This window comes from Microcoleus sp. F10-B2 (assembly GCF_036704965.1).
GTDB lineage: Bacteria > Cyanobacteriota > Cyanobacteriia > Cyanobacteriales > Microcoleaceae > Microcoleus.
The window spans coordinates 57672-99785 of record NZ_JAUBTB010000016.1; the positions used below are offsets into that span (position 1 = coordinate 57672).

The following is a 42114-nucleotide window of genomic DNA, read 5'->3' on the forward strand; positions in this document are numbered from 1 at the left end:
TCGATTTAACGCATCATAACGGGTACTGCTGCTAAAGATTTCAGTTTCTAAAACGGGATTGCCCGACCAATTAGGAATTTTTGTGTAATCCTTCACCAATTGACGCTTGCTGCGTTCTAGATTTCCCTTAAAGTCGAATTCTACATTCGTGGCAACACCAGCACTATCAAAATGCTGATAAATCCTGCCGCGATGGTTTTTGACATCGCCTTGTGCTTCACCATAAACCGTCTTTTCTGTCAGGATTTCCGGCTCATTACCAGCCTTGACAAACAATTGAGTTGGACGCAATAACTCATCATAAATAGTACGCAGAATATGGTTGCGACTATCCCACATCCGAATGGGCTTGCCTGCCACATTGTTGAGCATCCAGCGATCGCCTGCTTCCATACTAGACTGGTAAATGCGATCGCCCAGCATATCATAGTCATATTTCATCACCAGGCGATCGAGAGCATCCGTTACCGCACGCTGATTCCCCTCGATGTCCAACTCAACATGAGTGCGATATTTCCGATCATTGCCATTAGCATCTTGTCCGTTATCCGCAATGGTTAAAAATGTGCGTCCTAGCGTGTCTAAATACGCAATAGAGGGAGTATCAGCGTGTTTTGATGCTTTTTGGGCTGCGCTTTTCTCATCAGTCTCTAGTGCCTCATTAATCCGCTGTTGATACCAAGTCGGCAAATAATCCTCATCGGGCAATTTCCTAAAAAATGCACTCACATCGCGATCGGTTTTGGGGTCAAATGTCACCGTATCGTTAACATCGTAAGTTTTTTGCTGCCACGGGTCAAAAACGACTTTTTCCCAGGTATGATTCGGATGCAGCGTCGCAACAACGCGCTCAACCGGGTCGTAAAACAGCGTGCTACTAACCCCATGTTTTTCTATACCGAATTTGTGCGTAGGACTGAAAAACGGCTCGTATTGCTTGACTGGTTTACCCTTATTGTTGTAGATTGTCGCTCCAGTTCCCACCCAACGCGGATTTAGGATGGGTGAATTCGGTACACTTAAATCGAGGGAACCCGGTTCTGCCTGAACTTTAGTTTGTGCTTCGCGTCCAAAACCATCGGAATAAACGAAACTCAGTTGAACTTTAGATTGTTGTCCTGTATTTAAGTCATTAATATGGGTTTCGCGAACAATAGATGCGGCACAAACAGGAGTATGATTCAAGTCATAAATAATCCGCGTCGTTGCCGTTCCCAGGTGTTGTACTGCCAATGAATGTGGGTCGTTAGTATCAAAGAAAGCCTTAATTTCATCGTCGGTGAGGTCAGCTTTAAAGTTCGCAAATGTATCTCCTTTGTTCTCACTTTCCTTACCCATAATGGCTGTAGCAACCACCATCCCCAAAGCATCAAATTTCGCTTGCGATCGATTACCGTTTGGATCGGTAATTTGTTCTGGTTGCAGGGTGCGGTAATTGTTCTGAATTGCGATCGTATTATTGAGCGGATCGATCGTTTGAATAACAGATAAGTGATATTTGTCGTAGGTACTGGTATAAACATTACCAAACGGGTCTTTGATTTTAACAGGTAAATAGAACTGATTCGGCTCAAACGCCTGCCGACCCGATGGAATCCACCAGCCACCATCTTGATCTACGTATTTCCCTTCATTACTTAGTAGCGCATTTAGCTCGCTAGAGGTTAGCTTACTGCTATAAACCCGAGCTAAAAGTCCCGATGTAAATGCCAATTTAAAGCTTTCACAAGGCAATGCCAGAGAGTCAATTCGCCCCAGTGGTAACGGGGTTGGATCGGTGGTGTTGGCTTCGCTGTCTTTGCGATAAAGTGTTCTCACGCGCTCAATCAACCGCTTTTGCACAGTGCCGGATGTAGTAATTGCTTCGTAAGCTATTTCGCTGGCTGTTAATAATTGGGTACGGATAAAGTCTAGTGAGAATGGAATTGTAGAATTTAAACCAGTAATTTCGTAGGTGCGCGTCTCAATTGGCACACCAATCCGATACCAATCTATTTCGTCAGGTTTATTAGTAACTTGATTTTCGGTGTAGGTAAAGAGTGTTTTTGCTTGTTCTGGATAGGCTGGTGTGCGGCGAGGATAGGCGATCGCTACTGACTTTAACCCATTGCCAAACTCATCTACCTCTAGCGTCATCGCATGGGTGACACGCGGATCGTTGGGATTACGTTCGTAGTGATAATCGATAGTTTCGCGATCGTGAGCGAAGAAAACAGCATGGTGGTTCGTTTGCAGTGCTTGTTCTAATCGAATCTCGTAATTTCGTTCGGAAACACTATAAGGATGGGATTGTTTCTCTGAACCATCTATGGCATAGATTTCTTGCCGGAGGATTCGGCCTTTGAGCGATCGACATGCTTCCCTTTCTTCTTGTGCTGTTAATCCAGCCGGTAAAATCGTGTCAGGCAGCAGCGAAGCCTCAAATTTCGCGTCAATTATCTTTCGTTGTGCCTCAGTTGCATCGGGGGGTATTTGATACTGGGGTTCTCGATAGTATTCCCGATCGGCAAAGAAACTGGAAATCTGTTCGCGATCGACATAAACTCCAGTGTGAAACCAAGTCTTAGTATGCACGGGCGGTACAAAAGAAGCTGCATCCAGATTTTTACTATCGGATGTAGTGTCTCCAGGCCCAATTGTGCCAATCTCTTCCGTGTCCCATTGTTCCACCATACCAAAACCGCGAAACTCTCGTTCTACACCGTCAAAATAGCCGTGATGGTAGGCATAGCGAGTCACGAAGCGATTGCCAGAGATGCGATCGTAAGTTTCCGCTCGTTCCACCACATGGACAGGAAAAGGTAACTTCGTAATCCAGGGTTTACCCGCACATTTATCTTGCAAATAAAACTTAGTAGAAGGCGCATACTGGACAACCGTTTCTGCACCCATATTATTGACTGTTTTGATTAACAAGTGCGGCTTTTGTCCGCCCATCAAGTCGATATAGCGCATCACACTAGGCGCACTTCCAGGCAATGGTGAAGACCACACCAAACAAGCCGTTCCATTTCCTAACAAGTCAATTGTCGTGACTGAAACTGCATTATCTATCGCCGGAAAACTGCTCAAAACACGCTTTATCGCCCAACTATTGCCCGACTGGTTGAAATAAACCTGAACGCCTTCCCCACTCAGATAGAGAATATCTGTAGTGCCAGAACCATCAATATCTGCTAACAGAATCCGGCGTTGATTAAAGATATTCTGTGCATCAAACCAAGGCGCATTATCCATCGTTACCTTAGTGCCAAATCGCCCGTATCCCAGATTTGCCCAGTAACAGACTTCACCATTGCGAATTCGCACAATATCTGTCAGTCCATCCCCCGACATATCCGCCAGATAAATTGACTGGGTGCTGTCTGCAAATACGACTCGCGGGCCTTTTTCCTCATCCCAGGGTTGATACACCCGTTCCGCCACATCAAACCCATCCTCTGCCAGTGATGAATGCCAAACAAAACAATTATCTTCTGTAATTAGTATGTCGCTATGTCCGTCGCCATTCAGGTCAATAAATTTCAAATTCGGGTTATCCCAATCCAGATTGGGTAAAGCTTTAAAATCAACAAATGATTCCCAATCTTCGTTGTGAGTCCGTTCGTAAAAACCGGGATTAGGGCTGCGTAAAGTTACCAAATCGAGTTGACCATCTCCTGCTAAGTCAAGAAACTGTGCGCCATTGTTTAAACCAGTTGCAGGTTTACTAACGACTAACTCAACAGGGGCAAAATGTGCTTCAATATGCTTATAGCCATTTGTTATGACGGTGTTAATTGGGCTGATATTGCGCTTATAAAACCATCCATTACCTTGCTCTGTTAAAATTCCCGATAATCCTTCTCCATCCAAATCTACCCACTGATATCGCGTACCATCTATCCCTTGGGGCAGATTTTCCAAACTGACACGATCGACTTCCCGTACCCTTTCATCAATATGGGCTTCGCTGTAAGTAAATTCCAAAGGAGGCAAGGATTTCTGAATATACCCACCTGACTGATTTCGTTTGTATCCTGTCTGTTTTACTGAAAGTAATAATGAGTAAATAGGATTGCGAACATCGGTGGGGTTTTCTTCGTAACAATAAGTAAAGTCAGTCGATCGCACTAAACAATCCTTCCCCACGCTTTCTTCTTTTGGGAAGTGATGGAACATCAGCACGCGCTGGCAAAGACGATACGTGCGAACTTCAAACCCTGCCCGATAGGATGAAAAGGGATCGTTACGAACAGTCCAAACTCCTGAATCATTCGGTTGGGGATAGGTGTGATCGTGTTCTCCATAGTCAAACACTACCTCAAACATCCAAGCCAGATTTTCATCTAATTTTCGAGGCGTTTGGTTTCCGTATTGGATGCGCTTTAGGTAGCGATTGGTCGAGCGACTCTCTGGAGTCCGATTCCGTTCATGTACATTTGCTAGGCTAATTCCCGCTGAATCTTCCGATTTATATTCATAGCGAATAGCATTACCTTTATCATCATAAGTTTCGCAAATTAACCAGCTAAAAATATGGGTTGAATCGCTGCCATCGACAATCCGACTTTTGGCAGTTTTGCCATACAGTGTGGTGATATTGTCCTTGGAGAGTGATCGCCAATGGACTTCTCCTGAATCTACACTTGTCCAGCGTTCAATCCGAGCAAACAACCCCTCAATGCGCGGGCGATAGCGCTGGATGCGATAATTTACACCATTGACTGTTTTTTGTGGCAGTGTCTCTCGCACCCATTGACCATTTGTATTCTTTACAAGAACTGGAACGAGATCTTCTGCACCAGAAAGAATGAAAACATCGGACTCTTCTTCATCCCAGTAGCGGGGTAAACCCTTGTCCGTCTTGCGTGTAATTGAGGGCAGCGATAGATTCCAACCCAAACCAAATATGCCATTACCAGCACCAGAATCGTAGGATAGAGACAACTGTGGCCCAAATCCCGATCGACTGGGACTGGTAGCAATCGGAACCGACATGGAGCCCGTACCCGTCAGCGGGTTAGCGGCAAATTTCTCACCCATCCCTTTAATCGCTCCTCCCCCTTTGGGCAATGACACAGCAGACGGTGGAGTGTAATAACTCTTGTCTGTGCCTTTATCACTTTGTCCAAAGGAAGACGACGGCTGATCGGCAGCGGAGGATTGTTCGTTCATAAAGGCCACTCGCTAGGGAGAAACGGTGTGCTGTTTCAGGCTACCCGAACTCGAACTATTTAGTTATGAAGAAAAGCTATGCGGAATCCTCAAATCGAGACTCTTCTTTAGTTTCTAATGCTTATTTCGGAGGATCTCTAAAAATGAAACAAATCGTTACTGGATCAAGTAAGGAGATTTGCAAAACTGGACAGGATATAAAGAAATGTAAAAATTTTCACTTACTTTCAGAAGTGCTTTGGCAATCAAGAAGTTCTGGAGATTGAGAATTAACAAGCTTAAGCTGCACCACATTTTCTTATGAGATTGGAGCAGGCTTAGCACAAATTTTGTGTTGAAATGACATCTTTAATAAAAATTAACGGTTTGGTTCTATAAGGAAAGAAGAAAATGGACACTTGAATGTTATGGAATGAATATTTTATGATGTTGGCGCGAATGACAGCGAGTCGATCGACGTGTCTAGCGCCGTCAGTAGGCGCGGTCATCGTCAAAAATAAGCAAGTGCTGGCGATGGGATACAACGGCGCGCCATCGGGTTCGAGACATTGCACAGATCAAGGTTTCTGTTACGAAAGTTTGAGTAGTTGCAGTGCCAGCAAAACTTTGCTATCAAGGGCGGTTCATGCGGAAGCTTCGGCGATAGGTCAGGCAGCTCAACATGGAATCTCCACGCTCGGCTCTAGTATTTACGTGACTCTGGAGCCGTACATTTCTTGTTTGAAATTAGTGATAGCTGCGGGCATCCGGCAAATTTATTACGAAACCTCCTTGATCACCGACGAAAATGCTGAGTTAAGAGACTCTTTTGTTGTCGAAGGTCTGATCAATCTTCAGCAAGTGGTTCTGCCACCGTTATCTGTTCAGAAACTTTCAGCGCTCTATCCCATTTTCCCTGATTCTTCGTTTGAACTATTGGTTAATCCACAGTAAAATTTTGTGGCTGTTGCGATCAATTGTTGTGATGGCACTACGCGCCCCGCAAGCTACGGCGGGTTCGGAAACTGTTGGGTAAATCAGGAGGTCTTGCGCGTAAGAATCGTGTGTGTACACATTGAAATCTGCGGCTTTGAAGCGTTTTTCCCACAGTTTTTGCATTACGAACAAATGAAAAAGGGGAGCCACTGGCAACTCCGCAGTTGGAAAGGAAAATAAAATCATGATAGCCAAATTTTAACACTGATTTTTGCTGGTTCTGGTTAACAAAAAGCAGTTTGTAGATGGATACGCTACAGTCGCTCGTTCCATCGGTTGATTGCTCATGGGTCGATTAAATTGATTGGTCAATCGTAACTTGCGGGGCGCGTAGCGCCATCGCACAGAAAAAGAAACAAAAACAGGAACAATTGACTGTTGCTGTTTCTGTCAGAAGCTAAACTCGGATAATGCGGATACGATTTGGTGACATTCGCTTCAAGTTGGCTCGAACTCCGCGACTTTTGCCGTCGTAGACCGCAAGCATATAATTAGCCTGTTTGCTCATTAAGATGTCCTGAGCCGGATACCGACCGACAAAGACAAGCGGGTATCCAAAACTGAGATTGCTGCCAGTTTCATAAACCGTGACGTTGGGATACTGCAAAATTGTCAAAAAGGTGAGGGCGAGTTTGTCAAACCCGCGATAGTTGCCGATTAGGATTTCGACCTCTAGTTTGGTGATGTTGTGAATCTTTGTCCACATTTCATTGTTCATCTTCTGCAAATATTCGGTTCCGGTAAGAAAGACTTTCATTTAAGATATAATTAGGTTTGTGTTTTCAGCTAACTAATTGACTGTTACAAGCGCGATGTAACAGTCACTTTTTCTGCCAATTTTCTAGATTCTTTTGAGAAGCATGGCAATTCGATCGTATCGATCGGAGTGGTAACCGCTGTCAAAAATCCCAAACCGCTTATCAGAGTAGTCAATGCCGAGTACAGAGATAACGCAGTAGTGGTTGTAATAAGGGAATAATACTGAGCCTAAATATGGCTCAATATATTCCGTTTCAAACAAAACTTTAGCTGTCAGTTTTTCATACTGTTGCTGGCTGTTTTGTCCCAAAAGTTCTAAAGTCTGAGTGTTCATTCGTCAACGGTTAGCTAAAAGGCTGCCACTCTACAGCGAAGCACCACGACTGTAATAATTCAGTCGCTTCACTTTTGTTAATTCTTTGATCGACCACATCTGAGCTAACCGTTGACCGATTTCGTCATAAGTTTCCGCCGACTTAGCATAATCAAACCCCTGGCTTTTTTCTGCAATAGAACAGGTGTTGCGGTAGTAGCGAAAAAGTCTTTCTAGCTCTGGTGCAATATTCTGTCTGTCCCAACGTAGTCGGTTAGCTAATCTAAGTGCTGGTCGATCGTATGGAATAGCTGAGGGATGTATGAAAGAATAAGAGGAAGGTTCTGAGCCTGAATTGTCGATTTTTGTGAGATAGCGTAGTGACATATTACTTATCCAAAAAGTCACTACCCTACAGCGAAGCACTACCCACATCCACGACTGTAATAATCCATTTTCCTTACTTCTGTCACTTCTTCGATCGGCCACATCTTCGCTAAAATTGTGCCAATCTTCTCGTATTTATCCGCAGAATTCTCCGAATAAACTCCGTAGCCTTCTCCGACATACTCTTCATGGCAATGAGGTGTTAGAAAGATATAACACCTATGGCGATAGTAGGGGGACAATCCACCCAATTCCGGCTCAATATTTTCTCTTTCCCAGCGAAGTTTAGCTGTTAAGTTGGTAAATGTTGAGACTGGATTAAAGTCAGATGTAGGATTAGAAGAAGGCTCGGGTTCAGGGAACTTTTCATTTTTATTGGGAATGCGAATCGGCATATTATTTGTCCAAAACTTACAACTTTACAGCGAAGCAAAACCAAACTAATTTTCTAGTAACCACTTATGAATGACACTTACCTCATAGTCTGACATTTGGTTTTTTAAGCAGATTTTATGCTTTTCATCTAAATGGCAGAGACTACGGTAAGCCCGCAAACTATCTGTGGTTTCGACGTAAATTAAGTGAATCGATGTCGCTACGCGACCCGCAAGCTACGAGAGTATTTGCGGTTGTAGTCGTTGTAAGAGTCACCGCTATTGAATCCGCAAACTTTGGTGAGGCGCAACTTAAAAGCCATTAGACTGCCGGGTGTGATTATGATATTGCCGTTCTTGTTTTCGTTGGCGTTCCTGATCGACATGGCAGGGAACGCAAACACATTCAACTTCTAAATGGTTGACGGCATCGTAGCCCTTGTAGTGGTCATATTCATGCTGTCGTAGCTTGCGGGGCGGTACGCCATCGGGTCCTAAATGACCGCAATCGACACAGGGTATATTACGTGCGCGGGCTAATTTATTACTTGCGACTGCGTAATTTACACGGTTGCGGGCTTGGTTCTTGTCGCCGTCCCTGCTAGGTTTAGCGGGAAAGCCTCGGGATTTACGCTGGTCGATGCGCTACGCGCCCGCAAGCTACGGAACTGGGTGATACCTTTGTCGATCGAACGATTGCCGACAACTTCTGCAACGGTTGTCTTTGCCGTCGCGCGAACTGGCATCCTGATTAAAGAGCCTGACCTGTACCCAAGTTTGACAAGAGAAACACCATTTCAAACCAGACTTAACGTTTTGCTGATATTGTTCAGCAGAAATTCCAAGTTTGGCAGCAGCAATTTTTACTCCACCAAGTTTAGTGAGTACCATATTTTTCTAGATTGTTGAGTAGATTGCACGACAGTTAGACAGCAATGAACCACTGCGGATAGGACACCGCAGCGGACAGCAGAGCATTAGGAATAGAGGGAAGGAGCTAGTGTAGGAAACTGACGAATTCTTAAATCTTGGGGAAATTCATCGATCGTTCCACCTTTCTTATCTTTGAGCTTCAGTTTTTGGTAAGTGGCGACAACTCCGTGGATATAGCAGGCAGTCTGAATGGGATTAGAGCCAAGTTGTTTGACAAAGATTGCCACATCAGACGCTCTTTGACATTGATTGACCATGAATCGAATCCAGTCAAGCTCACAGCCACGCGCACCGGGCCCGGATTCACCGCCAATAATTACTTGGTCGATCGAAGAAAGCCAAGTAGACTGCTCACCATCTGAGTTAGTGAAAGTTTGGTCCAGGCTGACGCATTCTAGTAAAGGCTCACAGCTCAGAAAGAGTTTTGTTGCTGGGGTTTGTAGCAGGTGAGGGATTCGATCGTTAGCAGTTTTTTGGTTTTCGACCGTAGTGCCTACCCAGATATTAGGCAAAAAGCTGGTACTGACCATTTTCTCCAAGCTATCCAAAAGAATCCCTAAGTTAGGGTATTTTTGAGTAGGGAATGTTTTAGAGTCACTGTCAATTAATTGATAGATTCTTTCCCAGGGATTGTTTTGAAAATACTCCCGCATTTGCTCCGGGCGTTTAGTGAGTATTTGAAATGTGTGATGTGATGCGATCGCCATTACTGCAAAAATCTTGTCCAACCATTCATCTTTGACATTTGCGTGAAAGATGTCCGACATCGAACAGACAAACACTTTTTTTGGTGATCGCCATGACAGCGGTTTAAGTAATTGGTTTTCGACAAATTCGATCGTACCGTCCCAGTCGCTGACTTTTTGATATTGAGGAAACTGCTGTAACCTTGCAGATTTAGCAGCTTCAGCAGCATAACATCGACTGCATCCAGCACTTATTTTTGAGCATCCCACTAAGGGGTTCCACGTTTCGTCAGTCCAAGAAATTAAAGTTGGCATACGATTTTCTCCCAAATTAATGCAACGAAGTTAGTAAACTCCGTTGCGTGGTTTTATTTTTTGAAATGGTGTCCCGATTTGTATTTGCGTGTGCGACCATAACTATCAAATTGGTTGAATTGTTCACCGCATCCGCAAGCACAATTAATCAATGGATTAGATAGGTAAAAATGATCGTATTGTGCTTGACAATATTTGGCTCCTTTGATTTTGGTGATTTTCTGCTGATTTATAAGACTGGGCATTATTTTATGGATAGCAGAAACTGGATATCCTAATGCCGATGATATTTCCTTGACAGTTACCAAACGATCACCGATAAAGTCGAGAATAGGCTCAAAATCAGTCTTTGAATTGTTATGACCGTTCATGTAAGTTCTTTGTCTTCCCCAAATATCAAATTTTGCCAATGTTTCACCACATCCACAAGCACATTTGATTAACTTGTTTTCTTGATTTGGAAGTTTTCTGCTTGAGTTTCTAATTCTGTGTGCAAGTCTGTGTTCTGCAATCGTCAAGACTTCTAAATTTTCGGGTCGGTTATCCGTTTTGTCACCGTTTATGTGGTGAACGTGTTCTAAGGATGTAATTAACCTTCCTATTTTCTCGGATGCGACTAAGCGATGCTCGTAAGCGTAGCCTCTTGAGTCTGACAATGGATGCGATCGCTCTACTCTAATCAAGACGTATCCGTTAGAGGCAATTGACCTGCCTCCCTTCCACATATTATTTTGTTCACCTTTACGTCCAGGTAAACGCTTCAAATCTGGTATACTTGTCATCACAGACCTACTCTATTAGGTTTGTCATGCCCCAGAGTGTTATCAGCACTGCTGGGGCAAACTATTAACATTTTAACAGTTTTAGGTCTATTTGTTAATAGTTTAAGCTGAAAAATCGAAACTTTGAAGCGAAGCATTATTGTTACTGCTTTGATTTTTTGCTATCTTGCACAGGCAGGACTAATTTTTCTGCACCAATGTCCGCCGTGTTTGCCGTCGGGTTTTACTAAATGGATGGGGTTGGCTGTGATGTCAGTCCACTGAATATTGCTCATATTTCTACCTTTGATAGCGTTCGCGGTGTCGAGTAGATCGAGTGTCGAGTAGTCAATCCGACCATCTCAAAATGGATGAGAGATGATCGAGTTGAGAATAATGAGCGAGGATTACTCCCCGCCCATTACCGATTATTTGCCTTTAAGTTGCTGTTGCTTTACGGGCTGTTGTACTTCAATGATTTCACCGCCATTGCCAGATGCAATAGCCGTGGGAGAAGATGAAGCAGAACCCAAACACATTGCCTGATTTTCAATGAGTCGAGGATCGACACAGTGAACAATGCCTTTTTGGTCATCTTCAAAAATCATACGGGCAGCTTTGACCGCAGCTTCTTCAAAAGGATTTGCGATCGGTCGAGTGGTGATGGCTAAGTAGTAGTAAGTGCCATAATTGCCCTCACTTTGCATCATCTGGAAACGGAAAATGTTCGAGAAATAAGCGTCAGATGCTTTGCTGAGGGCATATTCGTTGGGGTCGCCTTGCATTCCTTCAGCAACCCAAGAATTGAACGCTTCCCGACCAAAATGTTCGATTACGCCTTTCATCTTGTCCTGAGATTGACGGTGGATGAGAAAGGTGCTTAACTCAGAGCATTTTTCATGAAAATGAGTCTTCATTCCCCCGGCGACTGGGATTCCCCAGACTTCGGTAAATTGCTCATTTTCATAGTGAGGCTTGAAAGTCAGCGTTTTCTGTCCGATCGCGCAAATTGCCATCTCAACAAAATCGCCACGGGTCAAGCCAGCTTTCTCGGCTTTGCTGCTGTTCATTCCTTTGGTATCGCCAGTGACGAACATTCCGAATTCACGGGAACAATTGGCGCGATATCGACTAGGAATGGTAGGAATGCGAAAAGCGAATCCATCTATCAGAATTGGGTTTTCCATTTTCGTTTTGGTTGTGGTTGAGTTTTTGGTTTAGTTTCAGGTTTTGTTTCATTGAAGTTCCTTTGACCAAGAAAATCAAAGGAACTCAAAACTTAACAGCGAAGCATTACTATCACTCTAGATTTACATGAGTCCAAGTTTTATTTTGGTTAATAGCTGCGATCGTCGATTTCCCGACACCGTATAATTCACCAATTTTACTTGCACTCATTCCTTCATAAAGTAACTTTTTGATGTGCTTTACTTTCGTTTCATCAAGCTTTGCGTTAACTCGTCTTGTGTTTATTTTAGCTCCAATTCCTTCAACATGACTCCAGATTTTACCTGTGTTAATACCAGAAATTAGAGATGGATAAACCCCAAATTTTTCAGCAATTTGTCGAGTTGTAAGTTTACCTTCAGCTAACAAATCTCGAATTTCTTCAACTTGAGATTCCATAAGCTTAGAAATACCTACAGCCGACCCTTTTGCTTGACGGTTCTTCTGCTGTCGATCGGCTATATTATCAACCTGAGAAGCTAAGAAAAGATGGTCAGGATTGATGCAGAGTCCATTGTCGCAAGTATGACAAACGCACATCTTTTCAGGAATTACACCTTTGTAAGCTTCATAAGCTGCACGGGAAAGTTGATGATGCTTACCGTTGATGATAATCTTGGGTCTGCTGCCTGCACCTTTGTAGTCAGTTATCCAGCAGCCGTCCTTTGAAATGATGTGAAGCTCGATTCGTTGCTTGACTGTCAAACCGCGAGTAGTCATAGCATCACCGAAAATTCCTTACTGCAATTTGCTCTGTAACGGCTAGGAATGGTGGGAATCCTGAATGCGAATCCGTCAATAATAATTGGGTTATCCATGATTTTGTTTCTGGTTAAGTTTGTGGTTTGTTTCTGTTTCTGTTTTTGTTTATGGTTGAGTTTTTTTCACTAAAAAGTAAAAAAAACTCAATATCTTTCAGCGAAGCACTACCTTGGCTTTAGATTTATTTTAAGGCTTTAGGTAGTGAACATAAACTGCTAATCCTGGCACTTTATGTTCAGTTTTATTGAGTGCGATTGCCCGCTGTTTTTCTAACATTTCTAAGTACGGAGAACTGAGAAGCGCTTCATGTTTTGTTTCTGCTTCAGCAAGCATTTCTTTCAAATCATTAATGTAAGCTTGACTGTTTTCGATAGGGATTGCATTCGATCGACATAATTTATCGTATTCACGGCTGATATCCTCATCAAGCCGAACGACACTAACGTTTTGGTCATCGTAGCGAGTGCGGAGTTGGATAACGATTTTTGCATTGTCGTCGTTATAAACTACGTTTTTGCGAGATTTGTTAGACTCAATAATCTCGAAAGCTTCAAGAATAGCATCAGGTTCGATCGCTTCAGCTTCAACTTTTAATCTTTCAATTTGATTGCGAATTTCGGCAAGTCTTTTGAGATGTTCCATGATACAATTGTTGTGTGGAAATACCTGAAACTGAATCAAAAGCGGCTAGTCCTACGCTAACCGCTTTTTCTGTGTTGATTTGCTACCAACTAAGAGCGTTTACCGCTGCTTGTTCTGGAGTGCCAGTAAACTGGTCTTCAAGGCTAGAATTATCAAATAATCCAGCTTCATGAGCAACGCCGATTTCTTCGTACACAGATTCTGGATCGTACTCTCTAAAGTCTGTTGCTTCTTGCAAATCATCAAACGGCAGATGTCGATCGAAATGCTTGAAATCCTGGTTGAGGAACCATTCAGGTTGCATCTCGATCGACTCAAGATGATTCTCAATCCATTTGAGGAAGGCAAACTTAACTTGGTCAGGAGTGAATAAACTGCACTGCTGACAATCCAAGTCCTGAAGCCGATCGACGATTTCATTCAGATTGATAAGTTTGCCGATCGCTTCTAGAAGCATCCGATCTGCTATTTTCTCAGGAATTAGAGTCTCAACAGTTTCACAATCAAGATTAGAATTGATTGCTAATTGTTGAACAGTTTGTGATAGAGTAGTGGAAGATGGAATAGACATATTTGTTACCTTTGACAGAGTAATAGAGTAGGAATCAGTACCCCCCGGCGAAGCCTTCACGAGGGGTACTTTTTGTTTTCCTTTTTTCTAAGTTCACAGAGAAGGCAAATTAACTCGGAAAACCTTAGCTTCAGATTCAACGACATGGTAAATATCGTTGCTTATGTGTTCGACTTTGGTTTTAAACCAACGCACAAACGCTAATTTGACATCAGAATCGTCGTACATCTGACAGTCGCAGATGCAGCGAAATTTAAGCGTTTGTACGATCGATTCAACATCGACTATCTTTTCAAGTTTTGAAAGATAGTCGATATCTTCTTCTGACCAAGTTTGCTGTTGCATTCAGAAACAGAAACGGAACATCACTCCCTCACAGCGAAGCAATATTTGTTTCTGTTTCTGGTATTGTTTCTGATATTTCTGATTCTGGGGGATTGGCTAGAGCATAAGAATTGAGAAGATGAAGGAGACTGGCAGCAGCGACAGTAGTGTATTTGGTAGTTTGCGGTCGGTCAGTCTGGTCAATTCGCTTGATCAAATAGGAGCCGTCAGAGATGCGATCGCAACTGGTAATATCTCCACGTTCGATCGCACTCTTGGCAAGTTTGGCGATACGACCGTGAATATGAGCCATCACTACTTTTTTCTTCATGTTGAGTTTCTGGTTAAGTTTGTGGTTGGTAAGATGTCCCCCTTGATAAGGGGGAGATGCGCGATGAAAAACAACTAGAACAGGCTTAACTGTTGATGAGTAGGTTCAATGATGTGATACTCACCAGAGGGAACGTACTGATAAATGAGCAAATTCTTCTCTTTAGCCAGGTTGAAAGTAGTAGCAGTTCCGCCCCCGATACCATGAGGATCGCCGTTGAAGACAGCTAAGCAGATATCCGATCGCCTGACCATCCAAGCATTCCGAGCCTGCATGACACCTGGACTGTAATTCTTGTAAAGGCAGACTTGATCAGTTGCTTGACTGAGCAATTTCTTGTAATGAGTTTGCTGACGAGGTTTCCACAAAAGATGTTGGTCAGCGCAGGGCAGTACCGCTGTCCATTTCAATTTATGGTAAATGAAAATTTCAGCAGCTACTTGATCTACGCCAAGTGCCATGCCAGTAAAAAACTTTTTGACACCTTGGTTAACTGCCATCATGATAAGTTTGTCGATTTGTATCCTGTAACTTAGACCAATCGAGCGATGCCCGGTAATCATCGCTGTGTTGTATTCTTTTGGCTCAAAAGGTTCAGAGAAATTGTACTGAGTCTCGCGGTTGAGAGTTCGATCGACACGCTGAAGTAACGCTGGAATATTGCTTGCTGACATGAGTTGTTGACCTGAAAAAGAATCAACAACTCACAGCGAAGCATTACTAATTTTCTTGACTTTGACTATTGGCTAATAAACTTGTCGAATGGTCAAGTTTAATCTGCCGTTATTCTTCAGCAAATTTGAGGTTTTGGGGAGAATTCTTTGGACTCCGTGATAGGCTAAACGGCTGTCACCGTGGAGGATAAGGACATCGCCCGATCGTAAGAGAATGCCGTCGAGTGGATCTTTGCGACTGCGGTTGCTGCCGACAACAAAACTGCAATCGTCGCCTAGAGATATTGAAATGATGCAGGGTTTGAGGTTGCGCTCGGTATTATCTTGATGCAAACCTAACTTACTTTTGGCGGTGGCTGGATAAAAGTTGATTAAACAGGTTTCGGGCTGGTAATCACACTCACCAACTAATTTGGCTAAACTTTGAGCAATGTCTATCAACTCTGTCGGCATTGCTGCGAACGGCTGATTATTTACTGGATTGATGGATGAATAACGATAGCCTTTGCGATCGGATAGCCAGCCAACTATTCCGCAACTGGTTTGGCTACAGTTAAATTTTTGACCAGTGGGCATGACAGGAATTGTCATACCCCCATTGACTTTGGCTACATCTCGGATCAGCTCAACGAGATTGTGTTGTTCACAAACAGAAAAATAGTTTTTGAGGTGCAGCATAGGTTTATTCAGATTCAGATAGGAGAAATGACAAATCAAATCCTCAACGCGAAGCGCTGTTCGTGGTTGTTGGTGGAATAAAAAAAAATCTCCAGCGAGGGCTGGAGACTTTTCTACTTGCATTCAGATTTCCGCGAATCCATTTTCTGCTTGATGCGCTGCGGTAAACCGAGAATTGCGCCTTGATAGACTCGATGGCGCTACGCGCCCCGCAAGCTACGAACTCTTGCTCGAATTGAGCGCCGACCGTGGCACTTTCAATCACCAACAGCGTTTCATCGTTTGCACGGTTGGCGGCTTCACTCCAGTTGTGAGAACCGGTGATGACCTTTGTTCCATCTACAACACCGAACTTGTGGTGCAGTCGATCGCCAACAGGAAGTTTTGGCATCCCGACCGTCGCCAGTGGCTGACTCCAGGAATGGTTTTCGACTTCGAGCTGACAGCCTTCAAGCAAGCTAACTCCCATCATGTCCATCGCTTCGCTGTACGGTCGATAAACAAAACTGGAATCAACCAAAGCTCTGATACCGACTCCGGTTCGAGATTTTGTTTCCAGTGTGTCTGCCAACTGCTGGGCAGAAAACACGAACAGCGCCAGATTGACTGACTTGGATGCTGTAGCTAAAGTCCGATCGATTAATCCGTTCGGTGTCTGTTGCCAGGGAGTTTTCGCGGTCGCCGGCGAGAACTGAACCGCGACGGTCGCACCGCCGACTTGAACTCTGGCGATCCTCTCCGAGGGCTGCGCTAACGCACGGCTCGGTTTCTTCACACCAAACTTACTGTCTGGTTTCCCGCCAGGGCCGTCTCCCCACATGAGCACGAATTCCTCACTGAAAACTTTTGCCAGCTCCGGGCTTTGGAGCTTAAGCAGATTATTGGGATTTCCGCGACTCTCAGCGCTTTTGAAATCGCCGTGAATGTCGCTGGTCGTGAAATTTGCTGAAGTGACGATGAGAGTTTTCCCATCAATAATGATGAATTTGTGGTGCATCAATCCACTGCCTTTGCTACCGTCAGCAGTATCATCAATCATTGGGATGCCAGCTTCACGAACGATCGCCATAGCATCACCGCTGGAGATTTCGGCATCGGAGAGGGAACCGTCTTTATCGGTATCTGCAAGGTGAACGAGTTCAGCATAGCGATCGCGCTCTCGCTTGGGCAATGCTGCCACCTGTGAGGGAGAAAGAGCGACGGGACGATTGTAGAGATTCTCGATAATCAACCGAACTTTGATGCCTGAGCGATGACGATGCGCTAAAGCTTGCGCTATCCGAGGCAAGCGAAGTTCCTGAACAGCGACATCGACACTTTCACGGGCGCTGTTGATGGAGTAGACCATTAGCTGTTCCAAATCATGTCCCGATCGCGTGATCTGACGATATGGTTCGGTATAGCTAGAAACTTGAGACTGATTGAAATAAACCTGGAGTGATGGATCTTGAGGTAATGCTTTGATGACTGGAGCTGCGGGAATTTCTTCGGTTGATTTTGGTTTGACGAAGTGACAGGAAGCAAAACCAGCGAGAATTAAAACTGCTAAACCGATAATTTTCTTGTTCATGATTTTTTGGTTGATGAGTAATGTTTTTGTGGGTCTAAAAAAAAATCTCTAGCACCCGCTAGAGATTTTCTTCTGCTTTGGCTTTGCTATTTACAATCCTTATCTTGCTTGATTACAACTTCACCTTGATTGCCATAAGCTCCGCCTCTCACCAAACAAAACTTCTTTCTAGTCCAGGGATGGCTAAAGATGATTGTTCCATGCTGGCCGTAGCTACCACCAATTCCGCTGTTGGTTTCACTACTCCAACTAATCAAGGTTGCTACATTGCTTCCAGCTTTTCCAGCTACTTTCGCATCAATACCTCGAAAAGTAGATTTGATATTAACTCCACTGGGTAATGGTACTTTAGCTCCACAAACTCCGCTCAAACACTCTGCAATTGCTGGTTTATCACCTGTATAAATAGCTACGCTTCTAACTTCGCCATAATTAACAATTGCGTCGTATCTACTTTGCTTCGCTGTTTGAATTAGCTGGACATGAGCTGCTGTTACTTTTGCGTAACCTATCAATCCAGTTCCAGCTAACAAACCAATTGCTGCTAATTCACCAGCGATTACGATCGATACCAAAGATTCAACTAAATTAGCCATGAGAGATACCTAGATAAGGGGATAGTGAGTTGCAAATTTACAACTCACTTTCTTATCGCGAAGCGCCCTCACAAAAAAACTTCGCTTTCTCTTTCTCTTGATTTTAAAGCCCCAATAATATCCATTACAGATACTGAGGCTTTTCTTTGCTATCGCTCGTCACTGACTATTAAAATTCATCAGTTCTATTGCCATTGTTATATTCTTTCTTGTTGGCGTAATACTCCGATCGGATTTGCATCAATTCCTCTGCGCTATATCCCAACTTACCGATAAATACACGGATTTCTGGTAGAAGCATTGAATGAATCTCGTAGGCATCCCAATCACGTTTGAAAACTTCGTACAAATCTAAGCCTTTGAGATCCGTATCATTTTCGGACTTGAACTGTGACCAAGCCATGATCCGAATAGCATCACGCAAAGTAGACGCTTCTTTTTCAGCTTTGGTCAAGATATGAATAGCCATGATAAACCTCTAAGTAAAGTACAGAAAATCTAACTCAATCCCTAATAGCGAAGCCATACAAAACGCTAGATTTCACCATTGCTTCTTTCTTTCACAAACTAAGAAATAAGAGTTAAATACTTTGGATGTAATCCAAAATATTTAACTCTTATTCTACCATTCGTAGCTTGCGGGCGCGTAGCGTATCGGCTCTACCATTTGCGATCTATAACCTTTGGCTTCATTTAATTGCCACAAAACCAAACTAAATCTTTCCTCACTCATAATGCGAGGAACAGAATGGAGTTGCTTACAATTAAACTTCACAATTTCACCATCATTTAACACACAGCTTTTGCCATCAACGACAAATTCTGCAATGCCAATATTCACGGAAACTGCGATCGGTCTGCCATACCCATGATCCCGATGTGGTGCAATCAATCCACAACTGCCACCTCTTGCTGGACCATGATAAGTCAACAAACCTATATTACTGCCGGGGTAGATCCGTTGACAAAAGTCATATAACCTCTGGTCAAAATATCCGGCAGTAACTTGCCCATTGCCAAGATGAACTTTATTAAATAACCAAAGTTCTAACCTTTTATTGGTTAAGCTACTATGGCTATATTCCATCTCGCCAACTAAAGCTCTCAAATACTGCTTAAATTCAGGCAGATTTGGGATTACTTTCTTGATCTTTTCCATGATACTAAACTCCTAACGATAATATTTCCTCACCTCCTTATCGCGAAGCGACCCTAAGCAAAAACTTCATGTACTTCTTCTCTTTATTTCGATCGATTGATGATGGAAAGATAACTCTCCATCATCAACCTTGGCTAATTGACACTAAAACAAATCTCCGACATCATATTCTTCGTCAGGAACACTAGCATCTTCTGGAATATTGCCGTTAGATGTAGGCTTGTTTTGGACAGGAACAGGAGTCTTAGCTGTAGGAGTAGGAGTAGCACCATTAGTTTTCTTGGCGTAGTATTTTGAGCGAATGCTCAACAACTCTGCCTCAGAAAACTCTAGACTCTTAGCGAAAGCTAGAAGATCCTCATAACCTTTGTTATGAATGTCTTCGGCTTGCCATTCCTTGTCAAAGACAGCATAACCGCCATATTCGAGATTCTTGAGTGCTTCTTTGTTGGTAGACTTGTATTCTTCCCATGCAAGGATTCTTAATGCGTCAATCAACAAACTACGCTTTTTAGAAGTTTTGGAAACAAAAGTAATAGCCATGATGAGATTCCTTTGGTGTAATGTACAGTGAATTGGGAAATAGGCAGAAAACCTATCTCAACTCCCTATCGCAAAGCGCCCTCACAGATAACTTTCTGGATAAGCTTGTTATGAAATTGAGATATTAGGCTGAAAAAGAAGGCTGGATACGAAAGATAACTCTCGTATCCAGCTTTTATCTACTATTTGATTGGCTACCAGTCGATCGGCTCTATCATTTGTGATTGGTAGCCTTTAGCTTTGTTTAGTTGCCAGAATACTAAGCTAAAGCGTTCAGGGCTCATAATTCTAGGTATGGAATGGCTAAGTTTGCAGTTAAATTCGCAAATATCGCCATCGCTCAGCTTATGAAGTTTGCCATCGATCGCAAATTCCGCTTCGCCAAGATTTATGCTGATTGCGCGAGGCATTGCGTAGCCATGATCTTTATGTGGTCGGATTAAGCCGCTGCTGCCTCCTCTCAAAGATCCATGATAGGTTAGTAAGCCTATGTTGCTGCCCGGGTAGATTCGTTGGCTGAAGTTATAGAGCCGATCGTCAAAGTAAGCTGGTTTTACTTTGCCGTTGCCTAGATGTACTTCGTTAAAAAGCCAAAGTTCTAGCCGCCGAGTAGTCAAAGTTGAATGGCTAGGCTTCATTAGTGGGATTAAGCTCCGGCAGTAATCGCGAAAAAGCTCAAGGTTAGGAATCTGTTTCTTTAGTCGTTTCATGCCAATTACCAGTAAGGATCATTTCCTTACCGCGAAGCGCACCTCATAGATAACTTTCTGTAGGTTCTTTTCTTTCGATCGATGAAAATGAAACGATGTGATGATGGAAAGATAAACTCGCCATCATCAATATCAACGGTTAATCGTCAAGTAATGGTGGATAAGGTTGTGCGATCGAGTAGTAGCATTCTCGGATACTCAACAGTTGTTCGACTGAGAAACCTCTTTCTGTTGCTAATTGAGTTAGTTCAGTTAGATCCATCGATCGGATCTTACTCTGTCTCCAGCGACTGTAGAATCTGGTGTAACGCTGGTTTAAGTCTTCACGAATCTGAGGATTTGTTTCAAACACCTCCCATGCGAGCACACGGAACGCATCACGTAGGCGTAGGGTTGTCTGTTCCGTTTGTGAATCTAATTGCATCATGTTAGTTATTGCTGGAGTTAAAAGAGTGAAAAGAACCTGTGGAAAAGCTAGGTTAGGTTTCCGATTGAGTGTTTAGCAATTCTTGGATAGAAAAGCCTTTCTCGATTAGATACCAAACAGTTTGAAAATAATCCATCGAATGAATTATGTGTGTTTGCCAACGATTGTTAAACTCGGATTCATCCATTTGCTGTTGATGATATTGCCAAGCCAAGGATTTAAAAGCTGATTTGAGCCTTTGAGTAATTTGGTCTTTTTCACGCTCGCCTTCAAAAACTTGCCGTTCGCGTTCGTTTGGGTAAGGTTCTGAATTACCCGTTATTTTCTGTTCTCCTGTTGTGTGGGAAAATATCTTCTAAGAGCTGAATGAGAGTTTCTTTGCTGTCGATCGCAACCCTTAATGCGTAAGGAAATAGTGCATCTGGCTCTGTCACAAATTGGACTTTCCCGCTTAAACGAGAAGAGGGAAATGATACTTGAAGAAAACTGAGTCGAGGAGTTAGTACCAGTTGGTATCTTTTATCCCCTTTGTTTTTGTAAGCCACGTATTGCAGCTTATTGAATCGCACTAATTGGGTATTCTTTGCTATCCAAGAGTCTGCGATCGAAAACAAACTTGTTCCGCCTTCGATGCTATTGATTTGGCTGTGAAGTAAATGAGGTACACCATCAATAACTTCAAACCGCTGGATTAAGTCGTAAACTATTTTGTCAGTCATTTGAATTCTGTGAATTGGATAGTGTAAGTTTCTCTTCACTATTGAAGAGAAACTTACGTTTAGTTAGCTACTTTTTCTTGCAACGAATTACTTCAGCAACAAACTCAGGACTCAACCCGCGTACTTTGATTTCAAATGGGAAATCTGTAATCCGCTTGGCTTTTCTGGGTTCAGCTTCTTTCTTGATTGTGTACCCGCCAACTGTAGCTACCAAGTTTAGATATGTAGTAGCCTCAGTTTTCGATCGTATACCTATGTACGTGATGAAAGATTCAAATCCTGAAGCAGCATCCGGCATTTCTTGCCAATTGAATTGATTATTGGTTGTCCCAACAATCGTGATTCGAGCGCTCAATCTTACTACAACGTAACTGCCGTGCGGTGATGTTTCGATAACTTCACCTTCAACACCTGCAAAATTGATTTTGTCCATGATTAAGTTTCCAAGTAAATAACTCAACACTTTATAGCGAAGCAAAATATTAACAACCTTAGCTATGACTCTGTAGCTAAGTAGACTGAGGAGGAGGAAAATGCTGTAGAGTTTGCACGAGATATTCAGGAGAAAGCCCGATCGCTCTCACCTCATAGGGATAGCCACGGACGAACCTAAAAATAAAGACATCTGCGTTGGGAGTTCCGCCAGCTTTGGTGATTGTGTCTTTGATAAGTTCGGCTTCCTGGTACGTGTAGATACCCACATATAAGACAAACCGTTCTGATAGAAAACCTGGTAAATTATCTGTTGTTTCATCCCAAGTAAATCGGTTTGTGTAAATGCCACGGACAGCGATTCGATCGGACAACCGGAAAATAAAATAGCTTTGGTGCGGGGACAACGCCAACACCTCAGCTTGAATTCCACCGAAATTGATTCTTTCCATTTCATTAATCCTGTAATTTCACCAATTCAATACTTTACAGCGAAGCATAGACCTCTTCTCTTTCTACTGAAGTGACAGCCACAGAAGATGGAACAAACGACTTGAAACGAGCTTGATGTTGAATCCTGTGCTGATTACCAATCGATCGGAAAACCTCTTTGAGATTCTTGAGGCGAAGATGCTGAAGATTTAATGAACCTTGCGAATACTGTTGCCACACTCCTTGCTGTTGAAGGTGCAGACACAGATAGAAACCGTAATCTGGCAAAACTAAAGCTGGACATTTAATGCCTGTGAGATAAGGCTGAAATTCTTTAACTGGTTCCCCTAATTTATGCTTGCTACCTTTATTAATCAGCCAGAAATCTGCTTCGGGGAAATTGTTTTTCACAATCCAGTCAAACAGGGATAAGTTTTCCATTTCGTTTGGGGAATAACATCAAATCCCCCAAACGAAGTATTTTCATTTCTCTTTCTTGAATTTAACTCACATAGCCTGTATGTACGCGCTATGCACACATGACCATCACATGACCGTTACATGAGAATTGGGAAACAGAAACCTTTCAGCTATGCGGTTCCTGTTTCCGAGTTAGAAATTACCAGAAAATACTAACAAAATCACGGCTGTCGATTTCACAGGACAGAAGTTTTTCTTCAGTTCCTTGTTCAGTTTCCACAATATACTCAAAATATTGAGCAATTGTTGCTGAAGGAACGATGCGCTACGCGCCCGCAAGCTACGACTTAACTCTAACTACCCCGCAGACAGTAGAATAAACCAAACCTACCTGGATGTGATCGCCATTGACACAAAGCGGGATCTCGCAAGAAAAATAATATTCCTTCCTGTCATTTACGTGAATATAGATACCGCCTCGCCAAGCCAAATTCTGAGTCACTGCCAAATCAAATTCAGACGGTTCTGGATAGGAAATTGACCTTGATCCAACTACCTTTTTCCCTGTCGGTGTAACTGTAACTAAAGTCATGTCAAAACTCGCTGGGTAAGAACTCATGTCCGTACCGCAAAGCGCCTTTGTGATTGACCTCTCCTACTGTTACTTGCAAATTAAGTCTGTTTCTGTACCTGTTTCTGTTTCTGCTTTTGCTTCTGTGATTGTTTCTGTTACTGTTTTTGTTTCTGAGGGTTCAGATTTTTTCCAAGGTGCAAAGATTTCGGTATCCTGGAAAAGTTCTTGAGGACTGATGGTAGAGTTAGGTCGTTTGAGGATGCCTTTATCTCGGTAAAGTGGCTGTTCATCCAGAGCATATGCCACAAGTTCGCTGCATATCCACTTATCAGGATGCTCAAGCATATTGCTTAACAGTTCCTCCAACTTTCCGGTCAGCAGCCGATCGAGCATCCGCCCAGCGAAACTGCCTGAGAGTCCCTGAGTTAAGATTGCGCCGAAATCGTAATACTTGCCGAGTTCCAGACTGGCTTTGTGTGCGATCGCAAAACCTACCGCGTCGTTGAAAAGTATGGGTTTACGGAAGAAAATTTGACAGTTAGGGTCATTGAAATATTTGCTGAGACTGCAAAGCTTGACTGTGTTATTTACCATGTCCGCTTCAATACATTGATCCTCACCTACGACAATCAAAGTATGAGTTACATGGATATCGCTGATCATGTCCCAACCTGTAAAGTAAGCGATGCCGAGAGATGTTACGTCCGCTCCTTTGTTGAGAAATCCTATGTACCCAGTTTTATAGTTGACTTCATAATCTGGGGATATGTCTGTTACTTTGATTGCTGGTTTGTCGGTAAATTTTGTTGAAAACATGAGGCTATACTCCAACTAATTTAGTTAGAGTATAGCAGGTTTTAACTGTTAATTGTTGGGTATTCTGACCCAGACAATTCCAAGAATTTTCTGATGAATTGAGCACTTATGAAAAACTACGTTAACCTAGAAACTCAGTAATTTCTAGGTTAACAAAATTGCTATATCTGATTTGCCAAATAATCAACACATCTGGCAATAAGCTCGGCATGGGAACGATCGGAAATATAAATCAGCTTTAATCTACCTTTATCTCGGTAAACTTCAGCTAATTGCATAATCGATCGAAAGATATTTGAATCAGCAACTAAATAAGGCTCGTAAAAACCTTTTAGTCCTGTGCGAAAATATCTCGGTAAATGCTTCTGGATTTCTGCCCAGAGTAGTTGCCGATACTCCTTAACAGAAAACTTGCCTCGCCAAAGTGGAGAATTATCTAGTTGGTCATAGTGATCCTTAAGACCTTCTGATACATTGAAAACTTTGTGGTCAAGATCGATCGCAAATTTAACTTGCTCAGTCGTAAATTTGTCGGAATCAAACTTTTCTACGATAATAGTCATGGTAATTGCCGGGAGTAAAAGATCACTTCCTTATCGCGAAGCGACCCTCACCTGAAACTTCAACTACCTCCAATTCTGATTATTTTGGTTTTCTTTCCAGTTCGATCGATATTATCCCTTGTTCCACGACTTCTCCCGTCCCAGAGAGCCAAACCGTAATTGCAAACTGAGCACATTGCTATATCTCGATCGACATAGCTTCCTGCAACCCCTACCGTTACATAGTCAGTAGTGTTTCTCGGTTTCCCGTTACCGCCCCACAAAGCAAAGTAAACTGTAACTTTTAGGTAATTCGATTGACGCAAATATTCTTGAACTAACTGATCTACGCCTCCCGCATCACCAACAATTACCGAAAACTTCAGTTCCATTATTCGATCGATTGATGGTAATCCAGCACTGATATCTTTGATGGAACGACTGCCAGAAATCATTACAATTTTAGTCATAACTGTTGATTCAAAACTACTTCCCAAACACGAAGTGTAAATGATAGAATTAAAATAAAGCCACGAATATGAAACTGAAATGCGTTGATTTGTTTGCGGGAATAGGAGCTTGGGAACTAGCAGGAAGTTTAGTGAACTCGAATTCTCAGATTAAGTTAGAAACGATCGAATTCGTAGAAAATAATCCGTACTCCCAGCAAGTTCTTAGAACTCATTTCCCTGAAATCCCAATTCATTCTGATATCCAAGATTACCTACCAGTAAAAGGACAAGCAGATGTCTACACAATTTCGTTCCCTTGCACAGGCACATCCAGAGCAGGGAAAAAAACAGGACTTGCCCACATCGAATCAAGCCTTTGGTTTGAAGCGCTCAGGTGCATCATCATCGGTAGACCAAGTTTTGTGGTTGTGGAGCAGCCAGTTGGGGTTATCGATCGAGGGTTACGAACAATTATTGCCGGACTCCGACTGGGAAATTATCAAACAGAAATTGAGATTGTCAGCGCGTCGGAGTGCGGTGCGGTACATCAAAGGCAAAGGGTTTTCCTCATTGCCTACGCCAACCACCTTACCCTCCAGCAACGGAAAGGGTGGACGAGCTGGTCAGCACAAATTAGAGCTCACATTGAAATTGCAAGGTCGTTTACCAAGTACCCAGAAGATAAACCCGGAACTCTGCCTTTGGATGTTAGCGTTCCCTCCTACTTGGCTGGATTGCATTACGAAAACTGGTGGCGATTCAATCCACCACCAGTTAACGTCGGATTACCACGAAGAACCCTAGGACGCGCAGAAGCCGTGAGTCTAGTTGGTAAGTCAATCTGTGTTCCCCAGGCTACAGTTCCCTTGATGCGTCTCCAGTTTCTAGCTTCTTTGCCTCAATAATTACTGCTATTACACAGATGACCAACATGGAAGAGCAAATTAGTTTGTACCGTCAAGGGCTGTCTTATTCTCAGATAGGCAAACGTACCAACACGACAGCAGCAGAGGTACAGCGTAATATCAGGACATGGAAATTGCAGCCTAAGCAAGTAGAACCGACTCTATCGGCTGAGGAAATTGAAATTCTAAGAGAACGGATTCGATCGCTCAGAGCCGAGGGGCAATCCATGAAGGCAATCGGTCGTCAGGTTGGGATTGAGGAGATTGTAGTTTATCGACATTTGCAAATTATGGCACTGCTTTAACAGATTAGTCTAATAAATTTCTTACCGTTTCTGTTATTGTTTCTGTTGTTGTTACTAAATTGCTGTTACGGACCTAAAAACCTGTTTTTCAAAACGCTTTTTAGAAATCACTTAAATTGATAGAACCCGTTCAAATTCTTTGATTATATAGCTCATAAACTTTGGGTTCCGATCGAACAACTTTGAAAATCTCTCAGGCAAACAACTAAATCCTTGTCGAGTCAGTTCTTCTACCAGAAACAACACAGCAAACCCAAAGTAGAAAAGCTTAGGTGCGATATCACCCTCTGGCGTAAATCCTTCCGTTGATATGTAAGATTTCCCAGTTCGATCGACATATTGAACAAAGTAGATAGTTCCGCCAGCATTAAGTCTGATGGATTCTCTACTATTTTCTGTCAGAATTCCATGTGGTCTATGATTTTTAAACTCAGCAAACATTTCGATAGTCAGATTTTTTATTTGTTTTAGTTGCTCATTCAGTCGGCGATTCTCTGCCTGTAACTGCAAACACTCTATTAACAAATCAGTATTTTCAGACATATTTATTCTCTAAATTTTTTGTTATATTATAGCAAATGTTATCAATAATATCGCTTCGCTATCAGGTTTTGATTCTTTTACCTTTGAAATAAATGGCAAACGCAACTCAAGATACAGATAAGAAACCAAAAAGTGTAGTCAACATTCATTGTGATGGTGCTTGCTCAGGAAATCCAGGGCCGGGTGGTTGGGCTGCATTCCTCACGATTCCAGGGAAAACTAACAAGAAAACGATTAGTGGTAAATCTGAAACAATCACTACTAACAATCGCATGGAATTGGTGGCAGCGATCGAAGGGTTGAAAGCTCTGAAACAGCCCTGCAAAGTTAGCCTATTTTCTGATTCAGCCTATGTCGTCAACACAATGGCAAAAGGCTGGAAACGGAACGCTAACCAAGATTTGTGGGAAGAACTTGATAAGTTAGTGAAAATTCACGAGGTGACATGGGTATGGTTAGCAAGGAATTCGACTCCTGAACTATCTGAGTGCGATCGACTTGCTAAAGAGGAAAGTTTGAAGAAGTCTCCTTCAAACTAACTAACGCAGGTAGGCATTAAGTGTGTGATTTAGACTACAATATTTGTTAATTAAGTACAAGTATCTAAACCAACCACACTTACTATGCCTACCAATGAAATCGCCGATATCTGGGCAAATTTTCAATCATTAAAAGGAGTCACCGAAGTCAAAAAAATCATGGATGCTCCCCAGCAATGGCTCGTGGAACAACCATTAACTCAAGCATTATTGGCTCATCCAACGGGCAAAGTTATTTTGGGTTGGCTTGAGTCATCACAGAATATTTTGGCATTTCCTATGCTGATAGGGCAATGCGGAACAGCATTTTTGGAAACCTCCCACGGAATAAACAGAGCTTACAACAGCAAACTTTATGATAATTTAGCGGGTGCTGGTGAAAGAGCTTTGGCTTCATTAACTTCTACCAGTACAGAGAGAGGCATCTATGGAGATGCCATAAATGCTTTCAATAGCAGTTTAAATCTCCCAGAATTGTCCAAGATGGGGGTAAAAATTGACTACGCTATGGATGAGGCATGGTCATCAATTAATCAAAAAAAGCTTCAAATGCAGGAAGAAGCTAGAAGATTACGAGATCAATATTACAAGGAATTACAGGATGAACGTTTGAAATTAGAAGATCGACGCAGAACCCGAGCTAAATACAACAATGTGGCTAGAAGTTTGGTTGCTATGGGTGACGCACCTATTCGTTCTCCCAGAATTGTGCGAACAGGAGCAGAAACAGGAACAGGAACAGGAACAGGAACAGGAACAGGAACAGGAACAGGAACAGGAATAGTAATAGGTAATAGCAATTACGATATTAACTCAATTTACAACGATCGAATCTTATCAATCCGAAGTATCAAAGTCAATGCTAGTGCTTTAGTAATTGTCCCAGTCGTAGCGCCGATCGTTGCTGTAGGTGGTGCGTTGGCGACAGTAGGGATTACCGCAGGCATAATTTCCAGCATAGCAAGCTGGTTTTTGACCAATTGCATGAATCTGATTGGAATGCCAGCCAGCCTAATTTCAGCTCTCACTCATTGCGTAACTTCAGTCGTCCTCAAAGTTTCTGGCAGTTCTGGAGCTCAAGCACTAAGATTCTTTGCTGCTTCTGCTTTGAAAGTCAACGAAGCTCTGTTGATGACGGTCTTTGGTACGACAAATATGAATGTTACTGCCTGGATGTTTTTGTTGGCAATGGCAGGCCCGATTTTAATTGTCTCAACCATCATTATTTTAGCCATGCGAAACAAAACTACCCTAGCCAAAACTCTCTACGTCTTTGGAGATTTAGTAGACAATCCCACCCGATTTAATTTGAGGGTATCTGCCATGTACAACACTAATGCAGTTGAAATATTGGAGCAATTCAAAACTTCAGCCATAGAGATGCGAAACACGGCCCGACTTCGTATGAGCCAAATTATTGGGCTAGGAATAGATGCTAAAAATGAGTTTGCCATTTGTTATAATCTGACTAATCCTGATAATCCCATTCAAGTCACAGGACAAGAAGAAATTGCAGCATTATTAGGAGCTGATAAAGTTGCCAGAATAGCAACAGGTAGACTCAACTTTATGGACTTCATTTAATCAGATGCCCACAATATACGATCTCAAATACGACTGGTACGGTGCAGACGAAACAGTGGCAAAAATAGCAACTACTGCTATTTTGTCTGTATGGGATTGCAGTGCAAAACAATGGTCAAATGCTCCCAAAGTAACTTTGCAAAATACTCTGCTTTCAGGGTTGCATAAAGACATTGGGAAAGATAGATTTTGTATTGGTGAAATTCCAGAAAATACAAAAAATGCTGCATTGCTGAATCCATTTTTAGTCGATAAAACCGATCGATATCAACTGGATTTAGCTAGCAACTCCCGCAATCACGGTAGGTTTACATTTAATTTGGCTCCGATCGGGAAAGATTATTATGGAACTCTAGCAACAGAACAATGGAAACGGATAATTTACGGGAGTATTCTTCACACTGGATGTAAGCATTTAATTGGGCGAGAATTCAATTATGTAATTGTTGATGACACAGCCAGAGATGCTAGTGGCAATCCGCAAGATGATCCCACAAATAAACGGCATTGGAACAGCGGAGATAGTCACGCAAAAGGTTCCAGAGAATTCATGCAATTGCTGAATGCGGGAACAGTTGAATTTAATCCTGATGAAATTGATGCTGATATTCCTATTCAGTTTCGGATAGCAGCATTAAAAAAATGGGTAGCCAAAGGGACGATCGCCTACAATCCCCAGTTAGATGATTCTGGCTATGATTTGGTCATCCCTTGGAGTTCACTAAAGGGCAACAAACCCGCACTCGGAAACTACACAGATAAATTACTCTGTGGATTAGTATTTGAAGCGGAACAACGGACAGCAAAAGCAGGATGGATGCTATTTCAATGGTTTAAGTTTGAAACGCTTGAACAAGATGAAATTATTACTCGACTTCGAGCCAAATGTGAAAAGTTAGCAGCAGCTAGTAATTCAATTCAAGCCTTGGCTACTGAGTTACGAATTCATCAAGTAGAAGCAGAACAGGAACAGGAACAGGGCGACTCAATTCAATCAGAAGCTGAATATGTCAACACAGCAATGGAAATCATCAAATATGATTTAAAAGGCAGGCTATTACTGCATCCCTATATCACCGGGAAAGTAGCTGAAAGACTTCGCGCCGTTTGGCTCAACTTAGCTAAAGCAGCCGGAGTTCGTTTCTGGTCGCTGATGTCGCAGCCTGACGAGTATTTTCAAAAGTACGAAAGTACAAAGGATGGCATAACTACTTTTACCGAAAAAGTTTTCTGTGCACCTAACATGGCTCCTAGCTCAAAAGTGGGCCCGTACATCGTATTTTGTAACCCCATGCGCCACTGGGGCGACTGTCAACTTTGGATCAACCGCCATGAGGGAACCTATGCCCAAGCCAAAAATTCAGGTCTGATGGCAGCCTCAACAAAACTCATGCTTGGTTTGGGCAGAGACTTTGATGGGGACTTTGTTCAACTCATCGCAGCTCATCAATATCCCGCCATTCGAGATGCGATCAAAGCTTTTTCAACCCCGCCGTCTGTCGATAAACTTCCGAAAATGGCATTGCCTGGAACTCTCCAAGAAGTCGCCGTTAACAGCATGAATGACAGCACCGGGATTGTGGCTTCACTTCTGGGTCGGGCGCGGGGTGCGGGAGCTGAAAATATAGTCCTCAACATCCCGCCAGGGAGAATGCAGACTGCTGCAAAAGAAATGACAATTATTGATTTTCTCAGTCAGGAACTCCAAATCGCGGTTGACTCATTGAAGTCGGCATATCCCAATAATGACAAGGGTTTGCAAGCTGTTACCGAATATCTCAATGGTCTAGGAGATGCCGGGAAAATCCCCTGGCTCAAAGATTTTAAAGAGGATGCAGTTTACCTAACCCGACCCTGTGCCGTTGCCGACGATGCGATCGATACTATTTCCCGGCTGGTCAGAGTTGTTAACACCTACTGGCGACCCGCTCAATTGGAAACTAACATCAACATCAACTCCTTTGAGAATGCACTTTTTGTAGGGGTTGAAGTTAGTCAAGAGCAAATGGATTTTGCTTTTGAGCAGCGCAAGGGATATGCAACTGAGATGGGGCCTGCGATCGCATGGAAAACTCAAAATGATGGCGACACTACCAAAATCCGTGAGGTGTCAGCAAAATACCAAGCTCTCAGAGATTCTGCACTGGAACAGTTCGCAGATGATAGCGGTCAAGCTTATACCGAAAAAAGCTGGGCAGCAGCTTACTGGAGAGCAGTTCATACCGGAGCATCCGAAAGTAGCACCGGAGCGCTGGTGTTCAATTTATTTAGGGAGGAGATTTTGACGGAACTGCGAGAAAATCCTGATACTTTGCCTTATTTCAACGTCTATAACGTTCACAAGCAAGAACCCAATGTGTGGAGCAGAGGTGAATGGAAAGGGCAAAACGTTTTGATTCGCATTGTCCAACGAATGAAGCCTGCTGCGGGACAAGTCGCAGCGCGGATGGAACTTGGCGTTGATATGAGCTTTCCTGAAAGTACCAAAAATATCGGATACTTCCCTCTTGGATGGATACCGAAAGAGTACCAAAGTAAGGTTGCGATCGGCGAAACTCGGGAAATGCGCTGTTACACCAACAGCAAAATTATGGACGAAACTGGCAGAATTACCACGAAAACAGTCCGGCTCTATAATCGAACGCTGACTCAAGAACAGATCGATTTCTTAGAAGGTCACTTCCCAGCAGGTCTTTATAAGCCTGAAGATTTTGGTTTACCACCCAATTAATCATTTCCTAGTGCATAATTAAAATATTCATTAGTTAGCATTAGTCATGTCTGCCTTAACTGACCACGTAAAAGCTTCAACTGGATTCGCTGAAAGTACCGTTAACGCGGTATGGGATTCAGCAGTAGCCTTCATGTCACTCACTCTCCGCAATGGTGAAAAACTACCATTGGAAGGGTTAGGAATTTTAAAAGCTACCGATCGACCTGAACGTCAAGGACGCAACCCTCGGACTGGAGAAGCTATCACTTTTAAAGCTTCTCGCAGACCTAAGTTGACTTTCAGCAAATCCTTTTTGACTTTAGTTCAGCCTGATCCAAGCCAACCACAGCTTGCACCTGCTGCTGAATCTACTGCTCAATCTGTCGCTCCTGTTCCTCCTGTTGCAGGCATTCAACCTCCTCCTATTCCAGCCGACTTGCTAGCGCAAAAAACCTTGAGTCATCCTGAGCAAACCTGGCAAATCAAAGCTCCTGACAGTTCCTTCGTTGAAGTACCAACAAGTGAACTAGCAGGCTGGGGAGTTAACGCTAGCACCCCGGTTTACTCGCCTAGCACAGGCTGGAAATTAGCGGGGAAAGTGCCGGAACTGGTAGGAATCGTCAAATAGTTTTGAACCAGACAGAAAAAAGCTTGAGTAGATGTACACTACTCAAGCTTTTTTCTTGCTCTATTTTATTTAGTAATTTCTGAAAAATCCCGAAAATACTGGATGCCGTAGAGAGCCTGTAGCAGTCACGCCAAGATAAACCACTTCCAGCGTTCTGCCTAAATAATCAGCTTGGTTGGCAAATATTGTCGATCGCTCCAAGTCAGTAAATCCTGTCCCCACTCGACTATTGATGATTTGATCGTTAATCATTCCCCGAATCAGTAAGTTACCCAGAGACTTTGCATATTTGCCACTACCTTTGGTAAACCCAACCACCGTAAAGTTGTTCTTTACAAAGTTTTTCACTTTTAGGAGATTGTTCGATCGAACCCCGGAGTAAATAGAGTTCGGATTCCGCAGCATTATCCCTTCATCTGAGAGTCCAGAACTTTTGACCAATTCAGCTTCAGTTTGGATTACCAAAGGATTATTTTCAATCAATTTCTGAGGGACGTAGCTAACTTTCCCCATTGCCGGGAAAATTTGCTTGACCTGATCTACTTCATGAACTGTCTCCATTGTCGGGAATTGATTGAACCCAATCGCAAAGATGCGGAACTGAACTTTTTGTTTATTTGCTACTACAGATTCTACAGTTTTTCTGCTGCGGACTATTCCTGATATAACATCAAAAAGAGTTCCCGGGATGTACAACTCACCGTCTATAAAAGATAAATTATTAGTCGATCGGATACTTTCGCATATTTCCTCAATCTCAGTCATTCCTGAATATCGAGTCAAGCCCGATCGACTTCTCAATCCACTGGTCATATTTTCATATAAGCAGCGGACTCCATCTAGTTTAGGGCTGCTAAACAATTCTGTTACCCCATAGTTTTTTGTTGGGCTGTAAGTATTGGCTAATTGTGGCAACATCATTCAAACTTTCTCCTTAAACGAATCGACCCAAAGCAGGGGTTCGTAAATTCCCTGTAGCACTTAGCCCCATATAAACGATTTGGACTTGTTTACCCATATAGGAATCTCTATTCATCCAGAGATCCTGTTCCTCTTCATCGTTTAAGCCGTAAACACGAGTAATTTTATTAACTCCATTCACCATGCCTTCAACTAACATATAACTTACGAAATTTACTACAGGATTTTGAGTAAATCCAATAACAGTAAAGATTCCGCTTGTTATACCCTTCACCTTCAAAAAGTTGTCCGATCGCACTTCTGAATAAACTGAATCAGGATTTCTTAGAAATATTTCATCAGAAATACCAGAATTCACTATCTTCGTATATTCATCAAGAACTCCGAGGGGTGTACTGCGAATCAATTCTTGAGGTATATGGCTTACCATTCCCGTTGCAGGGATGTTTTGTCGCATCAAAGCAATCATTTGATGACCTGTCAGATTAGGGTTTGTTGTTTCAACAACAGCAGAAACTCTAAACTGAACAGCCAACTTTTCACCAAGGTCATAGTTTGTTCGATCGCGCACCAGCAATGTAAGTTCATCAAGTGTTTTGCCGGGGATGAACAACTCACCATCCATAAATGACAAATTATTAGCATCACAGATAGCTTGACAAGTTAACTCAAGGCGATCGAGTCCAACGAATCGCGTAGTCAAAGTCTGGCTTCTTAATCCCTTTATTGCACCAAATCTGTGATAAACACACCTAATTCCGTTGAGCTTAGGACTGCTAAACCAGAAACCTGTAGGATATTCCTTTGCTGGACTGTAAGTGTTTGGTAATTGTGGAAGCATTTTAATTTTTGTGGTAATTCAATAGTCTTAGCTTCACAGCCCTGCTTTATCAGAAAACAGAGCTATGAAACTACAGAACTCAGAAATTAGTTAACCGCCATGATGAAATTGCTGACGCATCGGATTTGTTCGTTCACGATTTTGTCAAACATAAGAGCAATCTCTCGGTTATTTGGTTGGAATCTCATCAATCCCCATTGACCAGTAGCAGCAATTGTTAAGTCAGGCTTGAAAATCAGTGCTGTGGAATGGAACCAGGTGTTAAAGACAGTAGCTGGCATATTTCCACAGATAATCATGCCGGAAATGTTGGCGTATTGGATAAGCACATCTACGTTAACTCGAACTAATTTGCCACAGGTTTGATAGGTTACATTGCCTGTTACGTTCCACGATAAAGGCAAAGAAATTGGTGCTGACCAAACAATTCCTGCTGGTCCAGTTGCACCCGTAGCGCCAGTTGCACCCGTAGCTCCTGTAGCTCCAGTTGGTCCAGTTGGTCCAGCAACGCCTTGAATTCCTTGAGCGCCCGCTGCACCAGTATCACCTTTCGGGCCCGCAACACCCTGAGCACCAGTGGCTCCCGCTGCGCCAGTTGCACCAGTAGCTCCGGCTTCACCTCTAGCACCAGTTGCACCCGCAGCGCCGGGAATTCCTTGCGCTCCAGTATCACCTTTGATTCCCTGAGCACCAGTCGCACCAGTCGCACCAGTCGCCCCAACATCACCTTTAGGACCGATCGCACCTGTTGCACCAGCGACACCTGGATTTCCTTGCGCTCCAGTTGCACCGATCGCACCAGTTGCACCAGTAGCTCCAGTTGCACCTGCTGAACCAGTATCACCTTTCAAACCTTGAGGCCCTTGTACTCCAGCGGAACCAGTTGCACCTTGAATTCCTTGAGCGCCAGTTGAACCAGTTGGGCCGCTCGCTCCTGTGTCACCTTTAGCTCCCGGAAGTCCTTGCAAACCTTGATCGCCTTGTTTAGCTCCCAAAGTCCAGAAGATCGACGGCGGTGGATTATTCAAACTCGGGCCGGTGGCAATATAACTGCTTCCGTTGTAGGCAACAGCATCAAACATGGCGTATTGGAATGTTGGGCTCCAGTTTCCGCGCCAAATCAAGCCGGGTCGCCCTTGAGGACCTTGTGGCCCAGTTCCACCTTGTGGCCCTGTTCCACCTTGTGGCCCAGTTGCACCAGCCGGCCCCATTTGACCAGTCGGGCCGATATTACCCGGTGTGCCTTGAATACCTTGCTCTCCACGTTCGCCGGGAGTGCCGGGATTACCTTGCAAACCTTGCGAACCCATTTCGCCGGGAATTCCTTGATCACCGCGATCGCCTTTTTGACCTGCGGGGCCGGTTAAGCCGATCGGGCCAGTAGCGCCAGTAGCGCCCATATCGCCAGCAATTCCTTGATCACCTCGATCGCCTTTTTGACCTTGCGGGCCTGTCAAACCGATCGGACCCGTCGCGCCCATGTCGCCTGGAATTCCTTGATCGCCACGATCGCCTTTAGAACCTTGCGGGCCGGTTAAACCGATCGGACCAACAGGGCCGAGATCGCCAGCGATACCTTGATCGCCCCGATCACCTTTAGAACCTTGAGGGCCGGTTAAACCGATCGGGCCCGTTGCGCCAGCTTCACCAACTAAACCTTGATCACCACGATCGCCTTTAGCACCCTGTGGGCCGGTTAAACCTTGATCACCAGTCGGGCCGACCGTGCCGGGAATGCCTTGATCACCTCGATCGCCTTTTATGCCGGGAGCGCCTTGCGGGCCGGTTAAACCTGCCGGGCCGGTTGCGCCCATATCACCGGGAATTCCTTGATCGCCACGATCGCCTTTTATTCCGGGACTGCCTTGTGGGCCGGTTAAGCCTGGATTTCCTTGAGAACCAGTAGCGCCAACTAGACCTTGATCGCCTCGATCGCCTTTTTCACCGGGAACGCCTTGCATTCCTGGATTGCCAATATCGCCTTTGTCACCTTGCGGACCGGCAATCCCAGGCTGACCCTGTAAACCTTCAGCACCAGTTGCACCGGGAGTTCCCGGTAAACCACGTTCGCCCGGTTCACCTTGAATGCCTGGATTTCCTTGAGGCCCTGGACTACCAGCCGGGCCCGTCAAACCTTGAATGCCTTGAATTCCTTGACTGCCTGGTTCGCCTTTTTCACCGGCTACACCGGGAGAACCTGCGGAGCCATCAACACCGGGATTTCCTTGATCACCTTTCGGGCCGATCGGACCGATCGCACCAGTCGCGCCAGCAGCACCGGCAATTCCTTGATCGCCTTTCTGACCTGGTGCTCCTGTTTCACCAGTCGGCCCGATCGCACCTGCTGTACCGGGTTCACCGGGAGTGCCGGGATTTCCTGGATCACCTTTAATACCCTGCGGGCCGGTAGCACCAGCCGGGCCGATAGCACCGGGTGTACCTGCTGCACCGGGCATACCATCCGCACCAGTCGCGCCGGGATTCCCCTGAATTCCCTGAATCCCTTGAGCGCCAGGATTACCAGTTGCACCTGTTGCGCCTGTTGCGCCGGGAGTTCCAGGCTGACCAACATCACCGCGATCGCCTTTTTCGCCGGGAACGCCTTGAGGTCCGATCGGGCCAGCCGGGCCGGTTAAGCCGATCGAACCTTGTGGCCCAACGATTGCCGGCTCTGGAGGAATAAGAGAAACCTCACGAGAAGCGGTAGCAAGAACACTTGTGCCAACCATCAAATCAGCGCGTAGAGTTCCATTTTGTGTGATGACGGTTTCGTAAGGAATCCAAGGAGATTCTTTAATAATTGTGCCGTTAAGACTGAAACGGACAAAAGAGTTAGTTGGCGGATATGCGACATCAGCAACTACTACAGTTTGCCCTGAAAATAGAACAGGAGCTCGAAGTGCAATTGTTGGAGTGTTTAGTTTTACTTCAAAATTTACTTGAGCTGTCGATCGAACTGTGACAGGAGCTGTTCCAGTAATATCCTCAACTTCAATTAAATGATTCCCCGCAGTATTAATTGTAATACTCATCCCAAATTGATATTGAGGCGCAGCCGTCGTGCCGACATTGGTTGCTGTGGCGTCTGTGCCGACAACTGTACCGTTTAGTTTAAATCGAACGTCAGTATTTGTGTTACTGTCTGCGATCGCAGTAACAGGTAAGGAATAAGGCAAAGAGTTTACTTGAATACTTGGCTGATTTGGGGCGGTGATTCTAATTGCCATGATTATTTATTTAATTTGTGAATACATGAGAATTAATCTCTTCTCTGTAGTCAATACCAGAGAAGAGATTAAAAACAAGATAGAGAAAGAACTTTGGCGCTTATCAGGTTTGAATCAGCAGAGCCTGAGCCAGGATAACTTCTGATTCCACTGATTCTCCAGCAATCATCAGAGTTGTGTAAGCATCAGGGCTTGTGTTGTCACCGTCATCGTCGTGAACCATGATGACTTTAGTATTTTGCAACTGAGTGAATGTTTGGTAAAGCTCAGTTAGATATTCAACCTGTTCGATCGGCATCAAAATGCTAAATACTGTCTCTGGTAAAACAGGCTCTTCCATCGCCAAACTTTGGGTTGCCATCCCTACTAACTCTGTCAAAGAGTTTCTGATCAAAGGTTGAAACAGCTCATCTAAAGTTTTGTATTCAATGCGTCGTGTCGCCGGAGCTTTGTAACTAGGAGCGAGGGGATTCATCGCCTTGATTGCAGCTCTCCGCATTGAAGCATCTCTGCTGAGGATTGCTGCTTCATCCAATGGCAGTTTAGCTCTTTTAATTGAAAGCGGTGAATCGCTTTCAGATTGGGGCCAAAAGTTGTAGTCAGCGAGTGTTGCCCGCAGCATCTTTGTTGCGAATCCTGCTGTTATTGTCATGGTGGTAATCGAGTTTGGTATCGATCAATAAATTATTTTTTTAGTATATCATATCAATTTTATTTCTCTTTTTAACGGCAAAAATTTGACTTTTGTTTACAATAAAATAGGAACAAAAATTAAAATTAACTAATGAATTCTGACCAGGAAACGGCAATAACAAATATATAATCAGCAAAAAACAAACAAGCTACAGAATTAGTGTTTAAAACTGTTGTTTTAGTATTTGCACTCTTTTGAGTATCAAAAAACTAGGTATTTTCAAAATTCCTTACCCATTTCTCACTGTTTTTCTCACCTAAGAAAACAATTTGACCATTTTCTGTAGCGGGTCAACAAAATAGTAAGCGAAACACACAACCAACTTGAGGATAAGAAAAACCACTAGCGAACTGGTGCAACGCTATTAGTGGCGAGAAAGTGCATAAAATTTCAGGAGATAGGCTGGAATTTCTTGATTTTAAGCCAATCAAAGGAATTGACCATATAACTACTGTCAAACAGATGACTTTGACCTTCCCCACGACAAGAAGCTTTGTTAGCAGGAAGCCAATGACAGTCACCGGAAGCATCTCTTACCAAGAAATTGGGTCTAAAGCCCCGTCATAGGACGGCTTTAATTACGAGGAGTGTGAAAATTTGTTAAAGATACAGACTTCTAAGTAAAAGTTTTAGCAAAAGTGATAAACTATTCCAATGATAGTTTTAGAGTTTAAAGTGAAGGGCAAAGCGGAGCAATATCGAATCATCGACGACATGATTCGGACGGCTCAATTTGTCCGAAATAAAACTCTTAGAAATTGGGTAGACAATCAAGGGATTAAGTTGGTAGACCTGTACAAACAATGCGCCGTTATGGCGAAAGAGTTTGAATGGGCAGGCAAGCTTAACTCGACGGCACGTCAAGCTTCGGCGGAACGTGCCATTTTTGCTATCCAGCGTTTCTTTGCCAATTGCAAAGCCAAGAAGCCAGGAAAAAAGGGATATCCACAGTTCAAGAAGCACACTCGTTCCGTTGAGTACAAACAATCCGGCTGGGCGCTTTCTAGCGACAAAAGATGTCTAACATTTAAGGATGGCTTTGCTGCTGGGAAATTCAAGTTAATTGGTAGTCGGGATTTGCATTTCTATGCACCCGATGAGATTAAGCGAATTAGAGTAGTGCGTCGTGCCGACGGATACTACGCCCAATTCTGCATCAACGTTGAACGAAAAGAGGAACCCATTTCTACTGGTAAGTTTATTGGCATATAGCAATCCTAAATCATTATCATGATTATGGTACAATTATATGCAATACTTAATTCTGACAAAAAAAATGAATAACTTACAACTTTCACAAAAAGATATGGAAAAAGAAATAGCCCAATTAGAATCTTTCATTAAAAGTGATATCGATGCCAGAGAACTAAAACGAGCAATAGCTGTAAGGATGGCGCTCTCAGGTAATATCTACCATGAAATCAGCAATATTTTAGGTGTAAGTAATTTTTTTATTGGTTATTGGAAAAAACAATTTAAAACCAAAGGCATCGCCGGAATCAAACTAGGGCATAAAGGGTCAAAAGGGTATTTAACAGCTCGACAAAATACTGAAGTAATCGAGTGGTTAAAGAATAAAGAATATTGTAATTTAGATGAGCTGGTTACTTATTTAGATGGAGAATTTGGTGTGATATATAAATCAAAACAGAGTTACTATGAACTTTTCAACCGGGCAAAAATTAGTTGGAAAAAAACTCAAAAGACCAATCCTAAATTTGATAAAGAACTGGTAAAAAAAAAGACGGAAGAAATTAATGATATTTTATTTAAAAACAAGGCTGGTATAGAGTCTGGGGAAATAATAGTATTGTTTTTAGATGAATGTCATCTACTTCATGGTGATCTGACGGGTTATGTTTGGGGTCAATCCCAAATCCGAATTGAAGTCCCAATTACCAATGAAAAAGATAGACAAACTTATTTTGGTGCCCTCAATTATCAAAGCAAAGAATTCCACGTTCAAAGCCATCCGTCTGGTGATGGAAAATCAACAGTTAAATTCATAAAATACTTACAAAATAAATATAAAAATCGCAAAATTATCTTGATTTGGGATGGAGCTAGTTACCATAAATATGGAGAATTTAAAGACTTTTTATTAGAACTAAATGGTGATAAAGAACCTGATAACTGGTCAATTACTTGTATTTTATTTGCCCCCAATGCCCCCCAACAGAATCCAGTTGAAGATATTTGGTTACAAGCTAAAAACTTTTTAAGAAAGTATTGGTATTTATGTAGGTCTTTTAAAATTGTCAAGTTTTTGTTTGAGTTTTTTACTAACGAACATAAATTTGATTTCCCCAAAATAAGTCTATATACTTACACAGAGAAAATCATTTAGGATTGCTATAGATGTCGGGTTAAACCACTTCTATACTGACAGCGACGGTGAAACAGTTCCTAATCCTCGATATCTCAGAAAAAGTGAAAAAGCTTTGAAGAGATTGCAGAAGCGAGTTTCTCGGAAAAAGAAAGGTTCCAAAAACCGGAAAAAAGCGATCAACAAGTTAGGAAGAAAGCACCTAAAGGTTAGTCGGCAGCGTAAAGACTTCGCCATTAAGACGGCGTTGTGCGCGGTGAAATCTAACGATTTCGTAGCCTACGAAGAACTTCAGGTGCGGAACATGGTCAAAAACCACAAGCTTGCTAAATCAATTAGCGATGCAGCGTGGTCACTGTTTGCTCAATGGTTAGAATATTTTGGGAAAGTGTACAGCAAAACCGTAATTGCTGTTCCACCTCAGTACACTTCCCAGGATTGTTCAAATTGTGGCAATTTAGTCAAGAAAACTCTGTCAACTCGAACTCATATTTGTGGTTGCGGTACGCTACTAGATCGCGACCATAACGCCGCGAAAAACATCCTGGTAAAGGGCTTGAAGCAAGCAGGAATCAATTTAAATACGGTGGGACACACCGGAATTCACGCTGGGGGACAGACCGATCTCTACTCGCTGGTGGCGACATCAACGAGCAAATCGACTGGCTGATCCAAGAATCCCCTCGCCTTTAGGCAGGGGAGTGTCAACAGATAGAAACATTGAGGAGCGATCGGAAGTTCAATTTTACCGTAGCTTGCGGGGCGCGTAGCGCCATCGCCCAACCCAGACACCAGTTGCTGCCGTAGTAGAAAAAGCAGTCCTTCGGTTCCTTAAACCATTCGATGTGATTTTTAATTATTTTGGCTATTTTGCTCATTAGATTTAGATGTGATTGATGAGAGATAGTCATAGTTATGGAGAAAAAACATCATCGCCCAAAAGCGAAGCAGTACGTTAATAGCATTTAAGTAGCTTTTAGTCCATTAATTGTATTTCATACTTACAACCAACGAAAAGCATTTTATATTCCATAAAACTGTCATTGCCAGTGATTCCTAAGCGACCACTAAGAACAATTAGACAAAGCTACAAATTGACAATCTGGTCATCATGATTTTCCTTGTCCCTGGATTGCCTGCCCGTAAAAAGCACAAAAACTGATGTGGTAGCATTTCTTCATAAACTACCGTGATTTCGTGAGGATACGGCTCGATATGTGATGTGAATAGCTAAGAATCGATCGAATAGATGGGCTTATGTGAAGGCGAGGGCTTCGGAAACTTAGCGAAATAAAGCCTCATCAGCATCGAATTACTAAGAAAATCTGTGGACTTGCGCGACAGATCCTTTTCGGGCATACTTTATCAACTCAAGAACAGTTGTAATTGGTCTGACTTACCCAGGGCTCTACCGCCATATTTCACTGTCCCTAGTTTTACCCCTTTTTCCACATCCCCTGACTCGTCAGTTAGTTCTACTTGTTTCAATCCTTTACTTTTTCGGGAAAAGATAGTTAACAAAAAGTAACAAAAATAATTACACGTATTAATTAGACATCTCCAAAATAGTAACAGTTCGTGGTAATATCACATCATAAAGCTTTTTTGACACAGAAACATGAGCGAC

General features: G+C 43.1%; 45 protein-coding genes and 1 pseudogene (1 of these 46 cut by a window edge). 10 read left to right on the forward strand and 36 right to left on the reverse strand.

What is annotated here, in order from left to right; genetic code table 11:
• Positions 1-5157: the 5' portion of a SpvB/TcaC N-terminal domain-containing protein gene (locus QUA99_RS08835; RefSeq protein WP_333235691.1), read on the reverse strand. The gene continues 2346 nt to the left of window position 1, outside the view; 5157 of the gene's 7503 nt are visible here — the first part of the coding sequence; the start codon lies at positions 5155-5157; its stop codon lies beyond the left edge, outside the window.
• A 402-nt stretch (positions 5158-5559) separates the two neighbouring features.
• Between QUA99_RS08835 and QUA99_RS08840 the strand changes: the two genes are divergently transcribed.
• Positions 5560-6090, forward strand: a complete 531-nt coding sequence (locus tag QUA99_RS08840; protein WP_333235690.1) for a dCMP deaminase family protein — start codon at positions 5560-5562, stop codon at positions 6088-6090.
• Positions 6091-6529: 439 nt separating this feature from the next.
• Here the strand turns inward: QUA99_RS08840 and QUA99_RS08845 are convergent, their stop codons facing one another.
• The 29 genes from QUA99_RS08845 to QUA99_RS08985 form a co-directional block, all read right to left on the reverse strand.
• On the reverse strand, positions 6530-6889 hold the full coding sequence (locus QUA99_RS08845; protein ID WP_333235689.1) for a hypothetical protein: 360 nt from the start codon (positions 6887-6889) through the stop codon (positions 6530-6532).
• Between the two features lie 84 nt (positions 6890-6973).
• Positions 6974-7225 carry a hypothetical protein gene (locus QUA99_RS08850; protein ID WP_333235688.1) on the reverse strand — a complete coding sequence of 84 codons (252 nt, stop codon included), beginning with the start codon at positions 7223-7225 and terminating at the stop codon, positions 6974-6976.
• A 30-nt stretch (positions 7226-7255) separates the two neighbouring features.
• Positions 7256-7591, reverse strand: a complete 336-nt coding sequence (locus QUA99_RS08855; protein ID WP_333235687.1) for a hypothetical protein — start codon at positions 7589-7591, stop codon at positions 7256-7258.
• Positions 7592-7629: 38 nt separating this feature from the next.
• Positions 7630-7986 carry a hypothetical protein gene (locus QUA99_RS08860; RefSeq protein ID WP_333235686.1) on the reverse strand — a complete coding sequence of 119 codons (357 nt, stop codon included), beginning with the start codon at positions 7984-7986 and terminating at the stop codon, positions 7630-7632.
• A 956-nt stretch (positions 7987-8942) separates the two neighbouring features.
• Complete coding sequence (locus tag QUA99_RS08865) at positions 8943-9899, reverse strand: phage Gp37/Gp68 family protein (RefSeq protein WP_333235684.1); 957 nt, start codon at positions 9897-9899, stop codon at positions 8943-8945.
• 53 nt (positions 9900-9952) lie between these two features.
• Positions 9953-10681 carry an HNH endonuclease signature motif containing protein gene (locus QUA99_RS08870; RefSeq protein WP_333235683.1) on the reverse strand — a complete coding sequence of 243 codons (729 nt, stop codon included), beginning with the start codon at positions 10679-10681 and terminating at the stop codon, positions 9953-9955.
• Between the two features lie 407 nt (positions 10682-11088).
• Positions 11089-11847: a hypothetical protein gene (locus tag QUA99_RS08875; RefSeq protein WP_333235682.1), complete on the reverse strand. Its 759-nt coding sequence runs from the start codon at positions 11845-11847 to the stop codon at positions 11089-11091.
• 112 nt (positions 11848-11959) lie between these two features.
• Positions 11960-12607 carry an HNH endonuclease gene (locus tag QUA99_RS08880; protein ID WP_333235681.1) on the reverse strand — a complete coding sequence of 216 codons (648 nt, stop codon included), beginning with the start codon at positions 12605-12607 and terminating at the stop codon, positions 11960-11962.
• Positions 12608-12835: 228 nt separating this feature from the next.
• Entirely contained in the window at positions 12836-13291 is a 456-nt protein-coding gene (locus QUA99_RS08885; RefSeq protein WP_333235680.1) for a hypothetical protein, read from the reverse strand.
• Between the two features lie 82 nt (positions 13292-13373).
• Positions 13374-13862: a hypothetical protein gene (locus QUA99_RS08890; RefSeq protein WP_333235679.1), complete on the reverse strand. Its 489-nt coding sequence runs from the start codon at positions 13860-13862 to the stop codon at positions 13374-13376.
• Between the two features lie 93 nt (positions 13863-13955).
• The gene (locus tag QUA99_RS08895; RefSeq protein ID WP_333235677.1) at positions 13956-14207 is read right to left on the reverse strand and encodes a hypothetical protein; all 252 of its coding nucleotides are present in this window, start codon (positions 14205-14207) and stop codon (positions 13956-13958) included.
• Positions 14208-14235: 28 nt separating this feature from the next.
• Positions 14236-14517 (reverse strand): hypothetical protein, encoded by a 282-nt coding sequence (locus tag QUA99_RS08900; RefSeq protein ID WP_333235676.1) that lies wholly within the window; start codon positions 14515-14517, stop codon positions 14236-14238.
• Between the two features lie 74 nt (positions 14518-14591).
• Positions 14592-15191 carry an SLOG family protein gene (locus QUA99_RS08905; protein WP_333235675.1) on the reverse strand — a complete coding sequence of 200 codons (600 nt, stop codon included), beginning with the start codon at positions 15189-15191 and terminating at the stop codon, positions 14592-14594.
• Between the two features lie 72 nt (positions 15192-15263).
• Positions 15264-15869, reverse strand: coding sequence for an alpha-ketoglutarate-dependent dioxygenase AlkB (locus QUA99_RS08910; RefSeq protein WP_333235674.1), 606 nt, complete (start codon positions 15867-15869; stop codon positions 15264-15266).
• Positions 15870-15912: 43 nt separating this feature from the next.
• A complete protein-coding gene (locus QUA99_RS08915) occupies positions 15913-17439 on the reverse strand; it encodes a phospholipase D-like domain-containing protein (protein ID WP_333235673.1) in 1527 nt (508 codons plus the stop codon).
• Positions 17440-17525: 86 nt separating this feature from the next.
• Entirely contained in the window at positions 17526-18035 is a 510-nt protein-coding gene (locus QUA99_RS08920; RefSeq protein WP_333235672.1) for a hypothetical protein, read from the reverse strand.
• A gap of 169 nt (positions 18036-18204) precedes the next feature.
• The gene (locus QUA99_RS08925; protein ID WP_333235671.1) at positions 18205-18504 is read right to left on the reverse strand and encodes a hypothetical protein; all 300 of its coding nucleotides are present in this window, start codon (positions 18502-18504) and stop codon (positions 18205-18207) included.
• Positions 18505-18657: 153 nt separating this feature from the next.
• The gene (locus QUA99_RS08930) at positions 18658-19194 is read right to left on the reverse strand and encodes a hypothetical protein (protein ID WP_333235670.1); all 537 of its coding nucleotides are present in this window, start codon (positions 19192-19194) and stop codon (positions 18658-18660) included.
• Between the two features lie 144 nt (positions 19195-19338).
• Positions 19339-19737: a hypothetical protein gene (locus QUA99_RS08935; protein WP_333235669.1), complete on the reverse strand. Its 399-nt coding sequence runs from the start codon at positions 19735-19737 to the stop codon at positions 19339-19341.
• 194 nt (positions 19738-19931) lie between these two features.
• Positions 19932-20447 (reverse strand): hypothetical protein, encoded by a 516-nt coding sequence (locus tag QUA99_RS08940; protein WP_333235668.1) that lies wholly within the window; start codon positions 20445-20447, stop codon positions 19932-19934.
• Between the two features lie 139 nt (positions 20448-20586).
• Positions 20587-20709, reverse strand: coding sequence for a hypothetical protein (locus QUA99_RS08945; protein WP_333235667.1), 123 nt, complete (start codon positions 20707-20709; stop codon positions 20587-20589).
• Between the two features lie 476 nt (positions 20710-21185).
• Positions 21186-21593: a hypothetical protein gene (locus tag QUA99_RS08950; RefSeq protein ID WP_333235666.1), complete on the reverse strand. Its 408-nt coding sequence runs from the start codon at positions 21591-21593 to the stop codon at positions 21186-21188.
• A 67-nt stretch (positions 21594-21660) separates the two neighbouring features.
• Positions 21661-22026, reverse strand: a complete 366-nt coding sequence (locus QUA99_RS08955) for a hypothetical protein (RefSeq protein ID WP_333235665.1) — start codon at positions 22024-22026, stop codon at positions 21661-21663.
• A gap of 76 nt (positions 22027-22102) precedes the next feature.
• Positions 22103-22477, reverse strand: coding sequence for a hypothetical protein (locus tag QUA99_RS08960; RefSeq protein ID WP_333235664.1), 375 nt, complete (start codon positions 22475-22477; stop codon positions 22103-22105).
• Positions 22478-22511: 34 nt separating this feature from the next.
• Entirely contained in the window at positions 22512-22898 is a 387-nt protein-coding gene (locus tag QUA99_RS08965; RefSeq protein WP_333235663.1) for a hypothetical protein, read from the reverse strand.
• A gap of 319 nt (positions 22899-23217) precedes the next feature.
• Entirely contained in the window at positions 23218-23496 is a 279-nt protein-coding gene (locus tag QUA99_RS08970) for a hypothetical protein (protein ID WP_333235662.1), read from the reverse strand.
• 42 nt (positions 23497-23538) lie between these two features.
• Positions 23539-24267, reverse strand: a complete 729-nt coding sequence (locus tag QUA99_RS08975; protein ID WP_333235661.1) for a hypothetical protein — start codon at positions 24265-24267, stop codon at positions 23539-23541.
• 161 nt (positions 24268-24428) lie between these two features.
• Positions 24429-24830: a hypothetical protein gene (locus QUA99_RS08980; RefSeq protein ID WP_333235660.1), complete on the reverse strand. Its 402-nt coding sequence runs from the start codon at positions 24828-24830 to the stop codon at positions 24429-24431.
• Positions 24831-24889: 59 nt separating this feature from the next.
• Positions 24890-25279 carry a hypothetical protein gene (locus QUA99_RS08985; protein WP_333235659.1) on the reverse strand — a complete coding sequence of 130 codons (390 nt, stop codon included), beginning with the start codon at positions 25277-25279 and terminating at the stop codon, positions 24890-24892.
• 68 nt (positions 25280-25347) lie between these two features.
• Between QUA99_RS08985 and QUA99_RS08990 the strand changes: the two genes are divergently transcribed.
• Positions 25348-26166 carry a DNA cytosine methyltransferase gene (locus QUA99_RS08990; RefSeq protein ID WP_333235658.1) on the forward strand — a complete coding sequence of 273 codons (819 nt, stop codon included), beginning with the start codon at positions 25348-25350 and terminating at the stop codon, positions 26164-26166.
• Between the two features lie 26 nt (positions 26167-26192).
• Entirely contained in the window at positions 26193-26471 is a 279-nt protein-coding gene (locus QUA99_RS08995) for a hypothetical protein (protein ID WP_333235657.1), read from the forward strand.
• Between the two features lie 111 nt (positions 26472-26582).
• On the opposite strand, the gene QUA99_RS09000 is transcribed toward QUA99_RS08995, so the two are convergent.
• Positions 26583-27014, reverse strand: coding sequence for a hypothetical protein (locus QUA99_RS09000; RefSeq protein ID WP_333235656.1), 432 nt, complete (start codon positions 27012-27014; stop codon positions 26583-26585).
• A gap of 92 nt (positions 27015-27106) precedes the next feature.
• Here QUA99_RS09000 and QUA99_RS09005 point away from each other — a divergent pair, with 92 nt between their 5' ends.
• The 4 genes from QUA99_RS09005 (at position 27107) to QUA99_RS09020 (ending at position 32478) form a co-directional block, all read left to right on the forward strand.
• On the forward strand, positions 27107-27553 hold the full coding sequence (locus tag QUA99_RS09005) for an RNase H family protein (RefSeq protein ID WP_333235655.1): 447 nt from the start codon (positions 27107-27109) through the stop codon (positions 27551-27553).
• 84 nt (positions 27554-27637) lie between these two features.
• Positions 27638-29137, forward strand: a complete 1500-nt coding sequence (locus tag QUA99_RS09010; RefSeq protein ID WP_333235654.1) for a hypothetical protein — start codon at positions 27638-27640, stop codon at positions 29135-29137.
• A 4-nt stretch (positions 29138-29141) separates the two neighbouring features.
• Positions 29142-31868, forward strand: coding sequence for a hypothetical protein (locus tag QUA99_RS09015; RefSeq protein ID WP_333235653.1), 2727 nt, complete (start codon positions 29142-29144; stop codon positions 31866-31868).
• A 46-nt stretch (positions 31869-31914) separates the two neighbouring features.
• Positions 31915-32478 (forward strand): HU family DNA-binding protein, encoded by a 564-nt coding sequence (locus QUA99_RS09020; RefSeq protein ID WP_333235652.1) that lies wholly within the window; start codon positions 31915-31917, stop codon positions 32476-32478.
• Between the two features lie 69 nt (positions 32479-32547).
• On the opposite strand, the gene QUA99_RS09025 is transcribed toward QUA99_RS09020, so the two are convergent.
• The 4 genes from QUA99_RS09025 to QUA99_RS09040 form a co-directional block, all read right to left on the reverse strand.
• Complete coding sequence (locus QUA99_RS09025; RefSeq protein ID WP_333235651.1) at positions 32548-33399, reverse strand: ATP-dependent DNA ligase; 852 nt, start codon at positions 33397-33399, stop codon at positions 32548-32550.
• A gap of 13 nt (positions 33400-33412) precedes the next feature.
• On the reverse strand, positions 33413-34240 hold the full coding sequence (locus tag QUA99_RS09030) for a hypothetical protein (RefSeq protein WP_333235650.1): 828 nt from the start codon (positions 34238-34240) through the stop codon (positions 33413-33415).
• An 86-nt stretch (positions 34241-34326) separates the two neighbouring features.
• Entirely contained in the window at positions 34327-37467 is a 3141-nt protein-coding gene (locus tag QUA99_RS09035; RefSeq protein WP_333235649.1) for a hypothetical protein, read from the reverse strand.
• Positions 37468-37570: 103 nt separating this feature from the next.
• Entirely contained in the window at positions 37571-38119 is a 549-nt protein-coding gene (locus QUA99_RS09040; protein ID WP_333235648.1) for a hypothetical protein, read from the reverse strand.
• Between the two features lie 696 nt (positions 38120-38815).
• On the opposite strand from QUA99_RS09040, the gene QUA99_RS09045 reads away from it, so the two are divergent.
• The 3 genes and pseudogenes from QUA99_RS09045 to QUA99_RS09055 form a co-directional block, all read left to right on the forward strand.
• A complete protein-coding gene (locus QUA99_RS09045) occupies positions 38816-39373 on the forward strand; it encodes an RNA-guided endonuclease InsQ/TnpB family protein (protein WP_445250994.1) in 558 nt (185 codons plus the stop codon).
• Between the two features lie 64 nt (positions 39374-39437).
• Positions 39438-40508 carry an IS630 family transposase gene (locus tag QUA99_RS09050; RefSeq protein WP_333235647.1) on the forward strand — a complete coding sequence of 357 codons (1071 nt, stop codon included), beginning with the start codon at positions 39438-39440 and terminating at the stop codon, positions 40506-40508.
• 1 nt (position 40509) lies between these two features.
• A pseudogene (locus QUA99_RS09055) lies at positions 40510-41157 on the forward strand (RNA-guided endonuclease InsQ/TnpB family protein); the annotation flags it as partial.
• A 34-nt stretch (positions 41158-41191) separates the two neighbouring features.
• On the opposite strand, the gene QUA99_RS09060 reads toward QUA99_RS09055, so the two are convergent.
• A complete protein-coding gene (locus QUA99_RS09060; protein ID WP_333235646.1) occupies positions 41192-41365 on the reverse strand; it encodes a hypothetical protein in 174 nt (57 codons plus the stop codon).
• Between the last annotated feature and the right edge of the window lie 749 nt (positions 41366-42114).

Coding starts and splice junctions, on each gene's coding strand:
- QUA99_RS08990 (WP_333235658.1), top strand. CDS start 25,348: ATGAAACTGAAATGCGTTGATTTGTTTGCGGGAATAGGAGCTTGGGAA.
- QUA99_RS09000 (WP_333235656.1), bottom strand. CDS start 27,014: ATGTCTGAAAATACTGATTTGTTAATAGAGTGTTTGCAGTTACAGGCA.
- QUA99_RS08995 (WP_333235657.1), top strand. CDS start 26,193: ATGGAAGAGCAAATTAGTTTGTACCGTCAAGGGCTGTCTTATTCTCAG.
- QUA99_RS08860 (WP_333235686.1), bottom strand. CDS start 7,986: ATGCCGATTCGCATTCCCAATAAAAATGAAAAGTTCCCTGAACCCGAG.
- QUA99_RS08900 (WP_333235676.1), bottom strand. CDS start 14,517: ATGAAGAAAAAAGTAGTGATGGCTCATATTCACGGTCGTATCGCCAAA.
- QUA99_RS08845 (WP_333235689.1), bottom strand. CDS start 6,889: ATGAAAGTCTTTCTTACCGGAACCGAATATTTGCAGAAGATGAACAAT.
- QUA99_RS08895 (WP_333235677.1), bottom strand. CDS start 14,207: ATGCAACAGCAAACTTGGTCAGAAGAAGATATCGACTATCTTTCAAAA.
- QUA99_RS08880 (WP_333235681.1), bottom strand. CDS start 12,607: ATGACTACTCGCGGTTTGACAGTCAAGCAACGAATCGAGCTTCACATC.
- QUA99_RS09050 (WP_333235647.1), top strand. CDS start 39,438: ATGAATAACTTACAACTTTCACAAAAAGATATGGAAAAAGAAATAGCC.
- QUA99_RS08885 (WP_333235680.1), bottom strand. CDS start 13,291: ATGGAACATCTCAAAAGACTTGCCGAAATTCGCAATCAAATTGAAAGA.
- QUA99_RS08965 (WP_333235663.1), bottom strand. CDS start 22,898: ATGGAAAACTTATCCCTGTTTGACTGGATTGTGAAAAACAATTTCCCC.
- QUA99_RS09010 (WP_333235654.1), top strand. CDS start 27,638: ATGCCTACCAATGAAATCGCCGATATCTGGGCAAATTTTCAATCATTA.
- QUA99_RS08950 (WP_333235666.1), bottom strand. CDS start 21,593: ATGACTGACAAAATAGTTTACGACTTAATCCAGCGGTTTGAAGTTATT.
- QUA99_RS08935 (WP_333235669.1), bottom strand. CDS start 19,737: ATGGCTATTACTTTTGTTTCCAAAACTTCTAAAAAGCGTAGTTTGTTG.
- QUA99_RS08975 (WP_333235661.1), bottom strand. CDS start 24,267: ATGTTTTCAACAAAATTTACCGACAAACCAGCAATCAAAGTAACAGAC.
- QUA99_RS09035 (WP_333235649.1), bottom strand. CDS start 37,467: ATGGCAATTAGAATCACCGCCCCAAATCAGCCAAGTATTCAAGTAAAC.
- QUA99_RS08915 (WP_333235673.1), bottom strand. CDS start 17,439: ATGAACAAGAAAATTATCGGTTTAGCAGTTTTAATTCTCGCTGGTTTT.
- QUA99_RS08865 (WP_333235684.1), bottom strand. CDS start 9,899: ATGCCAACTTTAATTTCTTGGACTGACGAAACGTGGAACCCCTTAGTG.
- QUA99_RS08855 (WP_333235687.1), bottom strand. CDS start 7,591: ATGTCACTACGCTATCTCACAAAAATCGACAATTCAGGCTCAGAACCT.
- QUA99_RS09015 (WP_333235653.1), top strand. CDS start 29,142: ATGCCCACAATATACGATCTCAAATACGACTGGTACGGTGCAGACGAA.
- QUA99_RS08925 (WP_333235671.1), bottom strand. CDS start 18,504: ATGGCTATTCATATCTTGACCAAAGCTGAAAAAGAAGCGTCTACTTTG.
- QUA99_RS09020 (WP_333235652.1), top strand. CDS start 31,915: ATGTCTGCCTTAACTGACCACGTAAAAGCTTCAACTGGATTCGCTGAA.
- QUA99_RS09025 (WP_333235651.1), bottom strand. CDS start 33,399: ATGATGTTGCCACAATTAGCCAATACTTACAGCCCAACAAAAAACTAT.
- QUA99_RS08840 (WP_333235690.1), top strand. CDS start 5,560: ATGTTATGGAATGAATATTTTATGATGTTGGCGCGAATGACAGCGAGT.
- QUA99_RS09045 (WP_445250994.1), top strand. CDS start 38,816: ATGATAGTTTTAGAGTTTAAAGTGAAGGGCAAAGCGGAGCAATATCGA.
- QUA99_RS09005 (WP_333235655.1), top strand. CDS start 27,107: ATGGCAAACGCAACTCAAGATACAGATAAGAAACCAAAAAGTGTAGTC.
- QUA99_RS08955 (WP_333235665.1), bottom strand. CDS start 22,026: ATGGACAAAATCAATTTTGCAGGTGTTGAAGGTGAAGTTATCGAAACA.
- QUA99_RS08905 (WP_333235675.1), bottom strand. CDS start 15,191: ATGTCAGCAAGCAATATTCCAGCGTTACTTCAGCGTGTCGATCGAACT.
- QUA99_RS08940 (WP_333235668.1), bottom strand. CDS start 20,447: ATGAAACGACTAAAGAAACAGATTCCTAACCTTGAGCTTTTTCGCGAT.
- QUA99_RS08875 (WP_333235682.1), bottom strand. CDS start 11,847: ATGGAAAACCCAATTCTGATAGATGGATTCGCTTTTCGCATTCCTACC.
- QUA99_RS08910 (WP_333235674.1), bottom strand. CDS start 15,869: ATGCTGCACCTCAAAAACTATTTTTCTGTTTGTGAACAACACAATCTC.
- QUA99_RS08850 (WP_333235688.1), bottom strand. CDS start 7,225: ATGAACACTCAGACTTTAGAACTTTTGGGACAAAACAGCCAGCAACAG.
- QUA99_RS08960 (WP_333235664.1), bottom strand. CDS start 22,477: ATGGAAAGAATCAATTTCGGTGGAATTCAAGCTGAGGTGTTGGCGTTG.
- QUA99_RS08985 (WP_333235659.1), bottom strand. CDS start 25,279: ATGACTAAAATTGTAATGATTTCTGGCAGTCGTTCCATCAAAGATATC.
- QUA99_RS08870 (WP_333235683.1), bottom strand. CDS start 10,681: ATGACAAGTATACCAGATTTGAAGCGTTTACCTGGACGTAAAGGTGAA.
- QUA99_RS08945 (WP_333235667.1), bottom strand. CDS start 20,709: ATGGATCTAACTGAACTAACTCAATTAGCAACAGAAAGAGGTTTCTCA.
- QUA99_RS09030 (WP_333235650.1), bottom strand. CDS start 34,240: ATGCTTCCACAATTACCAAACACTTACAGTCCAGCAAAGGAATATCCT.
- QUA99_RS08970 (WP_333235662.1), bottom strand. CDS start 23,496: ATGAGTTCTTACCCAGCGAGTTTTGACATGACTTTAGTTACAGTTACA.
- QUA99_RS09040 (WP_333235648.1), bottom strand. CDS start 38,119: ATGACAATAACAGCAGGATTCGCAACAAAGATGCTGCGGGCAACACTC.
- QUA99_RS09060 (WP_333235646.1), bottom strand. CDS start 41,365: ATGAGCAAAATAGCCAAAATAATTAAAAATCACATCGAATGGTTTAAG.
- QUA99_RS08920 (WP_333235672.1), bottom strand. CDS start 18,035: ATGGCTAATTTAGTTGAATCTTTGGTATCGATCGTAATCGCTGGTGAA.
- QUA99_RS08890 (WP_333235679.1), bottom strand. CDS start 13,862: ATGTCTATTCCATCTTCCACTACTCTATCACAAACTGTTCAACAATTA.
- QUA99_RS08980 (WP_333235660.1), bottom strand. CDS start 24,830: ATGACTATTATCGTAGAAAAGTTTGATTCCGACAAATTTACGACTGAG.
- QUA99_RS08930 (WP_333235670.1), bottom strand. CDS start 19,194: ATGGAAAAGATCAAGAAAGTAATCCCAAATCTGCCTGAATTTAAGCAG.